At 60.9% G+C, this 54,249-nt stretch carries 62 protein-coding genes and 2 tRNA genes (2 of these 64 cut by a window edge); 27 read left to right on the top strand and 37 right to left on the bottom strand.

The features are described from left to right. The 5 genes from AB8A23_RS16580 to AB8A23_RS16560 all read right to left on the bottom strand — a co-directional run. Window positions 1-815, bottom strand: the 5' portion of a protein-coding gene (locus AB8A23_RS16580) for an ABC transporter permease (RefSeq protein WP_093762116.1). The gene continues 40 nt to the left of window position 1, outside the view; the window shows 815 of its 855 coding nt (coding positions 1-815); it begins with the start codon at window positions 813-815; its stop codon lies off the left edge, out of view. A gap of 78 nt (window positions 816-893) precedes the next feature. After that, entirely contained in the window at window positions 894-1,931 is a 1,038-nt protein-coding gene (locus AB8A23_RS16575; RefSeq protein ID WP_439058911.1) for an ABC transporter substrate-binding protein, read from the bottom strand. 175 nt (window positions 1,932-2,106) lie between these two features. Continuing rightward, window positions 2,107-2,517 carry a RidA family protein gene (locus AB8A23_RS16570; RefSeq protein WP_089264770.1) on the bottom strand — a complete coding sequence of 137 codons (411 nt, stop codon included), beginning with the start codon at window positions 2,515-2,517 and terminating at the stop codon, window positions 2,107-2,109. A gap of 11 nt (window positions 2,518-2,528) precedes the next feature. Continuing rightward, on the bottom strand, window positions 2,529-3,032 hold the full coding sequence (locus AB8A23_RS16565) for a flavin reductase family protein (protein WP_439058912.1): 504 nt from the start codon (window positions 3,030-3,032) through the stop codon (window positions 2,529-2,531). Continuing rightward, window positions 3,029-4,489, bottom strand: coding sequence for a 4-hydroxyphenylacetate 3-hydroxylase family protein (locus AB8A23_RS16560; RefSeq protein ID WP_089264772.1), 1,461 nt, complete (start codon window positions 4,487-4,489; stop codon window positions 3,029-3,031). Before AB8A23_RS16560 ends, AB8A23_RS16565 begins: the two co-directional genes overlap by 4 nt. A gap of 91 nt (window positions 4,490-4,580) precedes the next feature. Between AB8A23_RS16560 and AB8A23_RS16555 the strand changes: the two genes are divergently transcribed. Continuing rightward, window positions 4,581-5,528 carry a LysR family transcriptional regulator gene (locus AB8A23_RS16555; RefSeq protein WP_439058914.1) on the top strand — a complete coding sequence of 316 codons (948 nt, stop codon included), beginning with the start codon at window positions 4,581-4,583 and terminating at the stop codon, window positions 5,526-5,528. Here AB8A23_RS16555 and AB8A23_RS16550 read toward each other — a convergent pair. The 8 genes from AB8A23_RS16550 to soxY all read right to left on the bottom strand — a co-directional run bounded on the left by AB8A23_RS16550 (window position 5,496) and on the right by soxY (window position 12,761). Next, window positions 5,496-6,425, bottom strand: coding sequence for a 2-hydroxyacid dehydrogenase (locus tag AB8A23_RS16550; RefSeq protein WP_439058916.1), 930 nt, complete (start codon window positions 6,423-6,425; stop codon window positions 5,496-5,498). The genes AB8A23_RS16555 and AB8A23_RS16550 overlap by 33 nt on opposite strands. Then, window positions 6,422-6,877: a type II 3-dehydroquinate dehydratase gene (locus AB8A23_RS16545; RefSeq protein WP_439058918.1), complete on the bottom strand. Its 456-nt coding sequence runs from the start codon at window positions 6,875-6,877 to the stop codon at window positions 6,422-6,424. Before AB8A23_RS16545 ends, AB8A23_RS16550 begins: the two co-directional genes overlap by 4 nt. A gap of 775 nt (window positions 6,878-7,652) precedes the next feature. After that, window positions 7,653-8,042 (bottom strand): c-type cytochrome, encoded by a 390-nt coding sequence (locus tag AB8A23_RS16540; protein ID WP_439058919.1) that lies wholly within the window; start codon window positions 8,040-8,042, stop codon window positions 7,653-7,655. A gap of 72 nt (window positions 8,043-8,114) precedes the next feature. Continuing rightward, window positions 8,115-8,816 (bottom strand): c-type cytochrome, encoded by a 702-nt coding sequence (locus AB8A23_RS16535; protein ID WP_439058921.1) that lies wholly within the window; start codon window positions 8,814-8,816, stop codon window positions 8,115-8,117. After that, window positions 8,800-10,080 (bottom strand): sulfite dehydrogenase, encoded by a 1,281-nt coding sequence (gene soxC / locus AB8A23_RS16530; protein ID WP_231080237.1) that lies wholly within the window; start codon window positions 10,078-10,080, stop codon window positions 8,800-8,802. The genes AB8A23_RS16535 and soxC overlap by 17 nt, the downstream gene beginning before the upstream one ends. Before the next feature lie 38 nt (window positions 10,081-10,118). After that, window positions 10,119-11,816 carry a thiosulfohydrolase SoxB gene (gene soxB, locus AB8A23_RS16525; protein ID WP_439058923.1) on the bottom strand — a complete coding sequence of 566 codons (1,698 nt, stop codon included), beginning with the start codon at window positions 11,814-11,816 and terminating at the stop codon, window positions 10,119-10,121. Between the two features lie 102 nt (window positions 11,817-11,918). Further along, window positions 11,919-12,248, bottom strand: a complete 330-nt coding sequence (gene soxZ / locus AB8A23_RS16520) for a thiosulfate oxidation carrier complex protein SoxZ (protein WP_089264796.1) — start codon at window positions 12,246-12,248, stop codon at window positions 11,919-11,921. A gap of 48 nt (window positions 12,249-12,296) precedes the next feature. Next, window positions 12,297-12,761 (bottom strand): thiosulfate oxidation carrier protein SoxY, encoded by a 465-nt coding sequence (gene soxY / locus AB8A23_RS16515; RefSeq protein ID WP_439058924.1) that lies wholly within the window; start codon window positions 12,759-12,761, stop codon window positions 12,297-12,299. 164 nt (window positions 12,762-12,925) lie between these two features. Here soxY and soxA point away from each other — a divergent pair, with 164 nt between their 5' ends. Genes soxA through AB8A23_RS16500 form a run of 3 tightly spaced genes read left to right on the top strand, consistent with a single transcriptional unit; the run spans window position 12,926 to window position 14,910 of the window. Further along, a complete protein-coding gene (gene soxA, locus AB8A23_RS16510) occupies window positions 12,926-13,750 on the top strand; it encodes a sulfur oxidation c-type cytochrome SoxA (RefSeq protein WP_439058925.1) in 825 nt (274 codons plus the stop codon). A gap of 10 nt (window positions 13,751-13,760) precedes the next feature. After that, window positions 13,761-14,387, top strand: coding sequence for a sulfur oxidation c-type cytochrome SoxX (gene soxX, locus AB8A23_RS16505; protein WP_320444730.1), 627 nt, complete (start codon window positions 13,761-13,763; stop codon window positions 14,385-14,387). Window positions 14,388-14,409: 22 nt separating this feature from the next. Further along, window positions 14,410-14,910: a GlcG/HbpS family heme-binding protein gene (locus AB8A23_RS16500; protein ID WP_439058927.1), complete on the top strand. Its 501-nt coding sequence runs from the start codon at window positions 14,410-14,412 to the stop codon at window positions 14,908-14,910. 13 nt (window positions 14,911-14,923) lie between these two features. Here the strand turns inward: AB8A23_RS16500 and AB8A23_RS16495 are convergent, their stop codons facing one another. Both AB8A23_RS16495 and AB8A23_RS16490 read right to left on the bottom strand, forming a co-directional pair. Continuing rightward, complete coding sequence (locus AB8A23_RS16495; RefSeq protein WP_439058928.1) at window positions 14,924-15,511, bottom strand: SoxW family protein; 588 nt, start codon at window positions 15,509-15,511, stop codon at window positions 14,924-14,926. 21 nt (window positions 15,512-15,532) lie between these two features. After that, complete coding sequence (locus AB8A23_RS16490; protein ID WP_439058930.1) at window positions 15,533-16,327, bottom strand: cytochrome c biogenesis CcdA family protein; 795 nt, start codon at window positions 16,325-16,327, stop codon at window positions 15,533-15,535. Here AB8A23_RS16490 and AB8A23_RS16485 point away from each other — a divergent pair. From AB8A23_RS16485 to AB8A23_RS16475, 3 genes are all read left to right on the top strand, one after another. Further along, on the top strand, window positions 16,326-16,724 hold the full coding sequence (locus AB8A23_RS16485) for a thioredoxin fold domain-containing protein (protein WP_439058932.1): 399 nt from the start codon (window positions 16,326-16,328) through the stop codon (window positions 16,722-16,724). The two genes, AB8A23_RS16490 and AB8A23_RS16485, sit on opposite strands and share 2 nt — an antisense overlap. A 34-nt stretch (window positions 16,725-16,758) precedes the next feature. Further along, on the top strand, window positions 16,759-17,136 hold the full coding sequence (locus AB8A23_RS16480; protein WP_068731992.1) for an ArsR/SmtB family transcription factor: 378 nt from the start codon (window positions 16,759-16,761) through the stop codon (window positions 17,134-17,136). A 69-nt stretch (window positions 17,137-17,205) separates the two neighbouring features. Continuing rightward, complete coding sequence (locus tag AB8A23_RS16475; protein ID WP_439058934.1) at window positions 17,206-18,315, top strand: YeeE/YedE family protein; 1,110 nt, start codon at window positions 17,206-17,208, stop codon at window positions 18,313-18,315. 66 nt (window positions 18,316-18,381) lie between these two features. Here the strand turns inward: AB8A23_RS16475 and AB8A23_RS16470 are convergent, their stop codons facing one another. The 3 genes from AB8A23_RS16470 to AB8A23_RS16460 all read right to left on the bottom strand — a co-directional run bounded on the left by AB8A23_RS16470 (window position 18,382) and on the right by AB8A23_RS16460 (window position 20,476). Beyond that, complete coding sequence (locus AB8A23_RS16470) at window positions 18,382-18,834, bottom strand: DsrE family protein (RefSeq protein ID WP_439058935.1); 453 nt, start codon at window positions 18,832-18,834, stop codon at window positions 18,382-18,384. Window positions 18,835-18,864: 30 nt separating this feature from the next. After that, window positions 18,865-19,293: a DsrE family protein gene (locus AB8A23_RS16465; protein WP_244558353.1), complete on the bottom strand. Its 429-nt coding sequence runs from the start codon at window positions 19,291-19,293 to the stop codon at window positions 18,865-18,867. Between the two features lie 133 nt (window positions 19,294-19,426). After that, complete coding sequence (locus AB8A23_RS16460) at window positions 19,427-20,476, bottom strand: YeeE/YedE family protein (RefSeq protein WP_439058937.1); 1,050 nt, start codon at window positions 20,474-20,476, stop codon at window positions 19,427-19,429. A 1,099-nt stretch (window positions 20,477-21,575) separates the two neighbouring features. Between AB8A23_RS16460 and AB8A23_RS16455 the strand changes: the two genes are divergently transcribed. Together AB8A23_RS16455 and AB8A23_RS16450 are read left to right on the top strand one after the other, a co-directional pair. Then, window positions 21,576-21,941 carry a hypothetical protein gene (locus AB8A23_RS16455; RefSeq protein WP_439058939.1) on the top strand — a complete coding sequence of 122 codons (366 nt, stop codon included), beginning with the start codon at window positions 21,576-21,578 and terminating at the stop codon, window positions 21,939-21,941. Continuing rightward, window positions 21,938-22,300 (top strand): hypothetical protein, encoded by a 363-nt coding sequence (locus AB8A23_RS16450; RefSeq protein WP_439061184.1) that lies wholly within the window; start codon window positions 21,938-21,940, stop codon window positions 22,298-22,300. The genes AB8A23_RS16455 and AB8A23_RS16450 overlap by 4 nt, the downstream gene beginning before the upstream one ends. 124 nt (window positions 22,301-22,424) lie before the next feature. Here AB8A23_RS16450 and AB8A23_RS16445 read toward each other — a convergent pair. After that, a tRNA-Tyr gene (locus tag AB8A23_RS16445) sits at window positions 22,425-22,510 on the bottom strand. Window positions 22,511-22,755: 245 nt separating this feature from the next. Between AB8A23_RS16445 and rlmB the strand changes: the two genes are divergently transcribed. Beyond that, complete coding sequence (gene rlmB, locus AB8A23_RS16440; protein ID WP_231080224.1) at window positions 22,756-23,619, top strand: 23S rRNA (guanosine(2251)-2'-O)-methyltransferase RlmB; 864 nt, start codon at window positions 22,756-22,758, stop codon at window positions 23,617-23,619. A gap of 123 nt (window positions 23,620-23,742) precedes the next feature. Here rlmB and AB8A23_RS16435 read toward each other — a convergent pair whose 3' ends face one another. Together AB8A23_RS16435 and AB8A23_RS16430 are read right to left on the bottom strand one after the other, a co-directional pair. Next, window positions 23,743-24,405, bottom strand: a complete 663-nt coding sequence (locus AB8A23_RS16435; protein WP_439058941.1) for a hypothetical protein — start codon at window positions 24,403-24,405, stop codon at window positions 23,743-23,745. A gap of 50 nt (window positions 24,406-24,455) precedes the next feature. Then, window positions 24,456-24,881, bottom strand: coding sequence for a hypothetical protein (locus tag AB8A23_RS16430; protein ID WP_184518042.1), 426 nt, complete (start codon window positions 24,879-24,881; stop codon window positions 24,456-24,458). Window positions 24,882-25,168: 287 nt separating this feature from the next. On the opposite strand from AB8A23_RS16430, the gene AB8A23_RS16425 reads away from it, so the two are divergent. After that, entirely contained in the window at window positions 25,169-25,432 is a 264-nt protein-coding gene (locus AB8A23_RS16425; protein ID WP_093762074.1) for a hypothetical protein, read from the top strand. A gap of 94 nt (window positions 25,433-25,526) precedes the next feature. After that, window positions 25,527-25,730, top strand: a complete 204-nt coding sequence (locus AB8A23_RS16420) for a hypothetical protein (RefSeq protein WP_089264883.1) — start codon at window positions 25,527-25,529, stop codon at window positions 25,728-25,730. Between the two features lie 9 nt (window positions 25,731-25,739). Here the strand turns inward: AB8A23_RS16420 and AB8A23_RS16415 are convergent, their stop codons facing one another. Further along, the gene (locus AB8A23_RS16415; RefSeq protein WP_141137104.1) at window positions 25,740-25,961 is read right to left on the bottom strand and encodes a hypothetical protein; all 222 of its coding nucleotides are present in this window, start codon (window positions 25,959-25,961) and stop codon (window positions 25,740-25,742) included. Between the two features lie 467 nt (window positions 25,962-26,428). Between AB8A23_RS16415 and AB8A23_RS16410 the strand changes: the two genes are divergently transcribed. Continuing rightward, window positions 26,429-26,740 carry a hypothetical protein gene (locus tag AB8A23_RS16410; protein WP_439058943.1) on the top strand — a complete coding sequence of 104 codons (312 nt, stop codon included), beginning with the start codon at window positions 26,429-26,431 and terminating at the stop codon, window positions 26,738-26,740. 60 nt (window positions 26,741-26,800) lie between these two features. Here AB8A23_RS16410 and AB8A23_RS16405 read toward each other — a convergent pair. The 4 genes from AB8A23_RS16405 to AB8A23_RS16390 form a co-directional block, all read right to left on the bottom strand. Further along, window positions 26,801-26,875 (bottom strand) — tRNA-Thr (locus tag AB8A23_RS16405). Between the two features lie 1,407 nt (window positions 26,876-28,282). Then, entirely contained in the window at window positions 28,283-29,002 is a 720-nt protein-coding gene (locus AB8A23_RS16400) for an outer membrane protein (protein WP_439058945.1), read from the bottom strand. A 310-nt stretch (window positions 29,003-29,312) separates the two neighbouring features. Beyond that, complete coding sequence (locus AB8A23_RS16395) at window positions 29,313-29,744, bottom strand: hypothetical protein (RefSeq protein WP_439058947.1); 432 nt, start codon at window positions 29,742-29,744, stop codon at window positions 29,313-29,315. Window positions 29,745-29,965: 221 nt separating this feature from the next. Beyond that, window positions 29,966-30,475, bottom strand: a complete 510-nt coding sequence (locus AB8A23_RS16390; RefSeq protein WP_439058948.1) for a His-rich protein BRANT — start codon at window positions 30,473-30,475, stop codon at window positions 29,966-29,968. Window positions 30,476-30,542: 67 nt separating this feature from the next. Here AB8A23_RS16390 and AB8A23_RS16385 point away from each other — a divergent pair, with 67 nt between their 5' ends. The 5 genes from AB8A23_RS16385 to AB8A23_RS16365 all read left to right on the top strand — a co-directional run bounded on the left by AB8A23_RS16385 (window position 30,543) and on the right by AB8A23_RS16365 (window position 34,746). Then, window positions 30,543-31,103 (top strand): tetratricopeptide repeat protein, encoded by a 561-nt coding sequence (locus AB8A23_RS16385; RefSeq protein WP_120286901.1) that lies wholly within the window; start codon window positions 30,543-30,545, stop codon window positions 31,101-31,103. 115 nt (window positions 31,104-31,218) lie between these two features. Continuing rightward, window positions 31,219-32,607: a serine hydrolase domain-containing protein gene (locus AB8A23_RS16380; protein ID WP_439058950.1), complete on the top strand. Its 1,389-nt coding sequence runs from the start codon at window positions 31,219-31,221 to the stop codon at window positions 32,605-32,607. A gap of 122 nt (window positions 32,608-32,729) precedes the next feature. Beyond that, the gene (locus AB8A23_RS16375; protein ID WP_093762060.1) at window positions 32,730-33,509 is read left to right on the top strand and encodes an NAD kinase; all 780 of its coding nucleotides are present in this window, start codon (window positions 32,730-32,732) and stop codon (window positions 33,507-33,509) included. 87 nt (window positions 33,510-33,596) lie between these two features. Next, on the top strand, window positions 33,597-34,142 hold the full coding sequence (locus tag AB8A23_RS16370) for a response regulator (RefSeq protein WP_068731951.1): 546 nt from the start codon (window positions 33,597-33,599) through the stop codon (window positions 34,140-34,142). A gap of 22 nt (window positions 34,143-34,164) precedes the next feature. Then, window positions 34,165-34,746 carry an Hpt domain-containing protein gene (locus AB8A23_RS16365; RefSeq protein WP_439058952.1) on the top strand — a complete coding sequence of 194 codons (582 nt, stop codon included), beginning with the start codon at window positions 34,165-34,167 and terminating at the stop codon, window positions 34,744-34,746. A 168-nt stretch (window positions 34,747-34,914) separates the two neighbouring features. Here AB8A23_RS16365 and AB8A23_RS16360 read toward each other — a convergent pair whose 3' ends face one another. Both AB8A23_RS16360 and AB8A23_RS16355 read right to left on the bottom strand, forming a co-directional pair. Beyond that, the gene (locus tag AB8A23_RS16360) at window positions 34,915-36,087 is read right to left on the bottom strand and encodes a DUF2336 domain-containing protein (RefSeq protein ID WP_093762054.1); all 1,173 of its coding nucleotides are present in this window, start codon (window positions 36,085-36,087) and stop codon (window positions 34,915-34,917) included. A gap of 296 nt (window positions 36,088-36,383) precedes the next feature. Continuing rightward, complete coding sequence (locus AB8A23_RS16355; RefSeq protein WP_439058953.1) at window positions 36,384-37,376, bottom strand: transglycosylase SLT domain-containing protein; 993 nt, start codon at window positions 37,374-37,376, stop codon at window positions 36,384-36,386. Between the two features lie 226 nt (window positions 37,377-37,602). Between AB8A23_RS16355 and AB8A23_RS16350 the strand changes: the two genes are divergently transcribed. Next, the gene (locus AB8A23_RS16350; RefSeq protein WP_439058954.1) at window positions 37,603-38,289 is read left to right on the top strand and encodes a hypothetical protein; all 687 of its coding nucleotides are present in this window, start codon (window positions 37,603-37,605) and stop codon (window positions 38,287-38,289) included. 18 nt (window positions 38,290-38,307) lie between these two features. Here the strand turns inward: AB8A23_RS16350 and hisI are convergent, their stop codons facing one another. Continuing rightward, entirely contained in the window at window positions 38,308-38,748 is a 441-nt protein-coding gene (hisI, locus tag AB8A23_RS16345; RefSeq protein ID WP_231080212.1) for a phosphoribosyl-AMP cyclohydrolase, read from the bottom strand. 103 nt (window positions 38,749-38,851) lie between these two features. Continuing rightward, window positions 38,852-39,574, bottom strand: a complete 723-nt coding sequence (gene folE, locus AB8A23_RS16340; protein WP_089264896.1) for a GTP cyclohydrolase I FolE — start codon at window positions 39,572-39,574, stop codon at window positions 38,852-38,854. A 487-nt stretch (window positions 39,575-40,061) separates the two neighbouring features. On the opposite strand from folE, the gene AB8A23_RS16335 reads away from it, so the two are divergent. Continuing rightward, window positions 40,062-40,592 carry a hypothetical protein gene (locus AB8A23_RS16335; protein ID WP_439058956.1) on the top strand — a complete coding sequence of 177 codons (531 nt, stop codon included), beginning with the start codon at window positions 40,062-40,064 and terminating at the stop codon, window positions 40,590-40,592. Between the two features lie 339 nt (window positions 40,593-40,931). Next, entirely contained in the window at window positions 40,932-41,396 is a 465-nt protein-coding gene (locus AB8A23_RS16330) for an iron-sulfur cluster assembly scaffold protein (protein WP_320444788.1), read from the top strand. Window positions 41,397-41,407: 11 nt separating this feature from the next. On the opposite strand, the gene AB8A23_RS16325 is transcribed toward AB8A23_RS16330, so the two are convergent. After that, window positions 41,408-42,346, bottom strand: a complete 939-nt coding sequence (locus tag AB8A23_RS16325) for a hypothetical protein (protein ID WP_439060509.1) — start codon at window positions 42,344-42,346, stop codon at window positions 41,408-41,410. A gap of 237 nt (window positions 42,347-42,583) precedes the next feature. Between AB8A23_RS16325 and yidD the strand changes: the two genes are divergently transcribed. After that, window positions 42,584-42,922 carry a membrane protein insertion efficiency factor YidD gene (gene yidD, locus AB8A23_RS16320; RefSeq protein WP_184518145.1) on the top strand — a complete coding sequence of 113 codons (339 nt, stop codon included), beginning with the start codon at window positions 42,584-42,586 and terminating at the stop codon, window positions 42,920-42,922. Here the strand turns inward: yidD and AB8A23_RS16315 are convergent. Next, on the bottom strand, window positions 42,919-43,353 hold the full coding sequence (locus tag AB8A23_RS16315) for a DUF3574 domain-containing protein (protein ID WP_439058958.1): 435 nt from the start codon (window positions 43,351-43,353) through the stop codon (window positions 42,919-42,921). The two genes, yidD and AB8A23_RS16315, sit on opposite strands and share 4 nt — an antisense overlap. Window positions 43,354-43,492: 139 nt before the next feature. On the opposite strand from AB8A23_RS16315, the gene AB8A23_RS16310 reads away from it, so the two are divergent. Beyond that, window positions 43,493-43,819 (top strand): GrlR family regulatory protein, encoded by a 327-nt coding sequence (locus AB8A23_RS16310; protein WP_093762042.1) that lies wholly within the window; start codon window positions 43,493-43,495, stop codon window positions 43,817-43,819. Here the strand turns inward: AB8A23_RS16310 and AB8A23_RS16305 are convergent. Beyond that, entirely contained in the window at window positions 43,816-44,940 is a 1,125-nt protein-coding gene (locus AB8A23_RS16305; protein WP_439060510.1) for an MFS transporter, read from the bottom strand. The genes AB8A23_RS16310 and AB8A23_RS16305 overlap by 4 nt on opposite strands. 197 nt (window positions 44,941-45,137) lie before the next feature. Here AB8A23_RS16305 and thrS point away from each other — a divergent pair, with 197 nt between their 5' ends. The 3 genes from thrS (at window position 45,138) to AB8A23_RS16290 (ending at window position 48,079) form a co-directional block, all read left to right on the top strand. Beyond that, window positions 45,138-47,171, top strand: coding sequence for a threonine--tRNA ligase (gene thrS, locus AB8A23_RS16300; RefSeq protein WP_439058960.1), 2,034 nt, complete (start codon window positions 45,138-45,140; stop codon window positions 47,169-47,171). Between the two features lie 4 nt (window positions 47,172-47,175). Beyond that, complete coding sequence (locus tag AB8A23_RS16295; protein ID WP_439058962.1) at window positions 47,176-47,388, top strand: hypothetical protein; 213 nt, start codon at window positions 47,176-47,178, stop codon at window positions 47,386-47,388. Between the two features lie 124 nt (window positions 47,389-47,512). Beyond that, window positions 47,513-48,079 carry a nitroreductase family protein gene (locus tag AB8A23_RS16290; RefSeq protein ID WP_439058964.1) on the top strand — a complete coding sequence of 189 codons (567 nt, stop codon included), beginning with the start codon at window positions 47,513-47,515 and terminating at the stop codon, window positions 48,077-48,079. A 7-nt stretch (window positions 48,080-48,086) separates the two neighbouring features. Here AB8A23_RS16290 and AB8A23_RS16285 read toward each other — a convergent pair whose 3' ends face one another. Together AB8A23_RS16285 and AB8A23_RS16280 are read right to left on the bottom strand one after the other, a co-directional pair. After that, window positions 48,087-50,555 carry a putative bifunctional diguanylate cyclase/phosphodiesterase gene (locus AB8A23_RS16285; protein WP_439058966.1) on the bottom strand — a complete coding sequence of 823 codons (2,469 nt, stop codon included), beginning with the start codon at window positions 50,553-50,555 and terminating at the stop codon, window positions 48,087-48,089. A gap of 232 nt (window positions 50,556-50,787) precedes the next feature. Beyond that, window positions 50,788-51,858: a hypothetical protein gene (locus AB8A23_RS16280; protein WP_374725648.1), complete on the bottom strand. Its 1,071-nt coding sequence runs from the start codon at window positions 51,856-51,858 to the stop codon at window positions 50,788-50,790. Between the two features lie 226 nt (window positions 51,859-52,084). On the opposite strand from AB8A23_RS16280, the gene AB8A23_RS16275 reads away from it, so the two are divergent. Then, a complete protein-coding gene (locus AB8A23_RS16275) occupies window positions 52,085-53,137 on the top strand; it encodes a patatin-like phospholipase family protein (protein ID WP_170849844.1) in 1,053 nt (350 codons plus the stop codon). Between the two features lie 11 nt (window positions 53,138-53,148). Here the strand turns inward: AB8A23_RS16275 and AB8A23_RS16270 are convergent, their stop codons facing one another. Together AB8A23_RS16270 and AB8A23_RS16265 are read right to left on the bottom strand one after the other, a co-directional pair. Beyond that, window positions 53,149-53,577, bottom strand: coding sequence for a CBS domain-containing protein (locus AB8A23_RS16270; RefSeq protein ID WP_093762031.1), 429 nt, complete (start codon window positions 53,575-53,577; stop codon window positions 53,149-53,151). A 237-nt stretch (window positions 53,578-53,814) separates the two neighbouring features. Beyond that, a protein-coding gene (locus AB8A23_RS16265) for a rhomboid family intramembrane serine protease (protein WP_439058968.1) crosses the window boundary here: on the bottom strand, window positions 53,815-54,249 show its 3' portion. It continues 339 nt past the right edge of the window; the window shows 435 of its 774 coding nt (coding positions 340-774); the start codon falls outside the window, past its right edge; it ends in the stop codon at window positions 53,815-53,817.

The raw sequence follows: 54,249 nt of genomic DNA, 5'->3' as shown, positions 1-54,249 counted from the left end.
TTCTTCAGCAGCGCGATCACAGCCAACGACAATGCGAGGCCGATGATGGAGAGGCTGGCGGCAAAGGGAAAGTTGAACGACGAGAAGCCAAGCTGATAGATCAGCGTCGACACGGTGGCGACGCGGCCGCCGCCGATCAGCTGCGGCGTCGCAAACGCGCTGAAGGTCCAGGCAAAGGCGGTCGAGAAGCCGGCAACGATGCCGGGCATCGACAGCGGCAGCGTGATGGTCATGAAGATGCGGATCGGGCCAGCGCCGAGACTTTCGGCGGCTTTCTCGTAATTGCGGTCGATATGCGACAGCGCCGCGGCCAGCATGATGACCATGATCGGCATGGTCACATGCACCAGCGCCGCAATCACACCGCCCGAGGTAAACATCATGCGCAACGGGCGATCCACCAGGCCGAGCTTGAGCAGCAGCGTGTTCAGGAAGCCGTTATTGCCGAGCACGATCATCCAGGAATAGGTCCGTACCACCTCGCCGAGAAACAGCGGCGTGACCGACACGATCAGGATGAAGGAGCGTAGCGCGGAGCTGTTGGTGCGCGTCAACGCATAGGCTAGCGGATAGGCAAGCAGCAGCGTGAATACCGCCGTTTCAAAACAGATCAGCACCGTATTCCAGAATGCCAGGGCGTAAAGCGGCCGCAGCATGGCTTCGAAATTGGCCCAGGTGAAGCCACCGACTTCGAGCGTGCCTGGAATATAGGCTCGCACACTGTACTGAAAGACAGCCAGCATCGCCGCGATCAGGCCCACAGCAACGAGGCCGGCCGGCGAGACAAACCATCCCAGAAATGGACGTGTGTTCATGGACAAACTCGAAGTGGGCGAACTTGACGTCATGGATCGCGACCCGGCAGTAGCAGCCGGATCGCGACCCGAACTCTTTTACGGAGCCATGATGTTCTCGGTGAACCACTTGCGCCAGGTGCCGGTCTTCTCGGCACGCAGCTTGGCGTCGATCACCAGCGTCTGCTTCGCCCACTGATCCGCGGTCGTGAACACGCCCGGCAGTGCTGCGATCTCGGGCTTGACCTTGGCGTTGTCCACCACCGGGCTGCCCTTCTTCAGTTCGGCGATCTTCGCCTGCACTTCGGGATCGAGCGCGGTGTTGATGAACTTGTAGGCCAGCTCCGCCTTGGTCGAGCCCTTGGTGATGCCCATCGTATCGACGCCGAGCACGGCGCCTTCCTTCGGAATCGCCAGTTTGATCGGCACGCCCTGGGCCTGCATGTAATAGGCGTTCATCGACAGCACGACCTGCACCGGGGTCTCACCCGTCGCGAACAGCTGCTGGCTGTTGGCGTCATTGGTGTAGAACGCCTTGTAGTTCGGCTTCAGCGCCTTCATCTTGGCTTCGCCGACTTCCCAATTCGATGCATCGCCGCCAGAGAGTTTGGCCGCAACCACCATCACATGGCTCGGATCGAAATCGGGCGATGAGATCATGCCCTTGAGCGCGGGATTCCACAGACCTTCCCAGCTTTCGAAGCTGACACCCTTGGGCAACTGTTCGGGCAGATAGCCGATGGTGTAGACATAGGCCCAGGAGCCGATGTGATACGGGCTGATCTTGGCCTGCTCGACCAGATGGCTCGCGTTCGGAATCTTCGCCATGTCGAGCTTCTCGAACAGATTGTCGTTGGCATAGAGCCAGCCGACATGGGCCGTCGTGAAGGTGACGTCGCTCTCGGGCTTGGCAGCAGCGAGCTTGGCCTGATTGAGACGGTCGATCGTGCCGCCGGTGATGTATTCGACCTTCACGCCGGTGTCGGCGGTGAATTTCTTGGCGATTGCTTCATCGATCAGATCGCGGAAACTTCCACCCCAGGTGCTGACTACCAGCTTCTCCTGGGCGGATGCCTGCCCGCCAATCGCGAGCGTCGACAGCAACATCAATGCAGTAAACTTCAAGGCGCGCTTCATCTCGAAACCTCACAAGGATTATGACGTAGAAAGAAAAGCAAACATCGTGCCAGACGATTGATTTACCTAAAGAATTTCCGCCGGACGGGCGCGCGCATCCGCACTCATCGATCATGCGAAGGATGAAGCCGCAAATGTCCGATTGATCTCTGTAGTGCCGGCGAAAAACGCGTCGTTACGCCGGAATTTCCGCGATGATGTCGATTTCCATCAGGTATTCAGGCTTGGCGAGGCCCTGAACGATAATCCCCGTCGAAACCGGATAGACGCCCTTCAGCCATTTGCCGACGACGCGATAGACCGGCTCGCGATAGGCGCGATCGGTGATGTAGATGACGATCTTCACCACGTCCTCGAGCTTGGAGCCTGCCTCTTCAAGCAGCACCTTGGCGCATGTCATGGCATTCTCGGTCTGCGCAGCGGCATCGCCGATACCGACGATCTTGCCGTCGAGATCCATGGCCGTCTGGCCGCGCACATAAACGGTGTTGTTGGCGCGCACGACCATGCAGACATCGTTGTCGAGCGACTGCTCGGGATAGGCTTCCTTGGTGTTGAACTTGCGAAAACGCTGATGGGTGGTCATGGAGCAGATCCTCAGGCGGCGAGACGACGGAATGTGCGATCGGAGAAGATCAGGGGCAGCGCAGCTTGGTTGCGAACGTTCAGCACCTCGCCCGCGACGATGCGATGCGAGCCGAAATCGAACACGCTGGCGACGCGGCAATCGAAATTGCACAACGCGCCGTCGAGCGCAGGCGCGCCGGTCAGCAGTTCCGACCAGTCACCGGCAAGAAAACGGTTGTCGCGCAGTTCAGGGATCAACCCGGCGAAGCTGTTGGCAATACGCTCCTGCGTATCAGACAGAATGTTGGCGACGAACACGCCATTGGCCAGCAGCTTTTCGAGATGGCGATTGTCGCGGTGAACGCTGAATACAACCGATGGCGGCTCCATTGACAGCGAACACAGCGACGACACCGTAACGCCCGCGCGGCCCGCCTCGCCATCCGTTGTCACCACTGCCACGCCCGAGGCCGTCATCCGCATGGCGTCGCGGAAGATATCGACCTCGACCAAGGGATGCGCCGCAGCGCTCATGACTTCACCCCGTCGATACGGTCGGACAGCCCGGCCGACTTCTTCACGAAATCCAGCGGCCCGGCAAAGTCGAAGCTGTTATAGACCGCCGCCAGATGATTGAAGTGCGGCGCCTGTGCGAACTGCACGAAGGTCAGGCGATGACCGGCATAGTCGGAGTTCAGGAGATCGCGCGCGAAAGCGAGCAGCTTGCGGCGATCATCGGCCTGCCACTGATCGTTCAGCGAATAGAACTTGTTCAGCCACTTGCCTGATCCCTCCGCCTCGAACGCATCGGCATTCGGAGTGATGCAGATCTGGCCGCCGCACAGCTCGCGGGCGATATGCATCATCGCCGGGAGCTGCGAACAGGCGAATACGCGACCGGCATAGAGCATCGACTGCTGCGGCATCAGAAGGCCGCCCGGGCTCTTCTCCGCCATGGCGATCGAGGCGGTGAGATGCGCATTAATGCCTTCGCGGTAGCAGACGAGATCGGCGAGCTTCTCACGCACCGACTGCAGCTTGTCGAGACCGGTCTGCTTGGCGTTCCACATGGCCGCGCCGATCATCATGTCGGCGGTGTAAAGGAGACGCAGCACATAGGGGAATGCCGAATAGCGATGCAGCGTCGAACGCACGAACTGCGCAGCACGGGTATGGCGATAGAAGAACACGTCTTCCCACGGGATCAGCACGTCGTCGAACACCACCAGCGCCTCGACCTCATCGAAGCGATTGGCAAGCGGATAGTCCTTGGCATTGGCGCTGCTGCGATTGGCGAAGCCACCGCGGCAGATGTGCTTGACGCCCGGCGCACCCATCTTGACGATGCAACCGACCGCATAGTCTGAGAGTTTTTCATTGGCCCAGGCGCCGACAGTCGGCTTCAGATAGGCCTGATCGGCATAGGCCGCAGCGGTCTCGTATTTCGCGCCGCGAATGATGATACCGGCATCGGTCTCGCGGGTGACGTGCACCATCAGGTCGGGATCCTGCTGCTGCGGCGGCAGAGAGCGGTCACCCTTCGGATCGGTATTGGCCGAGACGTGGAAGATGTCCTTCTCGATCACGGCACGGATGTGATGATCGATATTGGCGGCGAAGCGCGGATCGATCTCGGCCAGCACATCGCGCCCGTCGGTCAGCGACCACATTTCGCCGATGGTCTCGTCGCCGACGCGGGTGACCACGCCGCCGATGTCCTTCATCACGTGATCGACGGCCTTGATCTTGTCGTGCCAGTCCTTCTGCTCCGTCGGCGGCTTGTAGAAGACCGAATGTGTCTCGTTGTCTTCAACGTAAGTGAGGTCGGCGGCGTAACGCTCTTCACGCGCCATGTCATACATCCGGGCCTTGACGTCGATGATCGGCTTCAGCGCCGGGTGCGTGGTCACGTCCTTGACGCGCTCGCCATCGATCCAGACCTCGCGGCCATCGCGAATGCCCTGTTTGTATTCTTCACCCGTGCGGATCATTGATCGGCTCCTGTTCGACTGGACGACAGGGTGCCGAAGGGCCTATCATAAGGAAAATATTTTTATGTTTGGAGATGCATAGGAAAACACGATGAGGTTCTCGCTCCGGGCCCTGCGTTATGTGGTTGAGACGGCCGATGCGGGCAGCGTGACAGAAGCCGCCAAGCGCCTGAACGTGTCGCAGCCCTCGATTTCGGCCGCACTCAGCCAGCTGGAGGCCGAACTCGGCGTCCAGATCTTCATTCGCCATCTCGCCAAGGGCGTGACCCTCTCCCCCGCCGGCCAGCGGCTGGTAAACGACGCGCGGCTGCTGCTCGCGCATGCGCGCGATTTTGCCCAGAGCGCCCAATCGCTTGGCAGCACGCTGCACGGCGAGATCGTGGTCGGCAGCTTTTCGACCCTCGCCACACGCTTCATGCCAGGGCTGCTGTCCGGCTTTCGCGAACGGCAGCCGGGCATCTCGGTAAAACTTGAGGAAGGCGACCAGCAGGAGATCATCGACGGGCTGGTCTCCGGACGGACCGAACTCGCGCTGTCCTACTCCTTCGCTGTTCCCGACGAGATCGTCGGTGAGAAATTCTGCGAGCTACCGCCCTATATCGTGCTGTCGGCGGATCACCCTCTGGCAAACCGGTCGTCGATCAGCCTGACCGAAATGCGCGACGAGCCGTTCATCCTGCTGGACCTGCCGCATTCGCGCGACTACTTCGCCAGCCTGTTTACGGCATCCGGTATCGAGCCGCGCATTTCCTTCCGGACCCGATCATTCGAGCTGATCCGCGGACTGATCGGAAATGGCCAGGGATATTCGATCCACAATGCCGTGCCGCGCACCACCATCGGCTACGACGGCAGCCGCGTGGCCGTGGTGCCCATCACCGAAAAGCTTCCGGCCACGCATGTGATGGCGCTGCGTCTGAAACGCCACGCGCTGCGACCAGCAGTGCAGACATTCGCCGACTACGCGCGCGAGGCCTTTGCCGTTGGCGGCCAATTCGCACCGGGCTCAATAGCCCCGGCGCGGGTCGACGCAGCTTAGCAGCTCCTGCCCGGCACGCAGCCGGCGCACATTCTCGCCAATCTGCTGGGCCGCAGAGCCCGGCAGCGCCACCGATGCGAGATGCGGCGTGATCAGCACATTGTCCATCGCCCAGAGCGCGCTGTCCGGCGACAGTGGCTCGGAGGCAAACACATCCAGCGTGGCCTCCGCGATATGGCCCGAACGCAACGCCTCGATCAGCGCCGGCTCATCGACGATGCTACCGCGCGAGACATTGATGAAGACCGCGCCACGCTTCATCTGTGCCAGGCGCTCGGCATTCAGCAGCCCGCGCGTCTGTGGCGTCTGCGGCAGCATGCAGACGAGAATGTCGCTATCGCCCAGGATATCCGGCAACGCGGACAGGCCGGCCGATGTCTCGATGCCCTCCACCGATTTCAGCGTGTTGGACCAGCCACGCACGCGATAGCCTTGCCGGGCGCATTCGAGCGCCGCGGTCAGGCCGAGTTCGCCAAGGCCGAGAATGCCGACCGTGATGGTCTCGGGATCGCGCGGATGAATATAGTGCCAGCGGCGCTCGCGCTGAGCGCGCTCGAAGGCTGGAATGTCGCGCGCATGACGCATCACTGCGAACAACACATAGCCAGCCATCATCCGCGCCATCTTCGGATCGGACAGGCGCGTGATCGGAACCTCCGGCAGGTCGTCACGCCCGACCAACGCGTCGACACCGGCGCCCAGATTGACGACGAGCCCGAGATTGGGAAAGCGCGCAAAGAAGCCATGCGGCGGCTTCCAGACAAGTGCCTGCCGCACGCTGGCGGGGTCAGCGATATCGTCAGCCCGACGAAGATCGATCCCCTCAACGGCGAGCGCCGCACGCCACGTTTTGAAGTCATCGAGGACGCTGTAGAACGCCATCACCTCCGACGTCATTGCGCGGCCTTTTCGGCGATCAGGCGCGACACCGCCGTCAGCGCCAGCTCATAGCCCAGCGCGCCGAGCCCGGCGATGACTCCCGTTGCAGCACGCGACACATAGGAGTGATGGCGAAACGGCTCTCGCTTCCAGATATTGCTCATATGCGCCTCGATGATCGGGCCCTCGAAAGCGAGCAGCGCATCGAGGATCGGGACCGACGAGTAAGTGAGGCCGGCGGCATTGATGACGATCCCCTCGGCCCTCTCCCTCGCCTCCTGAATCCAGTCAACCAGAACGCCCTCGTGGTTGGATTGGCGGAAATCGACGGTCGCACCAAGCGACGCCGCGTGATCCTCGCAGCGCTTCTTGATCGAGACGAAACTTTCGCGGCCATAGGTGCCGCTTTTGTCCAGCCCATAAAGATTGGCATTGGGACCATTGAGGAAATAGATAACTGGAGACGTCATGGCCGCGCTTTCATCTGTCTGGAGGGCAATCGGGTATTCTTGAGAGGCAAGACCGAACCGTGAGAAAATACCAACGAACGAGTGACGTCGGATGATCCCAGATGCTCATCCCGCCGCCAACAGGACGCCTGCAGCTACGCATCGACGCAGCGCATTCGCAATTTGAACCTTAGAGAGAGCCGCTTCGTTGCAGAAATCGAAAGAACCTATGCGGTTCGACGGATTTCAGTATGGTTCAGAGGTTGCTCTTGCCGTAGGTGAAAAGCCCGAAGGCGGCGTCGTCCGTTGCTGGGTAAAAATGTGCGAGGCGACCAATCGAAACCGGCCGAAAAAGTCGGCCCGGACGACATGCGGTGCACGGTCGGCATGCTAGAGCGTTTTCGAGCGAACTCGGTTCTGCTTCGATCAGAACCGAAAAGGCTCTAGTGCATTGGCGCGTGTTTCAAGGAATCCCTGATTTCGCGCCAGATGTTCACACACCAATTTCTCGCTCTTTGGGTCAACACGTTTCTCAAGATTCACTCTCGCTGACGCCCTATCTCCTTCTACGATCAGCAAGAGTCGTGCCAACAATTGAAATGCTGGATCATCCACTCATCGGATGCCGGCGTACCGTGGGCCAATCATCCAACATTCTGAGCATGGTTATCGGGTGACCAGGACACCACCTTCGATGCAATCTCCAGTCTGCCGATCAGCGGCATCTGGCGAAAACTGCAACGATTTTGTCCGGATCATATCAGGCGAGCTGCTCTCTTAAAAAAACGACAGCGCTTTAGCCGCCCTTCTTGCCGTCCGCCGCGAACTGCTTCAGGAACGCGGTGAGATCCTTGATCTCCTGCTCGTTCTTGATGCCGGCAAAGCTCATCTTGGTGCCGGGGATCTTGCCCTTCGGGTCCTTGATATAGTCGGTGAATACCTGATCATCCCAGGTCAGGCCGGAATTCTTGTTGGCGTCGGAATAATTATAGCCCGCGACAGTGCCGGACTTGCGCCCGAATAGACCGTTCAGGATCGGCCCCACGGTGTTCTTCGCGGTCTCGCCGACCTGATGGCAGGCGCGGCACTTGTTGAAGGACTTCTCCCCGGCTGCAACATCCTGCGCCATGACATCAGTCGTCATCAGCGCGAGTGGCAAAGCGAGCAGCGAAAAGCGAAGCGTCATCCTGATCAAACCTCGATTATGGTGATTGTCGTGGCGTGTCTGCGAAGGCGGCAAGTCAAGAATGCTATCGCACTATTCGACCTTGGGGCCGGACTTGCCATCAGGCGTGACGTCGATGGCCATCGCCCGCCCGGTCACCTTCGGTGCCGGCCGGCAATCCTTCATGCATGGGGTCTTGTTCCAGAACTGCTTCTCGGACGTCTCACGATCGTCCTCAAAGAACGCCGCTGCATTCGGCATCTTGATCGACGTGAAGTTCTTCTCGTTGAGTTCGAATGTCTCGTCCTTGACGATCTCGTTCATGCTGAGAATGTAGGCCGTCAGCGCATAGACCTCGTCATTGGTCAGCGACTGCGCATTGCCATAGGGCATCGCGCGCTTGATGTAGTCGAACACGGTGGACAGATCGGGCCAGAACGAGCCAACGGTCTTGTCCGGCCGATCCGCCTTCAATGTGCCCGCGCCGCCGGCAAGCACCGGCCATCGACCGACGCCCTGTCCGAATTCGCCGTGACAGGACGCGCACTTCTCCTGAAACAGATCGTCACCCTGCTTCACAGTGCCCTTGCCGACCGGAAGACCTCGCCCGTCCGGCCGCACGTCGGTGTCCCAGGCCGCGATTTCCTCAGCGGTGGCCGCCCGCCCCAGCCCGAGCTTCGCAGAGGGCTTGACCACGTCGCGGCCCGCCATCTGCTGGGCAGCGCTTGGCGCACTCGTGCCGCCGAGCAGACATGCCGCCAGCACCAGCGTCAGGGCATTAGCCGATTTCGACATTTTCAGTCTCCCCGCCCGAACGCACCAGCCAGGTCTGAATGCCGTTATTGTGGTAGATCGAATTGACGCCGCGCACCTTGCGCAGATCGTCCTTCGACGGCTGCACGTAGCCAGTGGAGTCGATGGCGCGAGACTGGATCATCAGCTCCTGTCCGGTCCAGTCGAAATCCACATAGAAGCGCACGACGGATTTGTCGAAGACCGGGCCGTCGATGCGCGCGGTCTGCCAGTTGCGGCCGCCATCCATCGAAACATCGACGCGCTTCACGGTGCCGCGCCCGGACCACGCGAGCCCGCTCAGCACATTGCGGCCCTTGTGCTTCAATGGCGCCTGCGGCGACGGATTGGTCACCACCGATTTCGCATCCATCACGAATGTATGCTTGCGGGAATTTCCGTCGGCCAGCAGATCCGTATATTTCGACGTCTCCTCGCGGGTCTGCCACGGCTGGTCGCCCGCCTCGATGCGGCGCAGCCACTTGACCCACAGATTGCCTTCCCAGCCGGGAATGACGGCGCGCAGCGGATAGCCCTGCTCAGGACGCAATGCCTCGCCATTCATGGCGAAGGCAATCATGACATCGTTCAGCGCCTTCTCGATCGGCAGCGAGCGGTTCATGCCAGCGGAATCGGCGCCCTCCAGCATCAACCATTTGGCATTCGGCTTCAGCCCGGCCTCATCCAGCAACACTTTCAAAGGCACGCCGGTATACATCACGTTGTGGATCATGCCGTGCGTGAACTGGCAGCCATTGAGCTGACTGCCGCGCCATTCCATGCCGGAATTGGCAGCGCATTCGAGGAAGTACACCCTGTTGATGCGCGGCATCCGCTTGATGTCGTCCATGGTGAACACCAGCGGCTTGTCGACAAGCCCGTTGATCATCAGCCGATGATCGGCAGGATTGATCTCGGCGACGCCGCCGTGATGACGCTCGAAGCACAGGCCGGACGGCGTGACGATGCCGTCGAGTTCGTGCAGCGGCGTGAAGTTGACCGACGATTCAGCAGAAGCCGTCAGCCACGGTACGTCGCGCCGGATCACATTCTTCTCGAATTTCGAGGGAACGCCGTAGGGATGTTTGTCGACGCCGTCGCCGAGATAGCGCTGCCAGTCCTGCACATCCGTAATGAGCGCTTCGGATTTTGCCGTCTCACCCGCGAGCGCCGGAATCGCCGAAAGTGCTGCACCGGCACCGGCCAGGCTTGCCGCGCCGAGAAAGCGGCGGCGATTGAGCGTTTCCGCTGATGTTCGATCAGTCATGCGACAAGCTTTCCTGTCTCTGCAATACGACGCCTGAATCAGGCCCCGGTCACCTTGACCGCGGTGTTGGGTTCGATCCTGACGGTTGAGACCTTCGCTACATGCGCCGCGACCACCTCCCAGATCGGCGGTCCCTGCGTATTCTCGTTGATGCTGGCCCAGCCCGAGACCGTGTAGGTCTTGCTGGCCTCGATCGGCTTGCCGGACTTCAGATGGGTCATCCCGGAAATGCGCGACCCCATCGGTTTGGAAATATCGATCGCGTAGCCCATGCCGCCCATGCGGACCATGTCGCCACCGCCCTGGAAATAAGGATCGGGGTGGAAGATATTGTCGGCAACGTCCTCCAGCACTTCCTTGATCTGGGTGCCTGTCATCTGGTTGCGATAGCAGTTCGGATAGGTGATCGCGGTGGCGTTGGTGATCTGCTCCCAGGTGATCGCATCACCGGGGATCAGCGTGCCGCCCCAGCGGAAGCCGGGCGACAGCACGATCTCCGCATCGCGCTCGGACATCATCGCGTTGCAGATCAGATCGTCGAAAGTGCCGTTGAAATTGCCGCGGCGATACAGCAGCGAATCCGTCTTGCCGATCTCGCGCGCCAGATCCCCCGCGAAAGGTGCCCTCACCTTTTCCACCAGCGCGGTCATTGCCGGATCGGGTTTGATGACATCGGAGAAGACCGGCATCAGCTTGAAGCGGATATCCGCAACTTTCTTGTCCTTCACCTCGATATCGAGACGCGACACGAACTTGCCGTGCGAGCCTGTCGCCACCAGCACCGTATTGCCGACCTTGACCAGGCCGGGCATCGCGTCATGGGTATGCGCCGTCAGGATGACGTCGAGCCCCTTCACGCGGCCGGCCAGCTTGCGGTCGACATCGAAGCCGTTATGCGACAGCAGCACCACGATGGAGGCACCGGCAGCGCGGGCTTCATCGACCTGCTTCTGGATGTCCTCTTCGCGGATGCCGAACTCCCAGTTCGGAAACATCCAGCGCGGATTGGCGACGGCCGTCCGCGGCAGCGCCTGACCGATTACGGCGATGGTGGCGCCGCCGCGCTCGAACATCTTGCGCGCCTCGAACACCGGCTCCTGCCATTCGTTGTCGCGAATGTTCTGCGCGAGGAAAGCGAAAGGCGCGCTATCGGCGATCTGCTTGACGCGCTCGGCGCCGTAGGTGAATTCCCAGTGCCCGACCATGGCGTCGAGCTTCAGCGCCGACATGACGTCGACCATGTCCTGCGCCTTGGTCTGTAGTGACGTCCAGCTTCCCTGCCAGCTGTCGCCGCCATCCAGCAGCAGCACCTTGTCGTCGCCGCGCTCGGCGCGCACGGCGCCGATCAATGTCGCGATACGGTCCATACCGCCCATGCGGCCGTAATTCTTGGCGAGTGCTACGAAATCATCGGCCGTCAGCGCGAAGGCATCGGCCGTGCCGGCCGCGATCTTGAAGTAGTTGCGAAACTCGGCATCCGTGAGATGTGGCGGCATGCCCTTCACTTCGCCGACGCCGAGATTGACTGACGGTTCGCGGAAGTGCAGCGGCATCAGTTGCGCATGCGTGTCGGCGACATAGAGGATCGTCACCGTGCCCAGCGGATCGAACCGCAGGATGTCGGCCTGTGTGAGGCGTTGCTGTGCCGCCGCGCGACCCAGCGGGCCAAGGCCGCTGCCGATCGTGAGCGCAGACGCAGACGCCGTCGCTTGCAGGAAATCCCGCCTCGATATCATGATCCACCTATGATCCCTTCCGGTATGGAAGGGTGAATGTTCAGAAGAACGTCAGATCCAGGATCTTCAATTCAGGATCTGCAATTCAAAGTCTGCAATCCGTCAGGCCACGGTCAGCTTGTTGGTTGCGACATAGTCGGAGCCGTCGTCATCCTTCCAGGTGAAGGTGAATTCGCCGGACTCGGCAGCCTTGTAGAAAAACGACTGATAGGGATTGGCCGAAATGGCGGGATTCCAGTCGGCCTCGAACACCGTCTTGCCATTGAAGGCTGCCGTGAACTTGTTGATGATCTTGCGCGGCACGACCTTGCCGGCCGCATCCTTGCGCTGGCCGGATTCCATTTCGTGAGAGATCAGCGTCTTGATCTCGATCAGCTCGCCCGGCTTGGCCTGGGTCGGAACACGAACGCGCGGGGTTGGTTTGGTTGCCATGGGAAAGTCCTCGCCTGATAAATCTGTTCTGTGAACGAAGCTGCGCGACTAGCCGCCGCAGCCGCCGATCGTGACCTTCACATTGGCCTTCGCCATGTGCAGCTTGCCGTTGGACATTTCGGCGATGCAGACGATGTTCTGGGTTTCCGCAAGACGCATGCGCGTCGAGGCCGAGGCCTTGCCGCAAGCCGGCGTGAACCGGTAGCTGACGACGGCCGGCAACGGATTGCCTTCGGCAAACACATGCACCGACTTAACGTAGTCGGCATCGGTCATCGGGCTTTCGATATCCACATTGACCGGGACCACAAGGCCGTTTTCGGCGATCTCGGGCACGTCGAGCTTGATCTTGCCGCCTTCGAATTTCTTGTCGCCATACAGCTTCTTGATTTCGGCGGCGACGGCCTGTTCATCGGCCAGCGATAGTCTGGGAGCAAGGATTGCTGCGAGACCGGCGATCGCGGCCATGGCCAGCGTTTCGCGACGGGTCTTCTCGACCGACTTCAAAATCATGAGTGCTTCCTCCTGCGGGATTTGAGCAATCCCTTTACAATAGTATCACTTGACGATTCCAAGTCTGATCTATCTTATCTGGGACATATCATTATATTCTTTTTCTTGAATGTAAAGATCTGAAATGCACAGTGCCGCACAGACGGCGATGTGGGAGGGGACAGATGAGGAAGACCGTCATTCGGTCAGCGGCAGCGGCCATTCTGGTACTCTGCGCGGGGAGCTTCGGCAGTCATGCGCAGGACGCCAGCGAGAAAGAGATCGAACGCTATCGCGAGATGATCTCGGACCCGATGTCCAATCCCGGTTATCTCGCCGTCGATCGCGGCGAAGCGCTGTGGGGCGAAGCCCGCGGCACCAAGAACGTCTCGCTGGAAACCTGCAATCTCGGTCTCGGCGCCGGCAAGCTCGAAGGCGCCTTCGCGCAATTGCCGCGCTACTTTGCAGATGCCGACAAGGTCATGGACCTCGAGCAGCGTCTGTTGTGGTGCATGCAGAACATTCAGGGACTTGATACCAAGGATGTCGTCGCGCGGCGCTTTTCCGGCCCGGGCCGTGCGTCCGACATGGAAGATCTCGTCGCTTACATCGCCAACAAATCGAACGGCATGAAGATCGACATTCCGCTGAGCCATCCCAAGGAGCAGGAGATGGTGGCGGTCGGCGAAGCGCTGTTCTATCGCCGCGGCGGCGTCAACGATTTCTCCTGCGCCACCTGCCATGCCGACGACGGCAAGCGCATCCGGCTGCAGGGACTGCCTAACTTCTCCAAGCCCGGCAAGCCGGCGCAGGAAACCATGGGCGGCTGGCCGACCTACCGCGTCTCGCAGGGCGCGCTGCGCACCATGCAGCATCGTCTGTGGGATTGCTTCCGCCAGCAGCGCTGGCCCGTGCCGGAATATGGCTCGGACGCACTGACCGCCCTCACCTCTTTCCTGCAAAAACAAGCGGCGGCCGGCGAACTCAACGTTCCGTCGATCAAGCGATAAGGAGCCCGGGATGAAACGCGTTTTGACACTCGCCGCGCTCGTTCTCGCAGCAGGCTCGCTCACGACATCCGCATCGGCGCAGACCGCTGCCAAGGCGCCGGATCCGGCCCTCGTCGATGCCTATATGAAATCCACCTTCGGCAAGGCGCCGCCGGAATGGCAGGCCCGCATCGAGCCGGACGAAACGCTCAAGACCTGCAATGCCTTTCACAACGAGGTGCCCAGCGCGGAAGCCGACAAGATCACCGCGCGCGAACTGGCGCGGGTGGTGTATCCCGCCGACGGCAAATTTCTCGGCAACTGGAAGGAAGGCGCGAAGATCGCCAATAACGGCCGCGGCGGCCAGTTCTCGGATCCGCCTGATACGGTCGCCGGCGGCAACTGTTACGCCTGCCATCAGATGGAGCAGAAGGAAGTCAGCTACGGCACGCTCGGGCCGAGCCTGACCAATTACGGCAAGGACCGCAAATACGATCCGCAGGAAATCAAGAACGCCTTCACCAAGGTTTACGACTCGCAAGCCATGTTCGCCTGCTCCAACATGCCGCGCTTCGGCGTCAACAAGGTGCTGAGCGAGCAGCAGATCAAGGATATCGTGGCTTTCCTGTTCGATCCGGAATCGCCGGTCAACAAGTAACCGAAGCTGAGAGGGGATCGATATGACGATGCGAAACGCATGGATTGCCATCGTCCTGTCGATGCTCGCGTCATCTGCAGTAAAGGCGGAAGAAGCCGTCGTCAGTTACAAATCCCTCGGACTTGAGCTGGCGCTCGATGCTGCGCGTGCCGCGCTGAAGGAGTGCCAGAAGCGCGGTTACCAGGTGGCGGTTGCCGTGGTTGATCGCTTTGGCACGCCGCAAGTCCTGCTGCGCGATCGCTTTGCCGGACCGCACACGCCGCCGACGGCCACCGGCAAGGCGTGGACCTCGGCGACCTTCCGCAACAGCACCACCGAACTCAATGCGATCAGCCAGCCCGGCATGATGCAGGCCGGACTGCGCAACCTGCCGAATGTCGTGATCATCGGTGGCGGCATGATGATCGAAGGCGCCGGTGCAATGCTGGGCGCCATCGGCGTCTCGGGCGCCCCCGGTGGCGATGCGGATGAGGCCTGCGCCAAGGCCGGTATCGCGGCGATCCAGGACAAACTGGATTTCTAGTTCGCCCGCGCGCCTACGCCTGCTTCTTCAGCCACTCCGGGAACGTCGCCGTCTCGTAGCCCTTCTGACGCACATAGCGGAACATCGCCAGAAATTCTGTCGGTTCCAAAAGTCCGGGCATGCGCGCGACTTCCCGCGCCTGTCCGCTTTTCGATGCCAGTCCCGCGACGGTCTCCGGAAAGAACTGGATCGTCGGCGTAAAGCGAATGCCATAGGCTTCGCCAAAGGCTTTCTCGCCGCGCTTGCGGCCGTCGAAATCCGTCACCTCCCGCGCGCCGATATGATTGAGATGCAGAATCTCGAAATTGTCGCGGATATAGGTCTCGATCTTCGGATTGGTCATGTAGCTTTCGTGCATGCGCTTGCAGGCCGAACAGCCCTTGAGGCCCCACATCACAGCGAAGCGCTTGCCCTTGGCGGTCGCGCCCGCCAGATCCTCGGAGAGATCGAGGAAGCTCTCCAGATACCAGTCCATCTGATAGAGCCCGTCATCACCGAGCGTCGCCTTTGCGGATGCCGGTGCAGCGCGTAACCCGACCACGCCGAAACCGATGGCCGCGAGCGCATGCCGTCTGGTGATCACGCCAGTTACCTCAGACATTCGATCCTCCCGAGCCACACATCATCCGATCGTGCCGAAGGCCGGAAAGGTCTCCAGCATCCAACCTGAAATCCGCGGCATGGCACCAGTCAAAAACAGAACACCTGTCAGGACAAGGCCGGCGCCAATCACCTTCTCGATAGCCAGCATATGCCGACGCAGCCGCGCCATCAGCCGCATGAAAGGCCCCGAAAACAGCGAAGCCAGCATGAAGGGAATGCCGATCCCCATCGCATAGGCCGCGAGCAGAAGTGCACCCTGCGCCGGTGCGCCTTCAGCACCTGCGACCATCAGAATAGCCGCCAGCACCGGCCCGACGCATGGCGTCCAGCCGAAGGCGAATGCGAGGCCGACCAGATAGGCGCCAAGAAAACCCGCCGGTCTGCGCACCGCTTGAAAGCGCGCTTCGCGAAATAACAGCCCGATCCGGAAGACACCGAGAAAGTGAAGTCCGAGAATGACGATCAACACACCGGCGATGATGCCCAGCGTCTCGAAATGCGCCGTAATCGCCTTGCCGATCAGCGATGCCGATGCGCCGAGCGCCACGAAGATCGTCGCAAACCCCAGCACGAACGCAAAGGACAGTGCGACCACGCGTCCGTTCGGTCGCCAGCCGGCCTGGCCACCGCGATCATCGAGTTCGTCCAGGCTGACGCCTGCCAGAAAGCAGAGATAGGGCGGGACCAGCGGCAGAACGCAGGGCGACAAGAACGACAACAGCCCTGCGCCCAGCGCACCAAGGAACGAGATTGAGGACACGACGGCGGATCCGGTTCTGGCATAAATATTCGAATTCGTGTATGTGTAACACATGACGTGGAAATTGCCTCTGAAAACCTCGTTGATCGCAACATTGTTGGTGATGACCGTGGCGCTGTCGCCGCGCATCGCTGATGCGTCCGAACTCCTGATGTTCGAGCGCGATGGCTGCGTCTGGTGCGCGCGCTGGAATCGTGAGATCGCGCCGGTCTACGACAAGACCGACGAAGCCAAGCTTCTTCCGCTGCGCCGCATCGATATGGATCGCGACAAATCGCCCGGCGTCGCACTGGCTTCCCCGGTACGTTTCACGCCGACCTTTCTGATCGTCGACAACGGCCGCGAGATTGGCCGCATCACCGGTTACATGAACCACGAATCTTTCTGGAGCCTGCTCGGGAAGTATGCTGCCAGACTGACCACCTCACAGCCCAACGCCAATCGTTCCTGACCCCTTCAAACATTCGCGGGACACGCACGCTGCCATGGCTTCTATCATCCCATCCGAACTCGAAGACGAACTGCGCGACGGCGCGGAGTATTCGCCCGAACTCGACCAGTTGATGCGCAAGGCCCGCAAGGCCAGCAATTTCCTGAAAGCGATCTCGCACGAAAACCGTCTGCTACTGCTGTGCCTGCTGGCGGAACGGGAGCGGTCGGTGTCCGAACTGGAGAACATCCTGTCGCTGCGGCAGTCAGCCGTGTCTCAACAGCTCGCGCGTCTGCGCTACGACGGCATGGTCGAGACCCGACGCGACGGCAAGACGATCTATTACAGCCTGGCCAATGACGACGTGCGAAGCGTCATCTCGGTCATCTACGATATTTTCTGCGCCACACCGGCGCCGACCAAGAAAAAATAACGCCGCCGATCCGGCAGGCGGAGGCGCGCGGCCCGTAAGGCCAGCGCTCCTCACATCGGGAGGAAATCCATGCAGAACATGTCTGCCTGGTTATCGGCGCTGGCTGGCTTTGCCATCGGTGCCATCGCGGGATTTGCCGTGCGACGCGCGCGCCTTTGCACATTTGGCGCGATTGAAGATGCGTTGATGGGCGGTGACAATCGCCGCCTGAAGATCTTTGGGCTGGCGCTGGGTATCGCCGTGCTCGGTACGCAGGCGCTGATCCTGTCCGGCTTTCTCGCGCCGGAACACACCACTTACGTTCCCACCGCATTGCCCCTCATTGCGATCGTCATCGGCAGCATCTTGTTCGGCACCGGCATGGCAATGGTCGGCACTTGCGGCTTCGGCTCGCTGGTGCGGCTCGGCACCGGCGATCTCAGGAGCCTGATCGTGATCCTCGTACTGGGCGCGACGGCCTATGCCACTCTGCGCGGATTGTTCGCCGATCTTCGCATTGGCGTGCTTGAGCAGCTAGCGATCCGGATGCCGGACGGCATACGCTCCGACTTTGCATCGCTGCTGACGCAAGCGACCGGCCGCGATCTGCGCGTGCCGCTCGCCATCATTGTCGGCAGCGGCCTCTGTTGGCTGGCACTCAGCGACAAACGCCTGCGCCGCGCGCCGCGCCTGCTCACTGCCGGCGTCGCACTCGGATTACTCACGATTGCCGGCTGGATTGTCACGGTGGGATTGAACGACGATTTCGCTGGCCCGCCCCGCCCACAAAGCCTGACATTCGTATCGACGATCGGAAAAGCACTGTATGCCGGGGTTCTGAATGTCGCGAACTTCGCCGATTTCGGCGTCGGCAGCGTGTTCGGCGTCATTGCCGGTGCATGGGCCGCAGCGTGGTTGGCCGCAGAACTGCGCTGGGAAGCCTTCGACGACGATCACGAAATGCGCCGCCATCTTATCGGCGCCTGCCTGATGGGCGTCGGCGGCATTCTGGCGGGCGGCTGCACCATCGGTCAGGGCATCACCGCGGGATCGATGCTGGCGCTGTCCTGGCCGATTGCCGTCGGCGGCATGATACTTGGCGCGCGCATCGGCATTGCGATCCTGGTCGATGGCTCGCCGCGCGACCTCATCCAGCGCAACTGGATGCTACTGGCGCGGAAAGCCCCGCCGTCGAAGTAGTTATAGCGTTTTCGAGCGAAGTGGACGCCGGTTCGCGTTAAGAAAACGCGTCAAAAAAACGAATCTTCAAGGCTTGAGGTAGCTCCAGCCGGCTTCCTGCAATTCGATCAACCTAACGGCGCCCGATGGCACCACCGTCGCCTCGGATACGACACTGATCGCCTTGCCCTCACGCTTCTCCATGCCCTCTTTGGTATTACCGCAGGCAATGAATTTGACGCTGGACGGGAAGCTGGCATCGACAATCTGCTTGATGCGGTCCTTCACCGGCGAGGTGTCGTCGCGCAGCATGTACAGACCCGGCCCATAAGTGACGATCTCGATCTGAACGTCCTCGCCCTTCGCCTTGTAGAATTCCATGACATTGGTTGCGTTATTTAACGCCAGATTCATCAGAGCCGGATCGTTCTGATTGACCTGAATGGCGACGCGATGCTCCTTCGCGCCTGCTGCATAAGCGGACAACGTGATCAGCGACAACAGGACGGCTCCGGCAATCGATCTCAACAATGATCGCATCTCAAAACTCCTTTTCAGGGACATACAATTTCAGGGACGCACGATCGTAAAACCGCGCTCTGTCAAATCCAGCAGATGGCCGACGCCGACCTGCACTTCCACCGCATGTGGATTGATCGCCGGCCGCTTGCCGGTGTCCCGCTCGATCGTATCCAGCGTGTTGCCACAGACGCTGAAGCGCACGCCTTGGGTGACCAGACTATCGACCAGTGCGCGGTGTTCGTTGGTGTCGCGCAACAGATCGATGCCGGGACCGAAGGTGACGACTTCAACCGCCACCTTGTCCGGTCCATAGGCTTTCAGGAGATTGCTGGCGACGCTGAGAACGAGGCGTTCTTTCTTCGGATCGGAATCGGACAGCTGCAAGGCGATGAAATGCTCGGCGAAGGGCTTGTCCGGCGCGGCATCCTGCTTGGCGGGCCGTGTCTGCGCAGTGACCGCGCCCGTTGCAAATGACATCAGCGCAAGGACCGACAAACAGAAAAACAGTCCTCGCTTTTTCATTGCGCACAAAACCTCTGACGATCAGGGGATTGATTAGCAATCGCCCTGCGCCGGCGCAATCAAACTAACGAAGCGGACTAGAGAGGATTTATTGCGTCGCAAACACAGGACGCAGTGCCAGGCCGCGGATCGCAACTGCAGCGCCCGCAAAGATACCCGCAGCCGCAACGAAGGATGGCAGTGCGAGCGTGGACACACCTGTCAGCCCCTGCCCGATCGAGCAGCCATAAGCCATCGCACCACCGATCCCCATCAGCGCGGCACCTGCCATCGAACGTCCGGTATGGCGCGCCGACGTATAGCCCTCAAGCTCAAAGCGTCCGGTCAGCAGGGCGGTCAGCAGGCTGCCGATGAACACCCCCGCCACCAGCGCAATTCCGAAATTCAGCGTCATGCCCGTCGAGAGCATGATGAATTGCAGCGTATCGGCAGCCGGCGACACGAATGTCAGCGACGCCACCGGGATCGGATCGAACTCATCAGCACCAAGCCAACCGGTCGTCAGCCAGCCGGCGATCACCAGCAGGCCCATTACCAACCCCGCCGCGAGTTGCCCCGGCGAACGTCGAAACGCACGATGCGACAGTGCGAACACCAACAGCGCACCGCCGACGATCAGTGTTGCTGCCACGCGCGCCGTTGCGTCAGGCAGACCGAGCGTACCGAACAGCGACGGAAGAGAATTCACCCCGGGCGTCGTCTGCGTCCATTGCAGGATCGACAGACGCGTCGGCGCGAGCAGGCCCTTCAAGGTCATCTGCGCCGTGACGCCAATGATCGCGATCACGACCAGCGATCGTAGATTCCCCTTGCCGAGCAACACCAGTGCACGCGATGCACAGCCATTCGACAGCACCATGCCCAGGCCGAACAACAGCCCGCCGACGAAGATCAACGGCGCCGAGAATGACGGCTGCAAATAGAGCGACTTGGCGATCTCGACGATCCCAGCGCCGGCAATGAATTGTGTGCCGACAACCGCCACGGCAACCGCCAGCGCGTAGCTGCGGATCTTGCGTCCGTCGTCATGCGCCCACCAGTCGCGCAGGCTGCTCATGAGGCAGAACCCGCTCAGCAGACCGACCACGCCGAAAACGGCGCCAATCGCAAAACCCGCGATAACCGGGAGCGCAAACATCGAATGATCCGAACGTGATTTTGAGGTGATGACACTGGATTACTACCGGCAGTTTCAGAGGCGGTCCAGTTGACGCATGATTTAAGGAGGAAGTTCTACGGACGGTGAAAAACAGGAAACATAATTCCATCAGATCCGGAAGCACGATGCAGAATGACTATCGCTCTGGGAGCGGCAGAGATCGCCACACGCGTGTTTCGCACCCAATTTTCGAAACGGCATTTTCGATCTTGCCCGGCTCCGGGACCATTCGAGCAGCAAGCGATCTGGATCACTGGTGCAAGCTTTGCGCCCTTGCCAACCATTTCTTGGGTGGTGGCTGACGCGCAGTAAGGACGTGCGGGATTCAGCAGTCCTGGAATAGGAGAGATTACGTCAACTGCCGAATGCCAATGAAGGCTGCGACCGCTGCTACTGCCCAGAATATGCTCCCGACAATCCGCTCAGCTCGTTCCGAACGATCACGCAGACCAACGAACCTAAGTATATTTCGTCCTGTTGCCTTAACGATGACGTCGAGAACAATGTGGATTAAAATTCCTACGATTTGATCCATTCGGCCGTCGGGGTCCTGTCGCGGCGTGCGTGCAGCTAGCATAGGCATTGCCACAATATTCGCAATGCGGATGCCCTCCCCGCTCACGAATAAGGAACGCTTCTAACATGGACATGCTTCTAGGCATTTGGGTCATATTCTTCATTGTCGGACTCGTGCCCGGCAGCATCTTCGGGTACTTGCTCGTGAAACTGCCTTTAGGATTTGGATGGCAAGTGCTCCTATCCGCATGTTTGGCAGCGCTCTCGGGGTACGTAATATCGTTAGTCGTCGTTCCAGCGGAGGCCGCGACGACAGATATTCACGCTCGCAACATTGCGCTGTTTGCTCCACCAATTCTTCTGGCCACACTGGTGAGCATCTACTGGACTCGGAAAGAGCCCAAGCCGCCTCCGCGTTCCTGACCAGGAATGCGAGCGCCAATGAGAGGTATGATCACTGCGCATTCTGCAATGTTTCGGGAAAGGGAAACCAATTTTGGCGACTTGGTAGTTTGAACAGAAACACCTCCAAATCTGACCAACGGATCTTGGAGATGATTTTATGAAGCGACTGCTCGTTTTCACGATGTTGTTTCCGCCACTCGTGCTGTTCGTCTACATCGCCGCCGATCAGTTGTTGCGCGATGGTTTTCCCGACATCGGGTTCCTGGCGTGGCTGGTGGGAATTGCGTATGTGCTCGCCGTCATTCCTGCTTGGTTGACGGCAGGAGTGGACTGGGCGCTTTCCGGCCAGCCGCTTTACGTGCGGCTCATCGCGACGATGCCGGTGGCGGCTATCCTGGCCGAGCTTGTCGCACGCTACATGGGCCAGCCATATTTCGATGTGTCCGTTGCGATAGAGGGAGCAGTTCCAGCCGCGGTGTGTTCGTGGCTGTCAGATAAACCAATGAGAAGCGTGCATGCGTGAGCAAGCTTGGCACCACCACGGTCATGACCCATCTGCGCAAGTCTTCGGCCACAAGTGTTGACGCAGCCGCCCGCCAACAAGTTGTCTATTTTTATAGACAACAAGCCAATGACTGCGGTAGCGTTTACAAACCTTTCGCAGCAATCACGGGGTGTGCTTCAGTCGTGACCTACAGTATCTACGGGACGCCTCACGGGCAGCCGGAGAAGGTCTGCTACGGAACCGTACAGACCCTCGATCAGACGGCGAGCGAGCTACGGAAGCTGCGCGAAGCTGGCGTCTTGGACGTCTACGCTATTGGCTTCGATCCCGAGACCGCCAACCTGCGGAAGCCACCGTCGGACCCCAAATCGAATTAGGCTGGCGTGTTCGGAACCAGGCAAATACGCGCTGCTTGAAGCGAACAACCCCGAAAATGGAATTGCTTACAGGATTGCCTGTAACCCGCCGCCCCGCAGGGCCAATTCGTCAATGATGTGAAAATGGTGGGGGAAGAAGGACTCGAACCTTCGAAGTCATAAGACGGCTGATTTACAGTCAGCTCCCTTTGCCACTCGGGACACTCCCCCGCCTCACGCCATCGGACCCAAGCCCAACAAGACCTTGGCCCAACACGGCAGTCCCACCGAATAAGTGGCTGGACGGCCATGGATGACGTTAAAACGCGCGCCCGTAAACGGGCTCCCGGTTGGCGCGTTTATGACGGAAGCCATGGGGCAAAGTCAACCGACCCTGGCAGGAATATCCCCCCTTCCCGACCTCTTTCCGGGGGCCCCAAATTGCCATTATTCGGCATGCGTGAGACAAGCCAGCCATGAGCGATCGAGAACGAAAACAGCGATTCCAGCGTGGACCTGACAAGGGACGCGACGGCCAAAGCAGTCAAAACCGGGACAAACCGCGCGATCAGGGCCGGGATCACGGCAGGCGGCCGCCCCGGCGTGGCCGGGAATCCGGCGGTGACGGCCCGGCCATCCTCTATGGCTGGCATACCGTCACCATGGCGCTGGCCAATCCGCAGCGGAAAATTCTCAAGCTGATTCTGACCGAGAACGCCGCCCGGCGTCTTGCCGAGGAGAAGATCGATACCCGCGTGGCACCGATCCTGGTCCGTCCGGACGAGATCGATCGCCGGCTGGGGCCCGATGCCGTGCATCAGGGCCTCTTGGCCGAGGTCGAACCGCTGGAATCGCCGGATCTGGACAGCCTGCCCCAGGACGGCATCGTGCTGGTGCTCGACCAGATCACCGACCCGCATAATGTCGGCGCCATCCTGCGCTCCGCCGCGGCCTTTGCGGTCAAGGCGATCATCACCACGGCCCGGCACAGCCCGGAGGCCACCGGCGTGCTGGCGAAATCCGCGTCCGGCGCACTGGAACTGGTGCCGATGATCACGGTGCCCAATCTGGCGCGGGCGCTGAACGAATTGAACGACCTCGGCTTCATGACCGTCGGTCTCGACAGCGAAGGCACCGAGAACATCAGCGCGATCCCGCTGCAGCAACCGCTGGCGCTGGTGCTCGGTGCCGAAGGTAGCGGATTGCGACGGCTGACGCGAGAGACCTGCAGCGTCGTCGCGCGGCTCGACATGCCCGGCGAGATCAAGAGCCTCAACGTGTCGAACGCCGCCGTGCTCGCGCTCTATGTCGGCGCCAGCAAGCTCGGCCTGATGGGCTAGAGCGTTTTCGAGCGAAGTGGGTCCCGGTTCGCGTCAAGAAAACGCGTCAAAAAAAGAATCCCTCTATCCAAACGAAAACGCCCGCCCGCATTGCTGCGAGCGGGCGTTCTTCGTTCGATCAGATCAGTACGCGCGGCGATGCTGCTGCGACTGGTGATAACCACGCTGCGGAGCTACGGCGCGCGGCGCATACATCACCTTCGGCGCGCCATAGCGATGCGCCTGATGATAACCGGTGCGCGACGCGTAGCTGCGCTGCGTAGTGCCGTAACGCGTGCGCGGCTGCATGCTGTAGCCGTAGCGATAGCTCGGGCGCGCACGATACTGGCTGCGCGACGGATAGCTGTAGATCGCCGGCGCGCGATAGGCCGGACCATAGGAGTAGTTCACCGGATTGGCATAGGGGCCGCCGTAATAGCCGCGACGATAGCCGTAACCGTAACCTTGACCGTAACCCTGGCCATAGCCGCGCCAGCCGATCGCAGTCTCCTGATAGGTCGGGACCGGAGCGAACATGCCCGGGCCGCTGAAGGTCGGGCCCTGGTTGGCGTAATAATACTGACGCGTCACCGGCGTCGGATCGGGCAGCCGCTCATAGGCGGCCACACCGGCGTAACCGTAACCGGCGCTATAGCCCTGTCCGCAGGGGCTGACATAGGCCTGACCGCAAGGCGAACAGCCGTTTGAGGTGAACAGGCCGCCGCCGCAGGCCATTGCAGGCGCTGCGCCGGCAGTGGCGGTGACAACGGCGAATGCCGCAACCCATTTTGAAATCGCGTTACGCATGAATACTCTCTCCTGTCGGGTGTCTTTTTTTGGTGTTGGTGATTGATCGGTCAGCGTCGGAATTCCGGCGGTGCGACGATGACCTCAGGTGGATTGAACGGCACTTCATTTTGCCGCTCCATCGGCGCGGATTTCGCCGACCAGTGCTCGTGGAAGCTCTCGGCCGGCTGCGGCAATTTGCGATTGGCCGGCGGCTCGATTTCCAAACGCCCGTAGCCGGGCTTGTGGCCGAGGCTCGGATAGTAGTGGCCGACATTCGGCACCGGATCGACGTAACGACCGCCATAGACTGTCGGTTGAATATGAATGCCGCGCTGCAAGCCCCAATCGCCTTCGATCACGCGATAGGATGCATCGACGCCGTTGATGATGATCGGCACGCCGGGACGACCGGGCACGACGATGTTGAAACCATCGGCGGCTGCAGCCGGAAGCGTGGTCGCGATCACGAAAAGCACTGCTGAAAGGGTTCGCATGGCCATGTCCTGCATCTCGGCGATACGATATTCGAACGCCTGGCAGGATGGGTTAAGGGAGCGGTCTAAACTGCCGGTAAGCCTAACGCGCAAGCATCAGGCGAAGTTCAAATGCGCGGGATCGCAGCGTGGATTCGTTAACGCAACACGCCCGCACGGCGATGTGATCCCGGTTGAACGCCGCCGCACGCGCGCCGCGCACATCTTGCGCATCGCCGTCGCAACGTGATCTGATCCCTTCAGCCGTTGTCGCAGACATCTGCAGTCGTCATGTCCGGAGAGCCCCGATGAAGTTTCTCAGTGCAGCCATCATCCTGTCGACGCTGGTCGCGACCCCTGCTTTCGCGCGCCACTGGAAACATCATCACAGCGCCGAAACCTTCGTCTTTGCCGCACCCGGCCAGCCCTACCGGATCCAGTTCGGGCACAATTACGGTCCGGGTCTGCAGCCGGGCACCTTCGCCTATTACGACGGTCCCCTCGCCGCCCGCTGCAAGCAATCGGCCGCGGCCTATCGCGGCCAGGACGGCCGGGCGTATCCCTGCTTCTGATTGAGGTTCCACAGGCCGGTTGACGGGTGGGCAGATTGGCCACTGCGATCGAACTTACTCAACCTCTGCCGCGTTGCCGCGCCGGAGGTGGCACATGCCCTACGCGCTATTCGAAGACGACCAGAAGCTCAGCCAGGAATTCCCGACCGAGGAGGACGTCTGGCAACATGCCGACGAAGCCGGACTCGTTGATGTTGTGGACGGCAAGACGGTGCTGGAGGACGGCTACACTATTCAGCCGTGCAGCACCGAAGAGGACACGGGCAAGCCGATCGCGGTACCGCCGGCAGTGACCTAGGAACGACTCTCACAATCCTTGGTTGGAAGACTGAGCGTCCTGAGCGCAGGATGGACGTTCCGAAAGTCCTGCCACCTCTCCAGGGGTGGTGGGGCTTTTGCTGTCGTAGCCATTGGTATGCAGTAGCCGCACAAACTCATCCATGGACGCGTTCAGTCGCCTGGCGCGCTCTTCAGATTCGGGCGTTGAGGTGCTGCCGAAAAGCCGGGTGATGGATTCGCGAAAAGTCATGCGATTCCCCTTACTCATTGAGACGCGCTTTGGTCGCGCGAACGGCAAATTGGTTCAACTCGCCGCGGGGCTTATTTAACAGTTTAGCACACACGCCGCTTGACGGCGAATCACATGAAGGATTCTCTATCCCCGTTCAGGGAGGCGGAGATGGAAGACCACTTCACTCACCAGTATTTCAGCCGGCAGTGTTTCGAGCGACATCACGCACGCGAGGTTTGGGAGCGCGCCCTCTGCGCAGGCGCCCTACTCTTCGGCCTGACGGCCTCGTTCGCAGCCTGTCTGTTTATTTGACGCCCGTTCGCCGTCGGCGAACCTCCCACAGCCAGCCGCCCAAAGGCGTCAGCAGGCCGCTTGGAGACGCATTGGCGCTGACACGACAACGGAGCCGGATTTTGCACTGCCCCCGTTAGGCTTAACCCGCTGACGCGCTTGCACTAACGTCGCTCAATCTAAATGATGATGCCATGAGTTGGGTTGAAGAGCGCGATCGTTTAATCGCGGAGACATTGGCGTTTGTAAAAGAGGTCTCGGGCAACCAGCCCGAGCTGGCCGCGAAGTTGACCGTTGCGGTAGACGCCGAGATGAAAGCCGCTGAAAATCCGAAGCAGATCGTCCCGGAACCTGCGCAGCCGATGAAGCTGACTGATCTCCGGGAAGACATCCGCAATCGCGTGGCATCATTCAAGGCACGGCAGCAGGACATGCAGGACAAGCGGGAGGCCGATTATCAGGAGGTCATCGCAAAAGTCCGGGCTACCTTGGAACAACGTTCATAGGTTGAACCCACCGATGGCGAGCCGGTGCGAAAAGACCGTTTTGACAAGTTATTGAAATGGTGGTGCCGGTTGAGAGGATTGAACTCCCGACCTTCGGTTTACAAAACCGCTGCTCTACCGCTGAGCTAAACCGGCAACAAGATCAATGGGTTAATTGATTTCCCAAGATCGAAATGGGACGTCCGGACCAGTCGCCTGCCCGCGTCGCGCAGTCAGATATCAGAGTTGTCCGGCAAGGGCTACTCCCGCGCGCGCCAAACCGGCGCATGCGCTTACAGCCACGCGTAAAGCAGCAGCAGATTGACCGCACAGGCGGCCATCAGGGCGACCGTGAGTGCCACCTGCACCCCGTCGCTGCGGATATTGTCGATCATTCTCATCGCCCGATAACCATCAAGCGATTCTGGCAAGGGAGTCTCGAACCTTATTTTTCCCGGGATTCAGGACTCGTTTACTTTCGATTCCTGGTGCGGGGACAGCGGAGAACTCGACTGTCTACTGCCCCGCGCTCGTCATTCCGGGGCGTGCGTCGCCGGCGAAGCCGGCAGAGCGCGAACCCGGAATCCCGACATGTTTGGCGTGGTCGGAGAGTCTCATGCTGGGATTCCGGGTTCGCCTGCGCGAAGGCGCGCAGCCGCCCCGGAATGACAGTGTGGGGCGGCAAGACAGCGGTCAAACATTTTTTCCTATCCTCCGTTGACAATATCCCCGTAAGGTTTATATTCCCCTTCGTCCTGCCCCACCGAGAGGGGCGATCGCGATCGTCACGTTCGCGGGGCTGGATGCGGTGGACGCCGGAGATGCGGCGTTACGCGGTTCATGGGGGACGTCTGTCTTCGGGCAGGACGGATCTGCGCCAGCACTGCCACTGGCAAGGAGACGGCCGGCCTTGGGATGGAAAGATCCCTGGACAGTGTGACGGACGACCAAATCGAAACGCGTTCGGCCAAGTGCTTTGCGGCTACCCTGTCCCTCCGCCCTGGGACATTAATTTTGGTGATGGGACCGTTCGCCATGGCAGATGTGCAAGCAACCGAAAAAACACCGCAGGCGGAACGTCGGGCACTTGCTCGGCGCCTCCGAAAGTCCTGATGCCCTCTAGATTGCGGAAGACCGCATTCGCATCAGGCCCAAGGGTGCAACGGGCACCCGGCGTTCCGCACGCCCTCTCACAAGAGGGTGGGAATGCAGGAGACGACGGCGCCCCCGCGCCGCAAACAATGGGGGCGATGACGCATGTCTGGAGAGCACGTGTTGTCTAGAGCAGTGGCTGTTTGACAGTTGAATCTACGACGGCGCGATGAAGGCGCCGCACCCACAGGTGTCATCCCCGGGCTTGACCCGGGGATCCAGCTTGGCCCGCACACCGTCGCACAAGAAAGATGGATGGCCGGGTCAAGCCCGGCCATGACGTGGAGAGGATGACGATCGCATTGAAGCGATAATCAGCGACGCGCAGCGGCACATGACGAATCCCCACACAGAAAAAGGCCGGCGTGATGCCGGCCTTTCCGTCGAAGATTAAATCGGTCTCGTACTTGCTCAGTACTTGGCAACCACCGGGCCACCCCAGCCGAAGCGATAGTTCAGACCGGCCTTGATGGTGTGCTCGTCGTTGTTGAAGCTGGTCGAGCCGCCTGGAATGGCCGTCGAGGTGATCGTGGTGTTGCCGAAGTTATAGTACTGATATTCGACCTTGCCCGACCAGTTCGGCGAGAACATGTATTCGAGACCGCCACCGACCGTGTAGCCGTCCTTCTTGTTGCCATCGATCACAGCAACCGCGGGAGCCACAGCGGCGATGTTCAGGTTGTTGTTATCCTTCCAGGCGTAACCGCCCTTGGCGTAGAGCAGTGCCGGACCCCAGGTGTAACCGAGACGACCGGTGACCGAGCCGAGCTGATCGTTACCGCCGCCCGTAATGGTCGTGCCATTCGGGAAGACGAGGCTGGTATTGCTGCTCGCCAGCCAGCTGTACTGGGCTTCGACACCGACCACCCAGTTGGTGGCGAACTGATAGTCGAAGCCGCCCTGCACACCGCCCATGAACCGGCCGCTATCGCCGACGAGGCTGTTGCCGTCACCGAAGGCGCCGCCGAGATGGCCGCCGATGTAGAAACCGGTCCAGTTGTAGACCAAAGCCGGCGCCGTATAGGCCGGGGCCTTGGTATAGGTCCGCGCCGGAAGGTCGGCAGCGAAGGCTGAAGACGAGATCGCGGCCACGGCAACGATGGCCGACGCGCTGAGCAAAAGCTTCTTCATGGTTGTTCCCCTGTGTTGCGTAATGACCATCGAAAAACAACGTGGCGGCAGTTTGGTTGCTTCACGGCAGGCGTTGCCACATCGATGTTTGCCGACTGCGACAAAGCAGCAACACTTTTGGATTTATTCATTTTCAGGCGGTGCGAAATGGCTTTTGGTTCAGTGCTCACACGAACTTGATCGGGCTTTTCAGTGTCTGGATACCCACGTCGGGCCGCGGCAATGTTGTGGCAACGTTGCGGTCAGTTGAGGGCGACAACGCCGGCATCGAGCACCGACAGCAGATTGAAGGGTTCAGACCAACAACGCGCTACCGCGTCATCTTTTCCATTTCGGGGAACGGCGCGTAGGTCGCGCCGGCACAGGCCTCAGTGACATTCTCGACAATGCGATCGAGACGCTTGTCGACATAGGATACCGCCCGCTCCTGCGGCGCGGTGTATCTGCCGTCGAAATCCTTCGCCGTGTACCGCACGCAACTGACATAGCGCAGCCGTCCGCCAACGGTGCGTTGCACCGGCTCCGCCATCATGGCGTCACGAACGCCGACCGGATTGTTTAGATAGGTCTTGAAGAACGCCAGCAGATCGACGCGATAATTGGTCGGAAATGGCTGTGCGGCCACGCCCTGATCATCCGTGAAGCTGATGCCACCGGCGCCGCCTCCTCCGCATGCTGCAAGCCAAAGCGGCAGCAGTATCGCTGCTGTCCGTCTCAAAGATATCCCCAAATGCCGTCTCATCCGTCGTGCCGTCTCAGTTACGCAGGCGTGTCCCCGTCATGCCTGTCCTAGACGGTTCGCTCCGGAATTGGAATTCGCATCTCGGTGACGGACCCGCGCAAACGAACCGGCCTGCCGCACCTCAGGGATGTTATGCATCCCAGGGGATAGGTGCAGCAGGCCGGCCGTTGAAACTCCGCGATCGCGGCTGGGCAATATGAGGCCGCGACCGCGGAGCCCCCTCAGCCGCGCTTGTGCGCGACTGTGGTCTGGATGGCGGTGTGCTTGTGAACTTTGTGAACGCTCATCTTCTTGTGGAAGCGATGATGAGGACGGGCATGGCGGTGATGATGGCGGACCATTTTCGCATTTGCGTTCAGCACGCCGGGCTTGGCCTGCACCTTGTTATCGGCCGACGTCACCGGCTTGGTGATCGGCGCCGGCGTGGTCTTGGCGATACCGGCAGCCATCGCGGGAGCGGCAAGCATGGAAACTACGATCAACGCGGTGGAAATTTTCTTCAACATGGTCGTCTCCTGTCGGTCTCGATCACGAAGTTGACCGGTCGGTTGGCCGGGCTTGTCGATCAATGCAGTCAGACTAGCGACGCTGCGCTGAACCCACTCTGAGGAAGCCGGACAGGCTTCGTTCATCTCGGTGACATCCTCGTCATGATCGGCTGGGTCAGGCGTCCTGCCCCAAGTCTGTTGCCACAAGTCTGCTCCCATGCCGGCAAAGGCGGGAATGAACACCCACGCCCGGTGTTCACAACCTGAGACTTCCGTGTCAGATTATTGCTGTTGCAAACAGGAGCGCTGCATGACCCACCTCGCGATCAGGCTGACGACGCTGGCAATGTTTTCCGTGGCCGTTGCCGCCACGCCCTTCATGACCTCGGCCTATGCCGCAGGCGGCGATACGCCTTCCGCACCGCCGGCGTCCGACACCAAGGGCACCAAGGACAAGAAGAAGAAAACCGAGACCAGGAATCCGAACAGCGAGAATACCGCGTTCCTCGCCAATTATCGCGCGGCCTATGCCACGGTCTATGACAAGCAGGACTACACGGCCGCCATCGCGCAGCTCAAGGCGCTCGGCCAGGACGACCGCGCCGATGTCGCCAACCTGATCGGCTACTCCTATCGCAAGCTCGGCGACTACAAGGTCTCGCAGATCTGGTACGAGCGCGCGCTGAAGGCCGACCCCGCCCATGTCCGCACCTGGCAGTATTACGGCTTGTGGCAGGTCGAACAGGGCAACCGCGATCAGGCGCAGTATCATCTCAACAAGATTGCTTCGCTGAGCGGCAAGGACTCCGCCGAATATAAATCGCTCGCTGCTGCGCTGGACAAGGCGCCCGGCTCCGGTCCCACCTACTGATCCCATTCGCGGATCAGTCAGCCGGCGCAGTCCTTCGGATTGCGCCGGCTTTGTTATGGCTGAGAGATCAGCTCATATTCGCGGCTGCGACGCTCTCCTCACATTGAGACCTCTGATGGATCCCTGGCTGAAGCCCGCGCTCGACTACATCCACGACTGGCTCTCATTCCAGATGGCAACGACGCAGCAACCCGGCTGCCTCGTCGCCATCGCGCATCGCGGTAAGATCGTTGCTGAATATGCCTTCGGTCACGCCAACCTCGCGACCGGCGAGAAGCTGACGCCGCGGCATCGCTTCCGGATCGCCTCGCATTCCAAAAGCTTCACATCTGCCGGACTGATGAAGCTCCGCGAGCAACGCAAATTGCGCCTCGACGATCCCGTTGGCGACCATGTGAAAGGCCTGCATCCGCAGGTCGCTGCAACGACTATCGGACAATTACTGTCGCATAGCGCCGGCCTCACGCGCGACGGCGTCGATGCCGGGCAGTTCATCGACAGCCGCCCCTATCTCGACAAGAAGGAGCTATTGTCCGAGCTGCAGCAACCGCCCGCGATTGCGCCCGGCACGCGGCTGAAATATTCCAACCATGGCTTTGGCCTGCTCGGCCTCGTCATCGAAGCTGTCACCGGCGAGCCCTATCGCGACTGGATCAGGCGCGAGATCATTGATGCGGTCGGCCTGCGCGAGACTCAGCCCGACATGCCGCTGACAAAGGGCGCGCCCCTCGCACAAGGTCATACGCCGCGGCTTCCGCTCGACCGCCGTCTGGTCATTCCCGGCGACACGCCGTGCCACGCCATCACGCCTGCTGCGGGCTTCGTCAGCACCGCAGCCGACATCGCGCGCTTCTTCGCGCAGCTTGCACCCAATGCAAAGCACAGCGTGCTGTCTGCGGCGGGCCGGCGTGAGATGACGCGGCGGCACTGGCGCAATCCGCACGCAACTATCGAGAGCTATTACGGCCTCGGCACCATGAACGGCACCACCGCCGGCTGGGACTGGTTCGGCCACAATGGCGGATTTCATGGCTATATCTCGCGCACCGCCGTGATCCCGGCCTGCGAGCTGACGATCTCGGTTTTCACCAATGCCACCGACGGCTGGGCGCCCATCTGGGTTGATGGCGCCATGCATATCCTGCGCGCATTCGCCCAGCGCGGCGCGCCGCAGAAGCGCGTCCGCGACTGGACGGGACGCATGTGGACCTCATGGAGCGCGTTTGATCTGGTGCCCATCGGAGACCGGGTGCTGGTCGCCACGCCTCAGGCGATCAATCCCTTCATGGACGTCGCCGAGATCGAGGTGACCGGCAAGGACAAGGGCACGATCGCCGCGGCCGCGGGTTATTCCAGTTATGGGGAAGCAGTCCGGAGGGTCCGTGGCAAGACCGGGAAAGTGACCGAGGTTTGGCTCGCCGGCAGCAAATTAAGGCCCGAAAAGGCGGTCGCGGAGGAGCTGACCCGCAAATATGGAGCAACCGGGCGCCGCTCGCCCCGTTAACGATGCGGCGCTCCCTGCAGCCCGGCCGTCTCAAAGACCTGCTATCCTTTCGCTCGACAAGCCCCAGCGAGGTCGGCTAGACGACCCCGCGCAATCACGCAGCATGAGCCGGCGATCCCCTGATGAACCCGTCCAAGCGCTATGACCGGATCGCCTTCGTGGCCAGTACCAGCGGTGAAGCGCAGGCAGCGCTCGACCAGCTGACGCAGCTCTATGGCAATGCCGATCCGGAAACCGCCGATATCATCGTCGCGCTGGGTGGCGACGGATTGATGCTGAAGACGCTGCATGACTTCATGCGCACGGGCAAACCGATCTACGGCATGCATCGCGGCACCGTCGGTTTCCTGATGAACGAGTTCTCGACGCTTGATCTGCATGCGCGCCTCACCGCGGCGCGCGAGACGCTGATCAACCCGCTGCTGATGCGCGCCACGGACGTCCATGGCGGCGTACACATCCATCACGCCATCAACGAGGTCTCGCTGTTTCGCCAGACGCATCAACTGGCGCGCCTGCGCATCCTCATCGATGAACGCGAACGGATGGCCGAACTTGCCGCCGATGGCATCCTCGTGGCGACGCCGGCCGGCTCGACCGCCTATAACCTGTCGGCGCAGGGTCCGATCCTGCCGATCAATGCCGCGCTGCTGGCGCTCACGCCGATCAGCGCGTTCCGCCCACGGCGCTGGCGCGGCGCACTACTTCCCAATACGGCGATCGTCGCGATCGAGGTGCTGGAAGGCGAAAAACGCCCGGTGGCCGCCGTCGCCGACAACGAGGAAGCCCGCGACGTCCGGCGGGTCGAAATCATCTCCGACAAGTCGATCTCGATGCGCATGATGTTCGACCCCGGCCACAGTCTGGAAGAACGCATCCTGAGCGAACAGTTCGGATATTGAGGCGCCTGCCCGCCTCAACCATTCGTTAAGACGCAGCGCGGTATGGTTAACGTCGGGTAACGGTCCCAGCCCGGTTCGAGCCGCATCATGTTCCGTATCGACTTCAACAAGCTGCGTTTTCTGGTCTGCGACGACAATCCGCACATGCGGCGCATCCTGCGCACGCTGCTGCATTCGTTCGGCGCCCGCGAAGTCTATGAAGCCGAGGACGGCGCCACGGCGCTAGAAATGTACAGCCATTACGTGCCGGACATTGTGATCGCCGACTGGGCGATGCCGATTTTCGACGGGCTAGAACTGGCGCAGATGATCCGGCAGCCGGATTCCAAGGGCAATCCCTACGCGCCGATCATCATGCTGACCGGCCATTCCGAAAAACGACGCATCACCATGGCGCGCGATGCCGGCGTCACCGAATTTCTGGCCAAGCCGATCTCGGCCAAGGGCCTCTATCTGCGCATCATGAGCGTGGTCGCGCATCCCCGCCCCTTCATCAAGACGAAGAACTATTTCGGGCCCGACCGCCGCCGCAACACCACCGTCGCCTATATCGGACCGGAACGCCGCAATGGCGGTGAAGCCGAGGTTCTGCAGCAGCCGTCGCTGCTGGATAAAGCCCGTGTCACTGGCTAGCGCAATGTTCGGAGAAACGACCATGGCCAAGAACAAAGCGCCGGCGCCGCCGAGGGTGCAGGCTTTCGCCGATCACCAGGTCATCACGCCGCCGAACACGCTGAAGCACGCGATCCGCCGTGTCATCGATCGCGAGCTCGACGATCCCGTGGCGCGCGCCGAACAGGCGCTGGCCAATCTCTCCGGCGAGTTCAAGACCTGGATGCGCAGCGAATGCGACCGCCTTGCCGCAGCACATGCCGCGATCCTGAAGAAGGGCTTCGATACGCACACCCGCGGTGAGCTGTTTCGCGCCGCTCACGACATCAAGGGCGACGCCTCGACCTTCGGCTTTCCTGCTGCTGGCGTCGCCGCCGAAAGCCTGTGCCGGATTCTCGAACACGCCCCCGATCTCGATGCGGTGCCGCCGGATCTGATCCAGCACCATATCGATGCGATCCAGGCCATCGTGCGCGAGCACAACACCATCGAGAAGGCCGGCGTGGCCAACGAACTCAGCGCCCGCCTGCGTGCTGTTGCGGATGACTATCTGACGGTCGTCAATCGGGATCGGCCGGACCATCTTGAGATGATCTCGGCGCCGAGCATCGTGCCGAAGGAATAGCCGTTCTCAGTCGTCATTCCGGGGCAGCGCGAGCCGCGCAGCGGATTGAGCTGAACCCGGAATCCCGGCATGGGAGTCTCCGACAGCGCCAAACATATCGGGATTCCGGGTTCGCGTTCCGACGCCTTCGGCGTCTTCTCGCGCTCCGGAATGACTCGCTCTGTGAGCCTACGCCGCGATCAGCTGATACTCGTCGCGCGCATTCGCCTGCTCTGCCAGCTCATCGCAGAACACCCGCGCTTCCTCGCGGGCCGATTCCGTTGCGAAACGCCGCAGCAGGATCAACAGCGGCTCGGACGCCGCCTCGTCGGTTTCGCAAACCGTCAGCACACGCTCAACCATGCGACGACGCAGCCGCACGGCGCCGCCGACAGAGCCGATGAAACCGATTTCATTGCGCGCAGCCAGCGCGGCGCGGAAGGCAGGGAATGTCGACTCCGGCAGGCCTGCGCGGGCAAGCAATGCGTTCAGCCCGGCACCGACGCCGTCATAGACCAGCGCGGCCACGCGGCTCTGCGGCAGGCCGGACAGCTCCACCAGCGCCTGGTCGAACAGGTCGAGATTGCCCGACAGCAGGGCGCGGAGGATCAGGCCGACGGTCAGTTGCCCGGCTTCGCGCAGGTGATGGACGAGATCGCGCATCTCGTCGCCGCGCGAACGCGACGCAATATTGACCGTGGAGCGCGCCATCGCCTCGTCGGCAATGCGCTCGGCACGATCCGGCGACAGCCAGTTACGCGCAACGACAAAGCGGGTCAGTGTTTCGGAGAGCTTGGCCACCAGCGCGAGACGCGTCGTGGCTGGCAGGTCGCCAAGGGCCAGCATCGCTTCGCGGATGGCGGCGAGATGACCGTGACGCTCGACGATACGGTCCCAGGAGAATTGCGCCAGTTCGGCATACGGATTTTCAATCAGTTCGAGCGCAGCCGCGGCAGAGCCGACTTCGGCAATGGCGGCGCAGATCGAGATCGGCAGATTGATGCGGCGCGCGACCGCGCATTGCAGTTCGCTGTTACCGGTGGCGACGATGTCGACCAGATCGGCATCGATCAGCAGCGGCGAATGTTCGAGCACCGGCAGCGACACGCAGGGCTGATCCACCGACAGCGCCTGCACGATGGCCGGGGGCGCCGACGGCGCGCGGGCAAACACCTGCGCCATGGCCTGGCGCACCAGCGGCGATGCATCATCGAGCAGCATCAGCAGCGCGCCTTCGGCGGCAGCGCGATCGTCGTCTGAAAGATCAGAAAAAATCCAGGCCCGCGCCAAAGAGCGCGTTGCCTCTGCCCGCTCGCTGGCTGGAGCGGTCCGTACCCAACTGATGAACTGCCGAACAATCATGGTTCTGCCAGCCTACGCAACAAGATCAACACCGAAACGCGATGCCACTGTCAGAGAAAATAAACCGTCCCACTTAACAAACGGTTCACCATAAGCTTATGGGTTTGTTGAGGTTTTATTAAGGGATCGGACACGCGGGGAAATCTGTGGCTCCCGGTGAATATCACACACTCCGCCCTCATCCTGAGGAGCGCGCCCTTGCGCGCGTCTCGAAGGATGGCCGCTAGCGGCGATGCCTGCCAACAGCTCATGGTTCGAGACGGCGCTGCGCGCCTCCTCACCATGAGGGGACGGAGCTAACTACTAAAAGTCCCGGCGCGATCGCTGAACAGATCGAGCGGCTTGGGCACGCCGACTTCAGGTGCCTTCGGCAGCGACGTGGACGTCAGTGACGTGCGGTTGCCCCACAATTCCTGTACGGCCGGCGACACAGGTTGCGCACGATCACCGCCCTGGAACAGCGACCGGAAAATCGGCTGTTCCTGCACGGCCGTCGACGACGACTGATCGGATGCAAAGCTTGCGACCTGCGCCGTGCTCAGATCCGGGAAGCGCGACAGGAACGTCGCATTGCTGGACGGCGTCAGTGGCGAGACTGCCTGCGCCGTCACCACACCCGCGGATGCCATCGCCGTCCGCGTCGCCGTGGAATTCGCAGCACTGTCATAGCGCGCCGACAGCACCGAATAGACCTGCGACACGCTGCGCGCGCTGCCGCTCTGATCGTAGAAGATTGGCCGGTTTGCTGCGGCGGCATTCGGAAACAGTGCAGCGCCCGATGCGCTCGGATTGTTCGCCGCATTGTTGATCAGCTTCGATGCACCACTGACGCCCATGAAATGCGCCATATAGAGTTCGGCATCGCTCGGACGACGACCGATCTCGCCCGTGAGTTTGAAACTGTTGGACTGCGTCAGTACGCCAGCCATCGCTGAACTCGCGACGGGATCGTCACGCAGTTTCAGGATCTCGGCCTTCGCAGCCGGATCGCTCACCGAATAACTGCCCGACGGCGACTTGGTGATGGCGTCGGCATATTTGCCGTAGCCGAGCTGCGTGCCGGCTTCCTTCACGGTGCCGAGCCAGGTCTGTTCGATGAACTGGAACAGGCCCTTGGCCGAGGACGTCGAAGCCGTGGCCGAGGGATTGAAATTGGATTCCATCTTGGCAGTGGCGAGCAGATATTCGAAGCTCGTACCCGTAGTACCGGCAGCATTCTTGATCGCGCCGGTCACCTGACTGCGCGTTGACGAGAGTGCTGATGCGAGGTTGGTCGCGTCGACCGCCATAGTGAGGTGCCCCGCTGCCGCGACATGACCACCGGGAATCGTGCCCTGTCAGCCCTGCGGAAGCCGCGGACACAGTGGGACATTCATGGTTAACGAAACGCTAAGGCGGTTTTGGCGCCCAACACCTCCATCCTTGGTTGCATATTTTACAGAGCATTAACGCGAGGGTGTTTCCGTATGTGTCTGACGGAGATTCGCTCCGTCGGCAGCGGGAATGGAGCTCACGATGGTTGCGGTCGCAAACGCGAATTCGACATCGACCCAACCGCGGGACAAAGCGGCCCCCGCCGCCGTTGCGCCCGCCAAGCCATCCGTCTCATCCGACAAGCCTGCATCTGCGCCGTCAGCCCCTGCCGCCTTCGTATCGCTGTCAGACCGCGCCAAGGCGATTATCGAAAAGGCCAAAGCCGATCAGGCCGCGACCGAAGGGCTCACCGATACATTCGACGAAATGCTGACAAAGCGGACCGACGCCCTGGCCGACCGCCTTTCCAAAGCATTCGAGAAAATGAACATCCCGCCGGAATATGCGACCCACATGAAGGTCGACAAATTCGGCAACGTGACTGCCGAAGGCCCCTGGAAAGCCAAGATCGAGAAGATGTTCAGCGACGATCCGGCGCTTGCCAAGGAGATGAAGGAAGTCTCGGGCCTGAATGCCCTGAAGGCGGCGCAAGCTTCGCTCGATCTCTATAACGAGCAGAAAAAATCGACCAATAGTGAAGCGAAACAGGCGGAAGCCTGGAAGAACTACAATATCCGTTCGATGAACATCCAGACCCTGTCTGGCGTCATGACCATGAAGGACGGCAAGCTCCGGTCGGCGGCCGTCGATTACATGAACATGATCGCCGATCCAACCGGCATCAACGCCGCCGAATCCCGGCAGGATTTTGCCAGCCGGCTGGCGTAACCCAGGATCGGAGCCAGTTCAGCTTCCGTAGACCGACGCCGGATCGAACACCTTGTCCGCATCGATGAACGACACCTTCGCTGCCCCACCCTCGCCCTTGGTGATCGCGCGGTAGAAACATGAGCGACGGCCGGTGTGGCAGGCGGCTCCGCCGATCTGCTCGACCTTGATCCAGATCGCATCCTGGTCGCAATCCATCCGCATCTCGACCACGCGCTGGGTCTTGCCCGAGCTCTCGCCCTTGCGCCATAGCGCCTTGCGCGAACGGCTGTAATACCAGGCATCGCCGGTTTCGATAGTGTTGCGCAGCGCCTCTTCATTCATATGCGCCACCATCAACACGTCGCCATTCGCCACGTCGGTCGTCACGACGGTAACGAGACCGGCAGCGTCGAATTTCGGCGTGAGCACGAGGCCTTCTTCGAGATCATGGCTGTGCGCGTGCGATGTATTGGACACGGGAAAATCTCTCGCTGTGGTCGTCAAACGAAAATCGGGCGCCTGATGCGCCCGATACTCTAGCAGCAAATCACGATCGTCGCGCGATCAGCGCGACGTGGGTTTAGCGCGACATGGACTGGATCATCGACATGAACCGCGCCTGCTCGGCAGGATTGTCGCGGAAATTGCCGGTGAAACGCGTGGTGAAAGTGCGTGAGCCTTCCTTGCGGATACCGCGGGCCGACATGCAGGTGTGCTCGGCCTCGACCATCACCGCAACGCCGCGCGGCTTCAGCACTTCATCGACCGCGGCAGCCAGCTGCGCGGTCAGATGCTCCTGGGTCTGCAGCCGATGGCCGAAGATGTCCACCAGACGCGCCAGCTTGGAAAGACCGACGACGCGCTCCACCGGCGTATAGGCAATATGCGCCTTGCCGTAGAACGGCATCATGTGATGCTCGCAATGGGAGACGAAGGCCATGTCGCGGATCAGCACGAAATCGTCATAGCCCGCGGTCTCGCCGAAGGTTCGATTCAGAACCTCGGCCGGGCACTGATGATAGCCCTGGAACAGCTCGTCATAGGCCTCGACCACGCGGCGCGGGGTGTCCATGAGGCCTTCGCGCTGCGGATTCTCGCCGATATAGGCGAGCAACGTCTGCACGGCCTGCTCTGCCTCGGCGCGCGAGGGCCGCAGCTGGTCGGGATTTACCGCCGCAGCCAAAAATTCGGCGGGATCGAGCTCCGCCGGCCGGAATTCCTGCACTTTGCTCTCGGCAGATCTGACTTCAGAAGATTTGCCATCCGGGGATTTGCCGCGAAGCGGCTTGATCACAGCGTCCATCTTTACTCCGTTCGACCGGCCCCACGGGAGGCCGGAGTGTCACCGGGCAGACGGGGCGGCAAGGCCGCCGGACGCCTGAGTCCGTCAATAAAACATCGTCTTGCGACAATAACACCGAGGCCGCCGAACTGAATTCTCAAATTCCGGCGATCTGGAGAACGCCCGGCGCTCTGTTCGCCGGGCTCCGCCCTATATAGTGGACCATTACGACTGTTGCCAGCCATCAGGCTGCCCACTCATCACATTTAAATCGTTGGTCTTTTTCCTATTATTCCCAGCACGCCATTCAAGGGCAATGCGGGCAGTTCCCATGTGAGCCTAGGGTGATGACCCGATACTTCAGAACGGCACGGAGGAACAATCTTGGCAGCGCGCATCGCGTCAAACAGCTCCCCGCGCGACTCTTTTGGAGGACGCTGGTTCGGAGGGAGGTGCGAGAAACAGCGCGAACGATCCGTAACCCAGGCATTGGTTGGAGGAAAAGGCGATGGCGGCATCCTGCAAGTATGAAATCAGCATTCTGAAACACGACGAGCAAGAAATCGTTCTTGCTACTCATCATCCCGCCATCGGCGAATTAACGCGCGACAAGCTGGAGAGCCTTCGTTCGAGGCTAAGGGATTTTCATGGCAAGGAGCACACCCTAGCGCGGCATCGACAGCGCGAAGCAAGAGGAAAAGCCGACCCGCGGGGCACCAGCTTTTCGGGAACAGCCGAGCATGCAACTCAGCGCAAGCAAGTCTTCGTTGCTGCTATAAAACGCGTTAGCAAGGAGCTAAAGCGCCTGCAGAACTTCGAAGCGAAAAAGGAACTCGGAGAGGCCGCCAGGCGCGCATTGGCCCTGCGACGGGCACAGCAATTCTCTCGACCGCAGAATGATCTTCGCCCTGGTGAAGGAATGCGCTCCATCCCGAGCCGGCGCCGGAATATCAAGATTCCTCCTTCACGGATTGGGAGGGTGTCGCAGGCGAACAAGCGCGCGCAGGCTCGGCGCGATGTCAGCCGCGGAAGCGATTAAGCGGCGTGGAGGGATCCGAGATTCTTTTTTGTCTGTCCCAAGGACGAGCGCCGGCTGATCGATAGCATCAAGCCTTTGGGCCTGTTCCCATCACGGATCGCATGTGATCCGATCGGCGTGCCTTCTTTCTGAAGATGTTGGGCGGTCGCTAGAGCGTCCCTACCTGACGGGGACGGCTGCGACGTGCAAAATCCGTGCGTCGCCAAAAACATAACTGCTCACAGACCATTGAAACTGCTGATCTTTTATTTCATGGAATGGACGCTATATAAAGTCCAGTTCCTCGCGCGCCAAAGACGTGATCCCGGTGACCGATGGCACAGTTAAGGTCCGAACCAGATGCTGAACGACATCTATAACAAGCGCATCATCGAGCTCGCCGGTAACATTCCCCGGCTGGGCCGCCTCCCTGCCCCCGATGCGTCAGCCACCGCCCATTCCAAGCTTTGCGGATCGACCGTCAAGATCGATCTCATGATGGATGCCGATGTGGTCACCGACTTCGCCCATGACGTGAAGGCTTGCGCGCTTGGCCAGGCCTCGTCGTCGATCATGGCGCGTCATGTGGTGGGCTCGACGGCCGAAGAATTGCGTGCACTGCGCGAGACCGTGCGCAAGATGCTGAAGGAAAACGGCGCACCGCCGTCGGACGGAAAGTGGGCAGATATCGCCCTGCTCGAACCGGTGCGCGACTACAAGGCGCGCCACGCCTCGACGCTTCTCACATTCGATGCGGTCGTGGACGCCATCGGGCAGATTGAAGCCAAGTCAAACGCCAAGGCCAGCCAGCCGACGCCGGCATAACGCTAGCGGGGCTATTTCCCTGACGGTGCCGATGCGACGCCGCCAGTCGGCACCGAGGCCTCGGCCGTCTTGGTCGACTTCGTCGAAGACACGACGGGCGCCGAAGCGACCGGGGTGTTTTCATTCTCCGGCCCGCTCACGAAACGATCCTGTACCGACTTCGGCACCAGTGATGCGACCGGCGCCTGCTGCTCGCGAGGCTCGGGCAACACATCACCGACACTATGGCTGGTGACCAGATTGGTCAGCTTCAATTCGGCTTCCGTAAGCCGATGTAGATCGTCCCACGGCGGCACGCTGAGCGACAATGACAAGAGATCGCCCGTGCCTCCCATGTCGAAGGTGTATTTGGCAAGACGGCCGATATCCCGCTCGACGATCATCAGATCATTTGCCGTATAGCTCGCAGCCTTCGGGTCGTCGGCGCGGTCGCCCATCCAGATTTGATGGACGCGCACAAGGGATTCTTCGGCCACATAGCGGGTCTTGCCCGCCAGCAGCAGGAACACGCACATGGATTCGCAATAGGCCTGCGGCACGACCGCCGGCTTCATGACGCCCGAGGTTGATTGCAGGTCGACCGTGATACCGACTGTGGTGCGCAGACCAAGCTTGCGCCAGCGCCGGCCCATGGTGATGGCGTCATTGACCGAGCCGCCGCTGGAATCCAGCACCACTGTCGCGTCAGTCAGATCGCGGCCTTTGGAAAATTCGTCGAAATCCCTGACGGTGTCGCCGGTGACAATCCCCACCGCGCCGATCCAGCCACGGCAATTCGGCTCGCAGGCAACCCAGGTGAACCGCATCGGGAGTTTGCGTTCTTCGAGGACGGCTGCAGCTTGGGCAGACGACGCGACCGAAGCCAGCAGGCCGGCCGCGAGTCCGGGAAGAACGATGCAAAAGGCCGCGGCGCGAAACAGCGCCGAACTACCTGATCGAAGCGACCTCATACGTCCCAAGTCGGTTCCTTCCCCGCACTCTCATGAGCAATGGCAACGGCCCCAAACAACGCTCATGATTCTGTCACACGGGCGTTACGTGAAAACCTAACGGGCTTCGCCGCAGCGTCCAGTTACTTTTGCTGCACTGCATGCGATAAATTGGCAGGTGTGTCTCCAATGCATAAGTAGATGGGTTCCATGCAAAGGAACCGGGCAAAACCCGGCTGATCTGATAGCAATCCGACCATGAAACATTCATCCATGTGCCCGAACTGCGCCGGTACTATTCAACGGCTGCCGCGCAATGCCGGTCGCGGCATGATCTGGATATACCGCCACACGCTGTCTCCGCTCGTCGGCTACAATTGCCGGCACCTGCCAACCTGTTCGGTCTATGGCGACGAAGCGATCGAGCGCTACGGATTGTGGGCCGGCGGCTGGATGACACTGGCCCGGCTGCTCCGCTGCCAGCCATGGGGCACGTCGGGTATCGATAACGTGCCGGCCAAGCTGTCGCCCGATGCCCGTTGGTATACACCGTGGCGCTACGCGCGCTGGCGCGGTGTCAATGACGGCGCAAACTAGAAGCTTACGCAGGCATTGCCGACCTTCGTGAGCACGGACTGCTGACTGAACTGCCGCTTATAGCTGTCCGCGATGGCAACGAGATCGGCACGTTTCTGAGCGTCGTCGGCGAAAGTGATCAGAACGACCTTTGCCCTTTCGCGGACATCAACTTGACGCACGCCGTCGCGCCACTGCCCATCTCCATCAATGACGGTGAGACCATCGGGAAAGCGGGGTGTGATTTCCCTTGCTACGAAATTTGCAAATGCAGATTCGCTGATACCAGGCCGATCGCCAATGTTGCGGCCAAAGATCATCTCCGCAGACACCATGATGCGCGACGGCGGCAGACAGGCTTGCGGCGGCAGCCATGCACAGCCGCTCATCAGCACACTGACTGTTAATGTAGCAATGCATGCGGAGAACAGTTGGCGGATATGTCGCGGCACGCCGAACCTCAAATTATCAAAGCTATTTTTACAAAATGCCTACTGGTGGGATTGTTGAATAACATTTGATACCATAGGGTGCCGCCACTTCATCTCGCCAAATTCATCTTCACTTAACATCACTGCCCGGGGCACTCAGGTGGAAGACGGCCTATACGAAGTACATTTTCATACTATTCATGGCACCGGGACCGGCGTCGTCTATGCAATCGGCGGAAAGCTGCGCGGCGGCAACTCCGCTTTCGCCTTCATGGGCAACTATCAAAACAGAGGCGAGACCATCTCTGTCAAGGTGTCATCGAAACGCTACAACCCGGATCAGAGCTTCAAGTCGGTGTTCGGCTTTGAAGGTGTCACACTGGCATTGACCGGTCGCGTCAATGGCGACCTGCTCGATTTCGAAGGCAGTGCGCTGCAATTGCCCGGCGTGCCGTTCAAGGCGCAACTGACCCGCATCTGCGACTAAGCGACACGTCCCGACATTTTACGGCTGAACGCGATGGCCACCAGTGCCGTCGTCAGGAAACCCATCGCGACAAACCCCGACGCGTGGAAGTATCCGCCGGCGAACAGCGCGCCACCGATGCCCGATCCAATCGCCTGGCCGACATAGAGCATCGATGTATTGAGCGAGACCGACGCCGCACCGGCCGACGGTGCCGCCATGATCAAGCGGACCTGCTGCATCGACGTGATGGCGCCGAAGCCGAGCCCCCAGATCGCGACGCCGAGCGCCATCACGGGCAGATGGCCTGCGCCGAGCGTCCAGACCGTCATGCCGGCCAACACCAGCGATGTCGATAGAATCGAGGTTCTCAGCGGCCCCCAGCTATCGACGATCCGCGTCGCCGTCATGATGCCGAGAAAACCGCAGACGCCGTAGATCGCGAAGACGGATGCCGCTGCATCGTGCCCTGCGCCCGCGAGACGTTCGAGCAGCGGCGCCATGAAGGTGAAGATCGAGAACTGCCCGGCGATCTGCAGCATGGTGATCGACAGCAACAACAGCACGAGCCGGTTGCGCGCCAGCGACGACCAAGTGCTGAGATCCACAGGCGCGCCGAACAGCCCGCGCGGAATCCGCCACACCAGCAACACGAGACTGATACAACTCATTACGCCGACGCAGCCATAGACCTCGCGCCAACCGAAGCGGCTGGCGATGAAGGTCACCAGCGGCAGACCAACCGCAGCAGCAAGGGTCCAGCCGAGAAAGACGTAAGCGACGCTGCTGCCCCGCTTCTCCGGCGGCACCAGCATGCCGACCACGCCTGCCGCCTGCGGAGTATACGGTGCCGCAGCGATGCACATCACCAGGCGGATAGCAAGCAGCACCGCATAGTTGGGCGCAAGGGCCGAAGCGAGATTGCACACGGCCACGACCGCGATGACGCCGATCAACATGTGTCGCCGCTCGATCCGGCTGGTCAGCCACGACATCAGCGGCGAGCAGATGCACAGCATCACTGCGCCGAAGGTGATGAGCAGTCCTGCCTCGCGGATGGTGACGCCGAGGCCGGCCGACAATTCACCCAGCATCGCCGTCGGCCCCAGCAGGCCGATGCCGGTGACGAAATTGCCGATCATGAGTGCGGTGGGGGCGTAAGGGCGGGAGACTGTCAAGATATCGCATCTTATGGATGCAACTGCATGCAAGTCAAACCTGCAAGCCAAGCGTGCAAATCAGATCAGCCAGACTGGTGTTGCAACGCCCGAATCGGCTGCTATACCGCTCGTCCGCTTACCTGCGCCCGTGTGCAGGAGTGAGCCACAGGAGAGAAGACATGACAGAGAATGAAGGCTCGGGATTCAAGTTCGGCCTCGCCAACCTCACCCCCGCCGAAACCAACAATATCACCGTTACATTCCCTGATGGCGCCAAGCGCGAATTTGCGAAGGGCACCACCGGTTTCGAGATTGCCAAGGGCATCTCGCCGTCGCTGGCCAAGCGTACCGTCGCGATGGCGCTGGACGGTACCGTCTCGGATCTCTCCGATCCGATCGACGACGACGCCAAGATCGATTTCATCAACCGCGACGACCCCCGCGCGCTGGAGCTGATCCGGCATGACGCGGCGCACGTGCTCGCCGAAGCCGTGCAGACGCTGTGGCCGGGCACCCAGGTGACCATCGGTCCGGTGATCGAGAACGGTTTCTATTACGACTTCTTCCGCAACGAGCCATTCACGCCCGAGGACTTCGGCGCGATCGAGAAGAAAATGCGCGAGATCATCGCGCGCGACAAACCGTTCACCAAGGACGTCTGGGATCGCGAAAAGACCAAGCAGGTATTCCGCGACAAGGGCGAAGCCTTCAAGGTCGAGCTGGTCGACGCCATTCCCGGCAACGAGCCGATCAAGATCTACTACCAGGGCGACTGGTTCGACCTCTGCCGCGGCCCGCATATGACGTCGGTCGGCAAGGTCGGCAATGCCTTCAAACTGATGAAGGTGGCCGGCGCCTATTGGCGTGGCGACAGCAACAATCCGATGCTGACGCGCATCTACGGCACTGCCTTCGCCAAGCAGGAAGACCTCGACGCGTATCTGAAACAGATCGAGGAAGCCGAGAAGCGCGACCACCGCAAACTGGGCCGTGAACTCGACCTCTTCCATTTCCAGGAAGAAGGCCCGGGCGTCGTGTTCTGGCACCCAAAGGGCTGGACCATCTTCCAGGCGCTGATCGCCTATATGCGGCGTCGCCTCAATGGCGACTACAGCGAAGTCAATGCGCCGCAGATCCTCGACAAGGTGCTGTGGGAGACCTCCGGTCACTGGGAATGGTACCGCGAGAACATGTTCGCGGCGCAGTCGGCCGGCGACGAAGCCGAGGACAAGCGCTGGTTTGCGCTCAAGCCGATGAACTGCCCCGGCCACGTGCAGATCTTCAAGCATGGCCTCAAGAGCTATCGCGACCTGCCGCTGCGCCTTGCCGAGTTTGGCGTGGTGCATCGCTATGAGCCATCGGGCGCCATGCACGGCTTGATGCGCGTGCGCGGCTTTACCCAGGACGACGCCCATGTGTTCTGTACCGAGCAACAGCTCGCCGACGAATGCCTCAAGATCAACGATCTGATCCTGTCGACCTATTCCGACTTCGGCTTCGGCGACATCGTGGTCAAACTGTCGACGCGGCCGGAAAAGCGCGTCGGCACCGACGAGATGTGGGATCACGCCGAGCGCGTGATGGCCACCGTGCTGTCGGTGATCGAAAGCCAGTCCGGTGGTCGCATCAAGACTGAGATCAGCCCCGGCGAAGGTGCGTTCTACGGACCGAAGTTCGAATATGTGCTGCGCGACGCCATCGGCCGTGACTGGCAGTGTGGCACCACGCAGGTCGACTTCAACCTGCCGGAGCGTTTCGGTGCGTTTTATATCGACGCCGACGGATCGAAGAAGGCGCCGGTGATGGTGCATCGCGCGATCTGCGGTTCGATGGAGCGCTTCATCGGTATCCTGATCGAGCACTTCGCCGGCAACTTCCCGCTCTGGCTGTCGCCGGTGCAGGTGGTGGTCACCACGATCACCTCGGAAGGCGATGAATACGCCAAGGTCGTCGCCGCGGCCGCACGCAAGGCCGGCCTCCGCGTCGAGATCGATCTGCGCAACGAAAAAATCAACTACAAGGTCCGCGAACACTCGCTGGCCAAGATTCCTGCTCTGCTCGTCGTCGGCAAGAAGGAAGCCGAAACCGGCCAGGTCTCGGTGCGCCGTCTCGGCAGCGATGGCCAAAAGGTGAGTTCGCTCGAAGAAGCCCTTGCCGCACTGGTCGACGAGGCGACACCGCCCGACGTGAAGCGCGCACTGGCAGAGGGCTGAGCCGATGAGCGACGATGAAGAGATCGAGATCGAGGCCTATCCGCTCCGATCCTATCAGGTGATCGCCGATCCCAACCGGCCGGACGTGGTCGCGCTGGCATTCGAGACTGAGCGTGGCCATAGCCTCTATCTGGCCTCGCGGGCCGTGCTGGAGGATCTGGGCCGTGATCTGCTGGACCGTGCCTCCAAGATGCCGGAGCACAAAACGGTCGGTTGAGCGGATGCCCGCGATCACAATCCGTCTAAATGAGCAGGGCCCGCCTCGTGGCGGGCCTTTTCGCATGGTAAGCGGTCATTCAAATCCTGCAAATTCTGCGCATCCTCATCTGTGAGAACTGCCCGTGTCCGACATCATCGACTTCCTGAAGACCCGCCGCTCCGTCAAGCCGCGTGAAATGACCGGCTCCGGCCCCTCATCCGCCGAACTCGAAACCATCCTGACCATCGGGGCACGGGTGCCGGACCACGGCAAGCTGGCGCCGTGGCGCTTCATCATTTTCGAGGGCGACGCCCGCAAACGCGCCGGCAACGTCATCGCCACCGTGTTCGCACGGAAGAATCCCGATGCACCGGTCGAAGATATCGAGGCGCAGAAACACAAACTGACGGAAGCGCCGCTGGTGATCGGCGTGGTGAGCATCATCAAGCCACATCCGAAGATTCCGCCATGGGAGCAGGAACTGTCCGCAGGTGCGAGCTGCTTGAATATTGTGTCGGCCGCCACAGCCATGGGTTATGGCGCCAACTGGCTGACCGGTTGGATGGTCTATGACCGTGACGTGCTCGAAGGCCTCGGCCTCGTCGCCAATGAAAAACTGGCCGGCTTCATCCATATCGGCGGCAAACCCGACAAGGTGATCGAGGACCGGCCGCGGCCGGAACTCAAGGACGTCGTGACCCGGTTCTGAACCGGATTTACGCAGCCTGGGACGCCTGGCTGCCGAACCGGCGCAGCAGATTCTCGATTTCCGAAGCCGGCTTGGCAGGGCTGAACAGAAAGCCCTGCACCTCGTTGCACCCTTCTGCACGCAGCCAGTCGAGCTGATCAATCGTTTCGACCCCCTCGGCCGTCGTGGTGATGTTCATGCTGCGACCGAGTCCTGAGATCGCGCGTACGATGGCAACGCAATCCGGCCGCTCGATCAGATCTTTCACGAAAGACCGGTCGATCTTGATCTTGTCGAACGGAAAACTCCGCAGATAGCTCAGGCTGGAATAGCCGGTGCCGAAATCATCCATCGAGATGCGGACGCCCAGCGCGCGCAGTTGATGCAGGATCGCAAGATTGGCCTCGGTTTCCGCAAGAAACACCGACTCGGTGATTTCCAGCTCCAGACGATGCGGCGACAGGCCGGAATAAGCCAGCGCGGCAACAACGACCTGCACCAGGTTGCGACTGCGGAACTGCACCGGCGAGAGATTGACCGCGACCTTGATATCGTCCGGCCACTTGGCAGCTTCGGCGCAGGCCTTGCGCAGCACCCATTCGCCGAGCGTGACGATGAGGCCGATATCCTCGGCGACCGGGATGAAATCGGCCGGCGAGATCATGCCCTTTTCGGGATGTTTCCAGCGCAGCAGCGCCTCGAATCCGGTGATGCGATCGGCGGCCAGATCGACCAGCGGCTGGTAATGCAGTTCGAAGTCGCCATCGGCGAAAGCGCTACGCAGATCGAGCTCCATGTCACGGCGCTTCTGCGCCTGACGATCCATCTCGCGCTCGAAGAAGCGATGCACGCCGCCACCTTCGGACTTCGCGCGGTACAATGCCATGTCGGCATTGCGCATCAGCTCTTCGCTGGTATCGCCATCGCCCGGTGACATGGCGATACCAATGCTGGCGCCGATCACGACCTCGACGCCGTTCATGTCATAGGGCGCGCTGATGATCTCGATCAGCCGCGCGGCAAAATCGTTGGCTTCGTTGGGTGTGATATAGGCTGCCAACACCACGGCAAATTCGTCGCCGCCGAGCCGGGCTGCGAGATTGTTGCCGCGGACCTCGGCGCGCATCCGCGCGGCGACCATCTTCAGCAGCCGATCCCCCATCGGATGACCGAATGAGTCATTCACGTTCTTGAACAGGTCGAGATCAATGCAGAGAACCGCGACATGTTTGGTCGGATTGTCGTGATCCAGCGCCTGGGCCAGACGCTCCTGATAAAAAACACGATTCGGCAAATCCGTCAGCGCATCGTGATGCGCCATATGCGCCACACGCGCCTCGGCCTTGCGACGCTCGGTAATGTCGACGACAGCCACGAGGAAGCCGTCGCGGCCTTCGAACATCACGCGGCGGCCATAGGTCAGCACCTCGATCTCGCTTCCGTCGGCCTTCAGGTGGCGCCAGTTGCGATCCGACTGATAGATATCTCCGAGCTGCATCAGCGCACGCGTGTGGAGCTCCCATTCATCGCGCGGCCAGATTTCCTTGAGTTGCATGCGCAGGAAAGTGGCGCGATCGTATCCGTAATGCGCGACAGCCGCGTCATTAACGCTGAGAAAATCCATCGTCTCGGCATCGAACACCCACATCGGCATCGGATTGCTGTCGAACAGCAGCCGGAACGAGGCCTCGCGGCGCTTAATATCGGTGACGTCAGACACAGTCAGCGACACCAAGTCGCCAAAAGCGGTGGCGCTGAGCCGAAGGTTGCGATCATCGCTGTCGATTTCGAGCTGACCGCTCTGGCCATTGGCGATCATGGACAGCAGCCATTTCGTCACGCTCGGCAGCGACAATGCGTGGCCGCCTGCACTCAGCTTGCGCCACTGAAGGTCGGTGGGTGATACTTTCAGCAGGCGCGAAGCGCCCTGATTATGATGCACGATCTGGAAGTCAAAAGCCTGGCTTGCAGAATCCCGGATTGCCGCAAGCGACACGATGCCTTCGTCCGTCGACGAGAAGATCGCATCGACCAGATTGTAACGGGTGCCCTGCTCGTTGACATAGACGCCGACCAACCGGCCACCCCAGCGTGACGCTGTCGGCAGCGCCAGAATGTCATAGGTGTGGACGAGACCGTCACGCACGCAATGCGCCACCATCAGATGAGGCCTGTTGGCCTGCAACGCGCAGTTTGCGGCTTCCGTTAGCGCACGCACGCAATCAGGCGCCAGCACGTCGAGCGGAATGTCCCAGCGATCGTCACCCAACCACTGTTGCACATAGCGGCCGCTGCGTGACACTTCGAGCGTCTCACCTTCGACCTTCAGCAGGACGATGTGATCGGCCATCCGCCCAAGACTGCCGAGCATCACTTCTTCATAGCCGGGCAAAATCTGGCCGGGACGAACGGCCGCCCGCCATTTGCGTTGCAAGGCGGGAATGTCGTCGAACAACTTGACGTCCGGGCTTCCGGATAACTGTCTGGCCGCGATCACGACATCCCCTTCGGAACACTTGTAGCGATACTTGCTATTCGGGCTATGGGGATTAACGTCATGTAAACGTTCCGCGGCCGCTGACGGCAACGACGTGTTGTAACGCGATAAACTGGCACGATGGTTAGTTGGCGATTCAGGACCATGACACGCGCATGACAATTCATTCGCGTTTGAAGCGTGTTGTCTGCAACGAGATCTGGAAGATTGTTGAGTAGCTTGCGAGCAGCAGTTAGCGCGCGATGACTTCGATCTCGCCGTCGACGCCATTCACGACATTGAAGGGGCGCTCGAACACCTTGCCTTCGTTCTTGGCGATGGCGCGATATTCGCCTTCCGCCAGCGTGACGCGCGGGAATGCGCCGATCGATTCCTTGATGACGTCGCCTGCCGGTGTGATCACTGACCATGCGGTGTTGGCCAGGGCCTCACCGCCCTTGTCGCTCACCAGCTTCATGGTGATGACCGCCGCACGATGCGTGATGGTCACGTCGGTGAGCTTGCTCGCCTGCACGCGGATGTCGGAGCGCACCACCGAATTGGCGTCGCCGTAATTCGAGATGATGTAGTAGGTGCCTTCCTGCAGCAGCACGACATCGCCGGCGGGAACACTCGGCAACAGCGGCGTGCGCTCGCCGCCTTCGAACTGGCTGCCTTTGTAGATCGAGAACGAGATCTGGTTTTGCGGAATCTTCGTGGTGCCGACGCGGCCCTCGATCCGCAATCCGCCCGCAGGGAGCACAAACGCTTCACGATCGGTCTCGGATTTGATGGTCACCGGACGAACGGCGCTCACGAGGCCCAGCGCCACATGCACCACATAACTGCCCGGCGGCAGCACGATATTCGGCGTGGCACCGCGATCCTCGCGGATTAGCTTGAAGGCACCTGTCTCGTCCGGCCGATCCGAATAGACCCGCCAGACCAGCCCGCTATTGATGACCGGCATATCCTTGCCATAGCGCGCCGTCAGCGCCAGTACGCCCTGTGCGGGCCCCGTTGGAGCAGCCTGGACCGGCGATGGCACGGGCGGTGCGACATTGGCCACCGGCGGTTGCGTCAGCGGTGCCGGCAACAGGGGGGTGGAAGCAGGACCGGACGGCGGCGCGAGGCTGATGGCCGGCCCCGATGGGACATCCGGGATCGAGCCCGGCGGAACCGGTGCCGGGCGGTCCGAAAAGAACTGTGCGGACGCTATCCGGGGCAAGGCAACAGCCTGCAGCAGAGCGAGGGCCAGCACCATGGCCAGCCGTCCGCTCCGGCCGGATGTTCGCAAATCATGGCCCCGTGCAGTCATGGTCATGCTTTTCACCCAAAACGCGACAAATTCAAGCCTTGACGCGGATGTCTCGCCGCCAGACCCACAATCGCGTGAGGCCCCCAGGAACCGGTGCACCGTGCGGTAACGGGTCGCTCTGCAGTCACATTTGGTGCCTAAACCTCGCAAACGCGACATAAATCATGAATTAGCTACCGTCTGGAATGATGGCGCAGCTGCATTTAATATCGGCTGTGTCGAGGAGCTTTGTGTGCTGGAGATTTTGATGGGGCGCGGCCAGAATGGCGCGAACGGTCGCGACAAGCCTGGTTTGGGAAGCGTTCGACGTCCGATCATCGGTCTGGCGCTCGGCGGCGGTGCGGCGCGCGGTTTCGCCCATATCGGGATCCTCCGCACTTTGCTCGCCCATGGCATCGTCCCGAACGTCGTGGTGGGCACCTCGATCGGTGCCGTAGTTGGCGGATCCTACGCCGCCGGCCACCTCGATACGCTCGAGGAATGGGCGCGCAGTCTGCAGCCCCGCAATATTCTCAGCTATCTCGACATTCGCCTGAACGGCTCAGGCCTGATTGGCGGCAACAAGCTGGCCGCACAGCTCGAAGCGTCGCTGGGCCATACGCTGATCGAAGATCTCCCGCTGAAATTCGCCAGCGTCGCCACTGAAGTTCGCACCGGTCATGAAATCTGGCTGACTCATGGTCGCCTGGTCGATGCGATGCGTGCGTCCTATGCGCTGCCGGGCATCTTCTCTCCGGTACTGGTCGGCGATCGCTGGCTGGTCGATGGCGCGCTGGTCAATCCGGTGCCGGTATCGGCGGCGCGCGCGCTGGGCGCTGAGATTGTCATCGCAGCCAATCTCAGCAATGACGTGTTTGGCCATTCGACCACGATTTTCGACCATGGCACGGGACCTGAAATGGCCGAGCCCATCATCGAAGTCGAAGAGCCCAAGCGCGGTTTCAGCAAGTTCTTCTCGGCCGAGCGCACCATGAAACGCGAATTCTTCGGTGGCGGCGGACGACCGGGCATCTCTACCGTAATGGTCGATGCCTTCAACATCATGCAGGATCGCATCACCCGCGCGCGCCTTGCCGGCGATCCGCCGGATCTCCTGATCGCACCGCGCGTTGGCCGCATCGGCTGGTTCGATTTCCACCGCGCCGAAGAAATGATCACGCTCGGCGCGCGTGCTGCAGAACGCGCCGTCGAGTCCATTCAAGAGGCGATCGAAATCCTCGCCCCCGAAGTGGCAAACTCACCTGCGCCCGTCGTTGCGCAGAAGCCGACCACTTCGCAGAGCTGAGCACGGCGGGCTCAGGCCGTCGCGATATATTCGCGTAACGCTTCCTGTTCGCGTTCGAATTCGCGCAAGCGAAATTTAACAACGTCACCGATCGAGATCAGGCCAACGACCTTCTCGTCCTCGATAACGGGCAGATGCCTGAATTTTCCGGTCGTCATCTTTTCCATGATTGCACCGACCGTATCGGCCGGTTTGCAGCCAATGACCTTGCGCGTCATCACGGCGCTCACGTCTTCATCCAGCGCCGAGGCGCCGCGCTCTCCGATCACCCGCACGATATCACGCTCAGACAGGATACCATCGATGTGGTGATGGCTCATCACCAGGACGGCACCTATTCTTCGCTGTGACAGCATCTGCACCACCGACGAGACCTTATCGTTCGGCGAGACGCTGATGATCTGGTGGCCTTTGGAATCGAGAATTGCACGTACCGTCATTGTCGCCTCCTAAGTCGACCATGCCCTTTGTCGGGCGCGGTCTTTCATTCTAGGGTCGTCAGACAGATGCAGTGTAACAGCGCAGTTCAACAGTCGTTCAGATGTGGTGATCGCACTGACACACCGTTCGCGCCGGGAACGGGATCGACCTCAAGGGCCGAACCTGCCAACGTGAGTCACCTGTCGAATACATAAGATGGATCAAATGCGTCGGCCTCGCAAGAAGCCGGTACGCGCTTAATGCAGGTCGGAGATGTCCGGAGACGACGTTTGCGAACCCGTGCGTTGCAACCTCGGAATAGGATCGAACAGCGAGAACAGCAGCAGCCCAGCGAAGAAGCCGCCGATATGCGCCTGCCACGCAACGCTCGCCCCTTCCGCGCCGATCGCAATCGAGCCGACGCCAAAGATGATGTTGACGCCAAACCAGACCGCCAGAAATCCGATCACGCGCGGATCGCGCAATGAACGCAGTAGCGGAAGCGCCGGCACCCGTGCCGCCTCATCGGCATCGCCGCGGTTAAACGACAGGAAGCTGCCGCGCACGAAGGCAAACCGGATGGCAGCCGCCATCGCGCCGGAGACCGAAGCCGAGGCGCCGATCATCGGGGCGAGTGCGTGTTCATGGGTAATCAGATGCGCGGCGGCGCCAGCCACAGCCGTCACCGCCAT

Origin of the sequence: Tardiphaga sp. 619_E2_N8_4 (genome assembly GCF_051810905.1) — a bacterium.
Lineage (GTDB): Bacteria > Pseudomonadota > Alphaproteobacteria > Rhizobiales > Xanthobacteraceae > Tardiphaga > Tardiphaga robiniae.
This window is presented reverse-complemented; position numbering and strand designations above follow the sequence as displayed.

Bases quoted from the DNA above. Each gene is read 5' to 3' on its own strand.
- AB8A23_RS16490 (WP_439058930.1), bottom strand. From the start codon at position 16,327: ATGTGTTACACATACACGAATTCGAATATTTATGCCAGAACCGGATCC.
- AB8A23_RS16360 (WP_093762054.1), bottom strand. From the start codon at position 36,087: ATGATTGTTCGGCAGTTCATCAGTTGGGTACGGACCGCTCCAGCCAGC.
- AB8A23_RS16565 (WP_439058912.1), bottom strand. From the start codon at position 3,032: ATGAGCGCTGCGGCGCATCCCTTGGTCGAGGTCGATATCTTCCGCGAC.
- AB8A23_RS16335 (WP_439058956.1), top strand. From the start codon at position 40,062: ATGGCGGCATCCTGCAAGTATGAAATCAGCATTCTGAAACACGACGAG.
- AB8A23_RS16325 (WP_439060509.1), bottom strand. From the start codon at position 42,346: ATGAGGTCGCTTCGATCAGGTAGTTCGGCGCTGTTTCGCGCCGCGGCC.
- AB8A23_RS16480 (WP_068731992.1), top strand. From the start codon at position 16,759: ATGGCTTCTATCATCCCATCCGAACTCGAAGACGAACTGCGCGACGGC.
- AB8A23_RS16385 (WP_120286901.1), top strand. From the start codon at position 30,543: ATGACCCACCTCGCGATCAGGCTGACGACGCTGGCAATGTTTTCCGTG.
- AB8A23_RS16540 (WP_439058919.1), bottom strand. From the start codon at position 8,042: ATGACGCTTCGCTTTTCGCTGCTCGCTTTGCCACTCGCGCTGATGACG.
- AB8A23_RS16380 (WP_439058950.1), top strand. From the start codon at position 31,219: ATGGATCCCTGGCTGAAGCCCGCGCTCGACTACATCCACGACTGGCTC.
- AB8A23_RS16575 (WP_439058911.1), bottom strand. From the start codon at position 1,931: ATGAAGCGCGCCTTGAAGTTTACTGCATTGATGTTGCTGTCGACGCTC.
- yidD (WP_184518145.1), top strand. From the start codon at position 42,584: ATGAAACATTCATCCATGTGCCCGAACTGCGCCGGTACTATTCAACGG.
- AB8A23_RS16410 (WP_439058943.1), top strand. From the start codon at position 26,429: ATGAGTTGGGTTGAAGAGCGCGATCGTTTAATCGCGGAGACATTGGCG.
- AB8A23_RS16350 (WP_439058954.1), top strand. From the start codon at position 37,603: ATGGTTGCGGTCGCAAACGCGAATTCGACATCGACCCAACCGCGGGAC.
- AB8A23_RS16395 (WP_439058947.1), bottom strand. From the start codon at position 29,744: ATGAGACGGCATTTGGGGATATCTTTGAGACGGACAGCAGCGATACTG.
- AB8A23_RS16470 (WP_439058935.1), bottom strand. From the start codon at position 18,834: ATGCGATCATTGTTGAGATCGATTGCCGGAGCCGTCCTGTTGTCGCTG.
- AB8A23_RS16500 (WP_439058927.1), top strand. From the start codon at position 14,410: ATGACGATGCGAAACGCATGGATTGCCATCGTCCTGTCGATGCTCGCG.
- thrS (WP_439058960.1), top strand. From the start codon at position 45,138: ATGACAGAGAATGAAGGCTCGGGATTCAAGTTCGGCCTCGCCAACCTC.
- soxC (WP_231080237.1), bottom strand. From the start codon at position 10,080: ATGACTGATCGAACATCAGCGGAAACGCTCAATCGCCGCCGCTTTCTC.
- rlmB (WP_231080224.1), top strand. From the start codon at position 22,756: ATGAGCGATCGAGAACGAAAACAGCGATTCCAGCGTGGACCTGACAAG.
- AB8A23_RS16465 (WP_244558353.1), bottom strand. From the start codon at position 19,293: ATGTCATTTGCAACGGGCGCGGTCACTGCGCAGACACGGCCCGCCAAG.
- AB8A23_RS16455 (WP_439058939.1), top strand. From the start codon at position 21,576: ATGAAGCGACTGCTCGTTTTCACGATGTTGTTTCCGCCACTCGTGCTG.
- soxY (WP_439058924.1), bottom strand. From the start codon at position 12,761: ATGATTTTGAAGTCGGTCGAGAAGACCCGTCGCGAAACGCTGGCCATG.
- folE (WP_089264896.1), bottom strand. From the start codon at position 39,574: ATGGACGCTGTGATCAAGCCGCTTCGCGGCAAATCCCCGGATGGCAAA.
- soxX (WP_320444730.1), top strand. From the start codon at position 13,761: ATGAAACGCGTTTTGACACTCGCCGCGCTCGTTCTCGCAGCAGGCTCG.
- AB8A23_RS16305 (WP_439060510.1), bottom strand. From the start codon at position 44,940: ATGATCGGCAATTTCGTCACCGGCATCGGCCTGCTGGGGCCGACGGCG.
- AB8A23_RS16475 (WP_439058934.1), top strand. From the start codon at position 17,206: ATGCAGAACATGTCTGCCTGGTTATCGGCGCTGGCTGGCTTTGCCATC.
- AB8A23_RS16415 (WP_141137104.1), bottom strand. From the start codon at position 25,961: ATGACTTTTCGCGAATCCATCACCCGGCTTTTCGGCAGCACCTCAACG.
- AB8A23_RS16355 (WP_439058953.1), bottom strand. From the start codon at position 37,376: ATGGCGGTCGACGCGACCAACCTCGCATCAGCACTCTCGTCAACGCGC.
- AB8A23_RS16400 (WP_439058945.1), bottom strand. From the start codon at position 29,002: ATGAAGAAGCTTTTGCTCAGCGCGTCGGCCATCGTTGCCGTGGCCGCG.
- AB8A23_RS16425 (WP_093762074.1), top strand. From the start codon at position 25,169: ATGAAGTTTCTCAGTGCAGCCATCATCCTGTCGACGCTGGTCGCGACC.
- AB8A23_RS16550 (WP_439058916.1), bottom strand. From the start codon at position 6,425: ATGACGTCGGAGGTGATGGCGTTCTACAGCGTCCTCGATGACTTCAAA.
- soxB (WP_439058923.1), bottom strand. From the start codon at position 11,816: ATGATATCGAGGCGGGATTTCCTGCAAGCGACGGCGTCTGCGTCTGCG.
- AB8A23_RS16430 (WP_184518042.1), bottom strand. From the start codon at position 24,881: ATGCGAACCCTTTCAGCAGTGCTTTTCGTGATCGCGACCACGCTTCCG.
- AB8A23_RS16420 (WP_089264883.1), top strand. From the start codon at position 25,527: ATGCCCTACGCGCTATTCGAAGACGACCAGAAGCTCAGCCAGGAATTC.
- AB8A23_RS16270 (WP_093762031.1), bottom strand. From the start codon at position 53,577: ATGACGGTACGTGCAATTCTCGATTCCAAAGGCCACCAGATCATCAGC.
- AB8A23_RS16485 (WP_439058932.1), top strand. From the start codon at position 16,326: ATGACGTGGAAATTGCCTCTGAAAACCTCGTTGATCGCAACATTGTTG.
- AB8A23_RS16280 (WP_374725648.1), bottom strand. From the start codon at position 51,858: ATGACCATGACTGCACGGGGCCATGATTTGCGAACATCCGGCCGGAGC.
- AB8A23_RS16495 (WP_439058928.1), bottom strand. From the start codon at position 15,511: ATGTCTGAGGTAACTGGCGTGATCACCAGACGGCATGCGCTCGCGGCC.
- AB8A23_RS16555 (WP_439058914.1), top strand. From the start codon at position 4,581: ATGAGGTTCTCGCTCCGGGCCCTGCGTTATGTGGTTGAGACGGCCGAT.
- AB8A23_RS16370 (WP_068731951.1), top strand. From the start codon at position 33,597: ATGTTCCGTATCGACTTCAACAAGCTGCGTTTTCTGGTCTGCGACGAC.
- AB8A23_RS16375 (WP_093762060.1), top strand. From the start codon at position 32,730: ATGAACCCGTCCAAGCGCTATGACCGGATCGCCTTCGTGGCCAGTACC.
- AB8A23_RS16545 (WP_439058918.1), bottom strand. From the start codon at position 6,877: ATGACGTCTCCAGTTATCTATTTCCTCAATGGTCCCAATGCCAATCTT.
- AB8A23_RS16295 (WP_439058962.1), top strand. From the start codon at position 47,176: ATGAGCGACGATGAAGAGATCGAGATCGAGGCCTATCCGCTCCGATCC.
- AB8A23_RS16570 (WP_089264770.1), bottom strand. From the start codon at position 2,517: ATGACCACCCATCAGCGTTTTCGCAAGTTCAACACCAAGGAAGCCTAT.
- AB8A23_RS16330 (WP_320444788.1), top strand. From the start codon at position 40,932: ATGCTGAACGACATCTATAACAAGCGCATCATCGAGCTCGCCGGTAAC.
- AB8A23_RS16560 (WP_089264772.1), bottom strand. From the start codon at position 4,489: ATGATCCGCACGGGTGAAGAATACAAACAGGGCATTCGCGATGGCCGC.
- AB8A23_RS16460 (WP_439058937.1), bottom strand. From the start codon at position 20,476: ATGTTTGCGCTCCCGGTTATCGCGGGTTTTGCGATTGGCGCCGTTTTC.
- AB8A23_RS16365 (WP_439058952.1), top strand. From the start codon at position 34,165: ATGGCCAAGAACAAAGCGCCGGCGCCGCCGAGGGTGCAGGCTTTCGCC.
- soxA (WP_439058925.1), top strand. From the start codon at position 12,926: ATGAGGAAGACCGTCATTCGGTCAGCGGCAGCGGCCATTCTGGTACTC.
- soxZ (WP_089264796.1), bottom strand. From the start codon at position 12,248: ATGGCAACCAAACCAACCCCGCGCGTTCGTGTTCCGACCCAGGCCAAG.
- AB8A23_RS16435 (WP_439058941.1), bottom strand. From the start codon at position 24,405: ATGCGTAACGCGATTTCAAAATGGGTTGCGGCATTCGCCGTTGTCACC.
- AB8A23_RS16535 (WP_439058921.1), bottom strand. From the start codon at position 8,816: ATGTCGAAATCGGCTAATGCCCTGACGCTGGTGCTGGCGGCATGTCTG.